The 46,465-nt window shown below is 33.7% G+C and carries 43 protein-coding genes and 1 tRNA gene; 15 read left to right on the top strand and 29 right to left on the bottom strand.

The window, feature by feature from the left end; all coding sequences use genetic code 11:
- Window positions 1-248: 248 nt before the first annotated feature.
- The gene (gene hflX / locus ACODSI_RS14300; protein WP_488917543.1) at window positions 249-1,475 is read left to right on the top strand and encodes a GTPase HflX; all 1,227 of its coding nucleotides are present in this window, start codon (window positions 249-251) and stop codon (window positions 1,473-1,475) included.
- Window positions 1,476-1,517: 42 nt separating this feature from the next.
- On the opposite strand, the gene ACODSI_RS14295 is transcribed toward hflX, so the two are convergent.
- The 7 genes from ACODSI_RS14295 to ACODSI_RS14265 form a co-directional block, all read right to left on the bottom strand.
- Window positions 1,518-2,402 carry a DUF3078 domain-containing protein gene (locus tag ACODSI_RS14295; RefSeq protein WP_488917542.1) on the bottom strand — a complete coding sequence of 295 codons (885 nt, stop codon included), beginning with the start codon at window positions 2,400-2,402 and terminating at the stop codon, window positions 1,518-1,520.
- Window positions 2,403-2,503: 101 nt separating this feature from the next.
- Entirely contained in the window at window positions 2,504-3,010 is a 507-nt protein-coding gene (locus ACODSI_RS14290; RefSeq protein ID WP_488917541.1) for a DUF2480 family protein, read from the bottom strand.
- A gap of 12 nt (window positions 3,011-3,022) precedes the next feature.
- The gene (locus tag ACODSI_RS14285; RefSeq protein WP_488917540.1) at window positions 3,023-3,403 is read right to left on the bottom strand and encodes a hypothetical protein; all 381 of its coding nucleotides are present in this window, start codon (window positions 3,401-3,403) and stop codon (window positions 3,023-3,025) included.
- A gap of 41 nt (window positions 3,404-3,444) precedes the next feature.
- Entirely contained in the window at window positions 3,445-3,768 is a 324-nt protein-coding gene (locus ACODSI_RS14280; RefSeq protein ID WP_488917539.1) for an SUF system Fe-S cluster assembly protein, read from the bottom strand.
- Window positions 3,769-3,773: 5 nt separating this feature from the next.
- Window positions 3,774-4,193: a SufE family protein gene (locus tag ACODSI_RS14275; RefSeq protein WP_488917538.1), complete on the bottom strand. Its 420-nt coding sequence runs from the start codon at window positions 4,191-4,193 to the stop codon at window positions 3,774-3,776.
- Between the two features lie 20 nt (window positions 4,194-4,213).
- Entirely contained in the window at window positions 4,214-4,648 is a 435-nt protein-coding gene (locus ACODSI_RS14270; RefSeq protein WP_488917537.1) for a hypothetical protein, read from the bottom strand.
- Between the two features lie 12 nt (window positions 4,649-4,660).
- Window positions 4,661-5,875 (bottom strand): aminotransferase class V-fold PLP-dependent enzyme, encoded by a 1,215-nt coding sequence (locus ACODSI_RS14265; protein WP_488917536.1) that lies wholly within the window; start codon window positions 5,873-5,875, stop codon window positions 4,661-4,663.
- Between the two features lie 192 nt (window positions 5,876-6,067).
- Here ACODSI_RS14265 and ACODSI_RS14260 point away from each other — a divergent pair, with 192 nt between their 5' ends.
- The gene (locus tag ACODSI_RS14260; protein ID WP_488917535.1) at window positions 6,068-7,420 is read left to right on the top strand and encodes a serine hydrolase; all 1,353 of its coding nucleotides are present in this window, start codon (window positions 6,068-6,070) and stop codon (window positions 7,418-7,420) included.
- A gap of 74 nt (window positions 7,421-7,494) precedes the next feature.
- On the opposite strand, the gene sufD is transcribed toward ACODSI_RS14260, so the two are convergent.
- Genes sufD through ACODSI_RS14235 form a run of 5 tightly spaced genes read right to left on the bottom strand, consistent with a single transcriptional unit; the run spans window position 7,495 to window position 11,750 of the window.
- The gene (gene sufD / locus ACODSI_RS14255; protein ID WP_488917534.1) at window positions 7,495-8,811 is read right to left on the bottom strand and encodes a Fe-S cluster assembly protein SufD; all 1,317 of its coding nucleotides are present in this window, start codon (window positions 8,809-8,811) and stop codon (window positions 7,495-7,497) included.
- A 1-nt stretch (window position 8,812) separates the two neighbouring features.
- Window positions 8,813-9,565 (bottom strand): Fe-S cluster assembly ATPase SufC, encoded by a 753-nt coding sequence (gene sufC, locus ACODSI_RS14250; protein WP_488917533.1) that lies wholly within the window; start codon window positions 9,563-9,565, stop codon window positions 8,813-8,815.
- A 46-nt stretch (window positions 9,566-9,611) separates the two neighbouring features.
- On the bottom strand, window positions 9,612-9,959 hold the full coding sequence (locus ACODSI_RS14245) for a four helix bundle protein (protein ID WP_488917532.1): 348 nt from the start codon (window positions 9,957-9,959) through the stop codon (window positions 9,612-9,614).
- A gap of 7 nt (window positions 9,960-9,966) precedes the next feature.
- A complete protein-coding gene (sufB, locus tag ACODSI_RS14240) occupies window positions 9,967-11,415 on the bottom strand; it encodes a Fe-S cluster assembly protein SufB (RefSeq protein WP_488917531.1) in 1,449 nt (482 codons plus the stop codon).
- Window positions 11,416-11,420: 5 nt separating this feature from the next.
- Window positions 11,421-11,750, bottom strand: coding sequence for a HesB/IscA family protein (locus ACODSI_RS14235; protein ID WP_488917530.1), 330 nt, complete (start codon window positions 11,748-11,750; stop codon window positions 11,421-11,423).
- Window positions 11,751-11,915: 165 nt separating this feature from the next.
- On the opposite strand from ACODSI_RS14235, the gene ACODSI_RS14230 reads away from it, so the two are divergent.
- The 7 genes from ACODSI_RS14230 (at window position 11,916) to ACODSI_RS14200 (ending at window position 19,831) form a co-directional block, all read left to right on the top strand.
- A complete protein-coding gene (locus ACODSI_RS14230) occupies window positions 11,916-12,776 on the top strand; it encodes an MBL fold metallo-hydrolase (RefSeq protein WP_488917529.1) in 861 nt (286 codons plus the stop codon).
- 70 nt (window positions 12,777-12,846) lie between these two features.
- On the top strand, window positions 12,847-14,454 hold the full coding sequence (locus tag ACODSI_RS14225; protein ID WP_488917528.1) for a S8 family peptidase: 1,608 nt from the start codon (window positions 12,847-12,849) through the stop codon (window positions 14,452-14,454).
- A 49-nt stretch (window positions 14,455-14,503) separates the two neighbouring features.
- Entirely contained in the window at window positions 14,504-16,387 is a 1,884-nt protein-coding gene (locus tag ACODSI_RS14220) for a M1 family metallopeptidase (RefSeq protein ID WP_488917527.1), read from the top strand.
- Between the two features lie 78 nt (window positions 16,388-16,465).
- A complete protein-coding gene (locus tag ACODSI_RS14215) occupies window positions 16,466-16,870 on the top strand; it encodes a hypothetical protein (RefSeq protein ID WP_488917526.1) in 405 nt (134 codons plus the stop codon).
- An 8-nt stretch (window positions 16,871-16,878) separates the two neighbouring features.
- On the top strand, window positions 16,879-17,274 hold the full coding sequence (rnpA, locus tag ACODSI_RS14210; protein ID WP_488917525.1) for a ribonuclease P protein component: 396 nt from the start codon (window positions 16,879-16,881) through the stop codon (window positions 17,272-17,274).
- Window positions 17,275-17,379: 105 nt separating this feature from the next.
- Window positions 17,380-19,014 (top strand): S41 family peptidase, encoded by a 1,635-nt coding sequence (locus tag ACODSI_RS14205; protein WP_488917524.1) that lies wholly within the window; start codon window positions 17,380-17,382, stop codon window positions 19,012-19,014.
- Window position 19,015: 1 nt separating this feature from the next.
- Complete coding sequence (locus ACODSI_RS14200; RefSeq protein ID WP_488917523.1) at window positions 19,016-19,831, top strand: OmpA family protein; 816 nt, start codon at window positions 19,016-19,018, stop codon at window positions 19,829-19,831.
- Here the strand turns inward: ACODSI_RS14200 and ACODSI_RS14195 are convergent, their stop codons facing one another.
- From ACODSI_RS14195 to ACODSI_RS14175, 5 genes are all read right to left on the bottom strand, one after another.
- Window positions 19,832-20,284: a GNAT family N-acetyltransferase gene (locus tag ACODSI_RS14195; protein ID WP_488917522.1), complete on the bottom strand. Its 453-nt coding sequence runs from the start codon at window positions 20,282-20,284 to the stop codon at window positions 19,832-19,834.
- Window position 20,285: 1 nt separating this feature from the next.
- Window positions 20,286-21,269, bottom strand: a complete 984-nt coding sequence (locus ACODSI_RS14190; protein ID WP_488917521.1) for a DUF4837 family protein — start codon at window positions 21,267-21,269, stop codon at window positions 20,286-20,288.
- Window positions 21,270-21,308: 39 nt separating this feature from the next.
- Window positions 21,309-23,621, bottom strand: coding sequence for a LysM peptidoglycan-binding domain-containing protein (locus ACODSI_RS14185; RefSeq protein ID WP_488917520.1), 2,313 nt, complete (start codon window positions 23,619-23,621; stop codon window positions 21,309-21,311).
- Between the two features lie 103 nt (window positions 23,622-23,724).
- Window positions 23,725-24,912 carry a phosphoglycerate kinase gene (locus tag ACODSI_RS14180; RefSeq protein ID WP_488917519.1) on the bottom strand — a complete coding sequence of 396 codons (1,188 nt, stop codon included), beginning with the start codon at window positions 24,910-24,912 and terminating at the stop codon, window positions 23,725-23,727.
- A 216-nt stretch (window positions 24,913-25,128) separates the two neighbouring features.
- Window positions 25,129-27,075 carry a hypothetical protein gene (locus tag ACODSI_RS14175; RefSeq protein WP_488917518.1) on the bottom strand — a complete coding sequence of 649 codons (1,947 nt, stop codon included), beginning with the start codon at window positions 27,073-27,075 and terminating at the stop codon, window positions 25,129-25,131.
- A gap of 230 nt (window positions 27,076-27,305) precedes the next feature.
- On the opposite strand from ACODSI_RS14175, the gene ACODSI_RS14170 reads away from it, so the two are divergent.
- Window positions 27,306-28,454, top strand: a complete 1,149-nt coding sequence (locus tag ACODSI_RS14170; RefSeq protein ID WP_488917517.1) for a DNA polymerase III subunit — start codon at window positions 27,306-27,308, stop codon at window positions 28,452-28,454.
- Window positions 28,455-28,534: 80 nt separating this feature from the next.
- Complete coding sequence (locus ACODSI_RS14165) at window positions 28,535-28,918, top strand: DoxX family protein (protein WP_488917516.1); 384 nt, start codon at window positions 28,535-28,537, stop codon at window positions 28,916-28,918.
- On the opposite strand, the gene ACODSI_RS14160 is transcribed toward ACODSI_RS14165, so the two are convergent.
- The 6 genes from ACODSI_RS14160 to ACODSI_RS14135 all read right to left on the bottom strand — a co-directional run bounded on the left by ACODSI_RS14160 (window position 28,919) and on the right by ACODSI_RS14135 (window position 38,747).
- Window positions 28,919-31,177 (bottom strand): helix-turn-helix domain-containing protein, encoded by a 2,259-nt coding sequence (locus tag ACODSI_RS14160; RefSeq protein ID WP_488917515.1) that lies wholly within the window; start codon window positions 31,175-31,177, stop codon window positions 28,919-28,921.
- Between the two features lie 103 nt (window positions 31,178-31,280).
- Entirely contained in the window at window positions 31,281-31,859 is a 579-nt protein-coding gene (locus ACODSI_RS14155) for an OmpH/Skp family outer membrane protein (RefSeq protein WP_488917514.1), read from the bottom strand.
- Window positions 31,860-32,093: 234 nt separating this feature from the next.
- A complete protein-coding gene (locus tag ACODSI_RS14150) occupies window positions 32,094-32,945 on the bottom strand; it encodes a class I SAM-dependent methyltransferase (protein WP_488917513.1) in 852 nt (283 codons plus the stop codon).
- A gap of 53 nt (window positions 32,946-32,998) precedes the next feature.
- Window positions 32,999-34,870 carry a tRNA uridine-5-carboxymethylaminomethyl(34) synthesis enzyme MnmG gene (gene mnmG, locus ACODSI_RS14145; RefSeq protein WP_488917512.1) on the bottom strand — a complete coding sequence of 624 codons (1,872 nt, stop codon included), beginning with the start codon at window positions 34,868-34,870 and terminating at the stop codon, window positions 32,999-33,001.
- Window positions 34,871-34,948: 78 nt separating this feature from the next.
- Window positions 34,949-35,368: an rRNA maturation RNase YbeY gene (gene ybeY / locus ACODSI_RS14140; RefSeq protein ID WP_488917511.1), complete on the bottom strand. Its 420-nt coding sequence runs from the start codon at window positions 35,366-35,368 to the stop codon at window positions 34,949-34,951.
- Complete coding sequence (locus ACODSI_RS14135; RefSeq protein WP_488917510.1) at window positions 35,361-38,747, bottom strand: hypothetical protein; 3,387 nt, start codon at window positions 38,745-38,747, stop codon at window positions 35,361-35,363. The genes ybeY and ACODSI_RS14135 overlap by 8 nt, the downstream gene beginning before the upstream one ends.
- Window positions 38,748-38,936: 189 nt before the next feature.
- Here ACODSI_RS14135 and gltX point away from each other — a divergent pair, with 189 nt between their 5' ends.
- Window positions 38,937-40,439: a glutamate--tRNA ligase gene (gltX, locus tag ACODSI_RS14130; RefSeq protein WP_488917509.1), complete on the top strand. Its 1,503-nt coding sequence runs from the start codon at window positions 38,937-38,939 to the stop codon at window positions 40,437-40,439.
- 42 nt (window positions 40,440-40,481) lie between these two features.
- On the opposite strand, the gene ACODSI_RS14125 is transcribed toward gltX, so the two are convergent.
- Together ACODSI_RS14125 and ACODSI_RS14120 are read right to left on the bottom strand one after the other, a co-directional pair.
- A complete protein-coding gene (locus ACODSI_RS14125) occupies window positions 40,482-41,072 on the bottom strand; it encodes a hypothetical protein (RefSeq protein WP_488917508.1) in 591 nt (196 codons plus the stop codon).
- Window positions 41,073-41,107: 35 nt separating this feature from the next.
- Window positions 41,108-41,755 (bottom strand): outer membrane beta-barrel protein, encoded by a 648-nt coding sequence (locus ACODSI_RS14120; RefSeq protein WP_488917507.1) that lies wholly within the window; start codon window positions 41,753-41,755, stop codon window positions 41,108-41,110.
- Between the two features lie 74 nt (window positions 41,756-41,829).
- On the opposite strand from ACODSI_RS14120, the gene ACODSI_RS14115 reads away from it, so the two are divergent.
- The gene (locus ACODSI_RS14115; RefSeq protein WP_488917506.1) at window positions 41,830-42,822 is read left to right on the top strand and encodes an SPFH domain-containing protein; all 993 of its coding nucleotides are present in this window, start codon (window positions 41,830-41,832) and stop codon (window positions 42,820-42,822) included.
- Window positions 42,823-42,850: 28 nt separating this feature from the next.
- Here ACODSI_RS14115 and ACODSI_RS14110 read toward each other — a convergent pair whose 3' ends face one another.
- The 4 genes from ACODSI_RS14110 to ACODSI_RS14095 all read right to left on the bottom strand — a co-directional run bounded on the left by ACODSI_RS14110 (window position 42,851) and on the right by ACODSI_RS14095 (window position 45,753).
- Window positions 42,851-43,105, bottom strand: a complete 255-nt coding sequence (locus ACODSI_RS14110) for a DUF6327 family protein (RefSeq protein WP_488917505.1) — start codon at window positions 43,103-43,105, stop codon at window positions 42,851-42,853.
- A 3-nt stretch (window positions 43,106-43,108) separates the two neighbouring features.
- Window positions 43,109-43,459, bottom strand: a complete 351-nt coding sequence (locus ACODSI_RS14105; RefSeq protein ID WP_488917504.1) for a competence protein — start codon at window positions 43,457-43,459, stop codon at window positions 43,109-43,111.
- Window positions 43,459-43,788 (bottom strand): YtxH domain-containing protein, encoded by a 330-nt coding sequence (locus tag ACODSI_RS14100; RefSeq protein WP_488917503.1) that lies wholly within the window; start codon window positions 43,786-43,788, stop codon window positions 43,459-43,461. The genes ACODSI_RS14105 and ACODSI_RS14100 overlap by 1 nt, the downstream gene beginning before the upstream one ends.
- 279 nt (window positions 43,789-44,067) lie before the next feature.
- Window positions 44,068-45,753, bottom strand: a complete 1,686-nt coding sequence (locus ACODSI_RS14095; protein ID WP_488917502.1) for a glutamine--tRNA ligase/YqeY domain fusion protein — start codon at window positions 45,751-45,753, stop codon at window positions 44,068-44,070.
- Window positions 45,754-45,878: 125 nt separating this feature from the next.
- Between ACODSI_RS14095 and folB the strand changes: the two genes are divergently transcribed.
- Both folB and ACODSI_RS14085 read left to right on the top strand, forming a co-directional pair.
- Complete coding sequence (folB, locus tag ACODSI_RS14090; protein WP_488917501.1) at window positions 45,879-46,238, top strand: dihydroneopterin aldolase; 360 nt, start codon at window positions 45,879-45,881, stop codon at window positions 46,236-46,238.
- 113 nt (window positions 46,239-46,351) lie between these two features.
- Window positions 46,352-46,422 (top strand) — tRNA-Cys (locus tag ACODSI_RS14085).
- The last annotated feature ends 43 nt before the right edge of the window (window positions 46,423-46,465 follow it).

The following is a 46,465-nucleotide window of genomic DNA, read 5'->3' as shown; positions in this document are numbered from 1 at the left end:
ACTGAGAAAAACCTGCTACCGAGAAAAGTAAAGCAATAATCAGTAAAGTAATTTTCTTCATTAACAAGAAGTTTTTAGTTAATTAATTTTTAGTTTTAGTTTTGTTTTAATCTCCAAATTTAACAAAATTTATAAATAAAGTCGTAAAATCAATTATTTTAACTAAAGAAATTTGTGCATATTAATTAAGCTTGCAGATAATCGATTATTTGTGCATTTTGTCTATTTTTGCAAAAGAAAAAAGAGTTATGTTAGAAAAAGAAAAAATAAATTTTGAAAAAACGGTCATTGTTGGAATAGTAACTCAGAATCAAAATGAAGAAAAACTGATTGAGTATCTTGATGAATTAGAGTTTTTGACTTTTACAGCTGGAGGAGAAGTAGTAAAGCGTTTTTGGCAAAAGATGGATAAACCCAATCCTAAGACCTTTTTAGGAACTGGGAAAATGGATGAAATAGCACTTTACATTAAAGAAAACGATATTTCTACCGTTATATTTGATGATGAATTATCGCCTTCACAGCAAAAAAATATTTCTAAAATATTAGATTGCAAAGTATTAGACAGAACCAATTTAATTCTTGATATTTTTGCTCAGAGAGCAGAAACTTCCTATGCTAGAACTCAAGTTGAATTGGCTCAATGTCAATATTTATTACCCAGACTTTCTGGAATGTGGACGCATCTTGAACGTCAAAAAGGAGGTATTGGTCTTCGTGGTCCTGGAGAAACCGAAATTGAGACCGACCGTCGTATCGTTCGTGATAGAATTGCTTTATTAAAAGAAAAAATCAAAACTATAGACAGACAAATGTCGGTTCAGCGTGGCAATCGTGGCGCAATGGTTCGAGTAGCTTTAGTTGGTTATACCAATGTGGGAAAATCTACCTTAATGAATGCTGTGGGCAAAAGCGATGTATTTGTAGAAAATAAATTGTTTGCTACTTTAGATACTACCGTTAGGAAAGTAGTGATAAAAAACATGCCTTTCTTGCTTTCCGATACCGTTGGATTTATTAGAAAATTGCCAACTCAATTGGTCGAATCTTTTAAAAGTACCTTGGATGAAGTTCGTGAAGCCGATTTGCTGCTTCATGTTGTAGACATTTCACATCCCGATTTTGAAGATCATATTGAATCGGTTAATCAAATTTTGATGGACATCAAAAGTAATGACAAACCAACTATTATGGTTTTTAATAAAATTGATGCCTATAAACATCTAACCATTGATGAAGATGACTTAATAACCGAAAAAACGTCTAAACATTACACACTAGAGGAGTGGATGCAAACTTGGATGAATAATGTAGGTGAAAAAAATGCACTGTTCATTTCTGCTACTGAAAAAGAAAATTTTGAGCAATTTAGAGAAGTGGTTTATGAAGCTGTACGAGCAATTCACATAACGCGCTTCCCATACAACAAATTCTTATACCCAGATTATAAAGATGCTATAGATAAAGAAGAATAAAAAAAGCCCTTAAATAAGGGCTTTTTTTATAATATGTGTTTTCTAAAAACCATAATTAACTCCTAAACCAATAACTTGTCGGGTTTGAAATCCAGAAAAAGCATTGTCGTCATAAATAGTCTGAAAAGCCAAATTGGTAGACAAATATTTATTCACTTTCATGGCAATATTCAAAGTATAATCAACATCAATGTTTTCTGGTTTTTCCGAATAATTAGAATACAAATTCAAAATATTTTCTACCGTAACATTTTCCATCAATTTGAATTTGTAATACCCATTAACGGCGGCACCAAATTCATAACGGCTAGATTCTCCTTGAAGCACACCAAATGATGGACCTAATTCTGTAAAATGTTTATGAACTACAATTAATTTAGAAGTGGCTGGAGCCAAGTTAATCTTTAAATTATCACTTTTTTTCCAAAGCATTCCGGGACCAAATTGAAGATAAGCAGGAGAAAAGAAATGTGAGGTTTTAACACCCGATTCAAATCCAGAATCAAATTGGGTTTTAAAATTTATAAACCCTGAATAAAACCACTCGCCACCAGCTTTTTTTCCTAACAAAGAGCTTATTTGAAAACGGTCATCCGATTTTTGCATTTCTTGGTACTTAATTTTGGTAAGTCCATAAGCTGCAATTAATTTATTATCCCAAGTCCAACTATCGCTTTTATAGTTAAGATCATAATTCAGCCCAATACTTCCCGAAACATTACTCTGACCACCAGCTAACCAATTGTTAAAAGAAGCTTGATTGGCTAAAAAAGTAAACATTCCTTTCTTTTCCCAACCATTAGGCTTTTCTTGTGATATTTTTGCAATTATTTCTTCCGTCTTTTTAAGAAATTCTTTTTCACTCGTTTGAGCAAAAAGACCATTATATATAAAAAGCAAACCTATAATCAGAACAACTTTCTTCATTCTTAGTAACGTTTTTAAAATTCGGTGCAAAAGTAAAAATAGTATCTACTTAGAACAACTCTTTATGAAAAAACTAACACTAAAAACTAAAAATTTATGAACTATTTCGATTTTTTAAACAATGGAACCGCCGAACAAGCTTCGCCATACATGACGCTTTTAGCAACCAACTGAAGTTGTTGAATTGCAAATACATAAGCACTTTCGGGTACGGGTTTTTTAGAACAGCCTTTTAAGATAATTGGTTTGTCTTGATAAATCGAATAATCAATTTTGGAAAGAATATCTTGATACAGTGAAGTTTCTAAATCGGATACCGTTCCTAAGACTACTTTTTGAGCAAAAGGCGCCACATAGGTAGTCACTAAAATACTTGCCCAAGCAGGGATTATGGCATCGGTCGCACAATGAATTGCTACAAAATGATCTTGATATTGCGACCAATCATGCGCTTTTAATGCTTCACGAAAATCTTTTTCTTTCAAAAGAAAACCCTCGTAAAGCCATTGCGAAATATCAATCTGTGTTCTAACTCCCTTTGGATAATAATCTTCCAAATCGAAAACTTCGAGCACCGAATTGGCTACTTTATTGATTATTTCTTCCATTTATTAAAATCTCTAATGATTTTTAATCTGAATACTAAAATAATGTGTCCAAGTTGAATCTTTCGAATCTTTCCCAGAAACAAAATATTTTAAGATCCCTCTTTCTTTATTCTGTTTTGGCACAAGTATATCGAGTTGAACCTCTTCTTTGCTATTTTCAATTTTTAAATTTGAAATGCCAGGGCCTGCAAAAGATAATTTTATTGGGTCTATATTTTCTAGTTTTATTATTAGCTTTGATTTTACATTCCATTTAATATAGGATTGTCCATTCTCTAATTTTATAATCATTTTTTGATTTCCTCGTTGGAAAATAAAATCATTTTTTTGAAATGTATTCCAACCCACAAATAAAAGAGATACTAAAATCACTAGACTAATATTCTTTTTCATTTTCATTTTCATTTTCATTTTCATTTATAATAAAAACCAACTTATAACATTCCCAACTCTAACTTAGCTTCTTCACTCATTAAATCTTTACTCCATGGCGGATCAAAAGTAATTTCTACTTCACACGATTTAACGGCGTCTATTTTCGTTATTTTTTCTTCTACTTCTCTTGGCAAAGTCTCGGCCACTGGACAATTTGGCGAGGTTAAAGTCATCAATACTTTTACTTCGTTATCCTCATTAATCATTACATCGTAAATGAGTCCTAATTCGTATATATCAACCGGAATTTCTGGGTCATAAATACCTTTTAAAACCTTTACTACGTTTTCTCCTAAATTGATTTCGTCTTTAAATTCTTCCATAATTTTTAATTCTTAGCATCAAATGCCAAAGCATACATTTTAATTTGTTTTATCATCGAAACCAAACCGTTAGCACGAGTTGGTGACAAATGTTCTTTCAATCCTATTTTATCAATAAATTCGGTATTAGCCTCCAAAATATCCGCTGCTTTCTGATTGGAAAAAGCTCTAATCAAAATGGCAATAATACCTTTAGTTAATATTGCATCACTATCAGCAGTAAACACAATTTTGTTATCATTTTCTTCTCCATGAACCCAAACTTTGGATTGACATCCTTTGATAATGTTGTCTTCTGTTTTGTATTGATCATCGATTAATGGCAATGATTTACCAAGTTCAATGATATACTCGTAACGTTCCATCCAATCATCAAACATCGAAAACTCATCAACAATTTCGTCTTGTATCTCTTGTATTGTCATTTTTGTTATACTGATTTAAGCTATTCTTTCTTTCCTAACGCTACTATTTTATGTACCAGTTTTTCAATTTCCACAGGTGGAAAACCGTGGTCAAAATCGAGTGTTTGGTATTCTTTTTCTTTGTACGTTACTTTCAAATTGGCTATAGCCGCACCATCATAAAACCGCTTTTGAGTTGGATCTTTATAAGTGGCCAAACTGTCTAAGGGTATAGTTTCAAAATCACTTACCAATTCCTTCCAATCAGCATCAGATATGGTACTAGCATCGCCTTTACTTTCATCTCCTCTCGTTGTATTAACAAACACTTCGTGATTTTGGATGGTGATTTTCTGATAAAATCCTCTCGTATTCGCAGTGTATACAATTTCGGCGTTGGCCAAATCATTTTTAGCTTCCTGAGAACATCCTTTTGCCATAAAAATGGTAATTAAAATTAAGGAAATAGCTTTCATAGTTTTATCGTTTTAAGACAACATTGTTTTGGCTTTTTTAATCGCTTCTACAAAGATATCAATTTCTTCTTTAGTGTTATAAAAAGCGAAACTGGCTCGAATTGTTCCTGGAATTTTATAAAAATCCATTATCGGTTGGGCACAATGGTGTCCAGTTCGTACTGCTATACCTAATTTATCGATAATCGTGCCAATATCATACGGGTGAATGCCTTCAATATTAAAAGAAATTACGGATGTTTTTTCTTTCGCAGTTCCGAAGATTTTTAACCCTTCTATCTCTAATAATTTAGCCGTTGCATAGTCCAACAATTCATGTTCATATGCGGCTATGTTTTCAAAACCTATTCCGTTTAGATAATCTATCGCAGTTCCTAACACGATTCCGGCTTCAATATTGGGTGTTCCGGCTTCAAATTTATGAGGTAAATCGGCATAGGTTGTTTTTTCAAACGAAACCGTAGCAATCATTTCGCCACCACCTTGATAAGGAGGCAATTTTCGCAACCAATCTTCTTTTCCATATAAAATTCCAACGCCTGTTGGTCCGCAAATTTTATGTCCAGAAAACACATAAAAATCGCAATCTAAAGCCTGAACATCGGGTTTTAAATGCGGCGTTGCTTGTGCGCCATCAATCAAAATCGCAGCACCCACTTGATGTGCTTTTTCAATCATATAGGCAATAGGATTAATCGTTCCTAATGCATTGGAAATGTGATTCACCGTAACAATTTTAGTTTTTTCAGAAAGTAATCGGTCAAAATCTGACATAATTAACTCACCGTTTTCATTCATCGGAATGACTTTCAAAGTCGCTCCAGTTCGTTCACACAACATCTGCCAAGGCACAATATTACTATGATGCTCTAAAGCCGAAACCAAAACCTCATCGCCAGCTTTTACAATCGATGCAAAACCATTGGCAACTGCATTAATAGCATGTGTCGTTCCGGATGTGAAAATCACTTCATGTGGAAATTTAGCATTGATATGATTTTGGATTTTTCCTCTTGAAACTTCATACGCATCTGTCGCTAATTGACTTAAGGTATGCAGGCCACGATGAATATTTGCGTTAATTTCTTCGTAATATTTAGTTATCGCATCTATCACTACTTTAGGTTTCTGCGAGGTGGCTCCGTTATCGAAATAAACCAACGGTTTTCCGTTTACTTTTTGGGAAAGTATAGGGAAATCAGCACGTATTTTTTGAATGTCTAACATTTGTTTATTTAGAATTTTTCTAAATACAAAAGTAATACAATTGAAATTGATTTTTACCAAACAGATGTTAATAAAATCAAAGTTTTATAGAACATTAATTTCACAAATTACTACAGATTAGATTTTAAATTTGTGCCAATCTGTGAAATCTGAGTTCATTATTTCCTAAATTGCATCAAAATCATACTTTAAATGAAAAAATTTCTGAAAATCTTCGCGCTGCTTCTTGTTGCTGCTTTAGTTTACCTACGAATTTCAATTTATCCGCAACTCGATTTAATTTCAGGTTTTTCGGCCAAAAGTGTGGCTTCAGGACATTTTTTAGATCATCGTTCCGTTCCAACCATTGAGCAAGGCGACAACGATATTGATAAAGTGAATTGGGCCACCAACACCATTGATGAGAATGGAAAATTTGCAGTTTCATCAGTTCACGGATTGAAAGAACGCAAAGCCATTTATCGTGAAGGTTTGGGTGCAACCTTGATTAATGATGATTTTGATGTTACCAAACCCTATGAAGTTCCGAAACGAACGAAACCTAATACTAATTTACCTTTTCCGTATGGAAATTTAGACCCAAAAGACACCCTTTTTTCTAACATTGATTATAAAAAATTAAATGCAATAGTAGCAAATGCTTTTGATAAAAAAGGAGAAAAAAGCAAACGAACTCGTGCCGTAATTGTTATTTACAAAGACAAAATTATTGCCGAAAAATATGATACGGGCTTTGATAAAAACTCCAGAATCTTGGGTTGGTCGATGACTAAAAGTCTGACTGGAACGTATTTTGGAATTCTGCAAAAACAAGTTAAAATCGACATCATGAAACCAGCACCTATTGCCGAATGGAAGAACGATGAGCGCAAAAACATTACCATCAACGATTTGCTTCATATGAATTCGGGCTTGGCTTGGGAAGAAGATTATTCTAAAATTTCAGACGTGACCCAAATGTTGTTCCAAGCGGAAGACATGAGTCAGTCTCAAGCCGAAAAACCTACTGCATTTAAACCCAACACACACTGGAATTATTCATCAGGAACTACCAATTTGCTGAGTGGCATTTTACGAAAACAATTCAAAACCCATCAAGAGTATTTGGATTTTTGGTACACCAATTTATTAGACAAAATAGGCATGAATTCGGCAATTGTAGAAACTGATATGGCTGGGAATTTTGTGGGTTCATCTTATGGCTGGGCCACCACTCGAGATTGGGCAAAATTTGGCTTATTGTACCTACACAAAGGCAATTGGAACGGCGAACAACTATTTGACGAAAGTTGGGCAAAATATGTGGCTACACCAACCAATACTTCTAACGGAAATTACGGTGCTCAATTTTGGTTGAACGCTGGTGGAAAATTCCCAGATGTGCCCAAAGACATGTATTATTGCAGCGGCTATCAAGGACAAATGGTAGCCATTTTTCCAAGCCAGGATTTAGTAATTGTGCGCATGGGATTAAGCGAAGAATTTGATTTTAATGGATTGTTGAGTGGGGTTGTTTATTCTATAACCGCAAAGAGCGCAAAGTAAAAAAACACAAAGAGCGCAAAGATTTTATACCTTGCGCTCTTTGCGTAAATCTTAGCGACCCTTGCGGTTAAAAATTACAAATCAAACCCCAAATTCACTCCTAATTTATTAGCAATAATCTTAGTAATGCGTTGTTTCAATTCCGGTATTTTAATGCTTTCAATCACTTCGTTAGAAAACGCATACATCAACAAAGCTTTAGCTTCTTTCTTTGGAATTCCGCGTTGTTGCATGTAAAACATGGCGCTTTCGTCCAATTGACCTATCGTGCAACCGTGTGAACATTTCACATCGTCAGCAAAAATTTCCAATTGTGGTTTGGCGTTGATGGTCGCTTTATCACCAATTAAAATATTATTATTTTGTTGAAAAGCATCCGTTTTTTGCGCTTCTTTTTCTACAAATATTTTTCCGTTGAAAACACCTGTTGAACTATCAGCCAAAATGGTTTTGTAGTTTTGATGGCTTTCGCAATTTGGCGTTGCGTGATTTACCAGTGTATAATGATCCACATGTTGCTTATCGCCAATAATCGTAATTCCTTTCAACGTCGAATCGATTCGTTCGCCAAAATGATAAAAATTCAAGTTGTTTCTAGTGATGTTTCCACCAAAAGAAAACGTATGAACCGAAACTCTACTTTCTTGTTTTTGAGATATATACGTGTTATCAATCAAGTTAGCCGATTGCAAATCGTTTTGAATTTTATAATAATCAACGATGGCGCGTTTTTGAGCGAAAATCTCCGTAACGGCATTGGTTAATACCGGATTTTCATTCAAACTTTGATGTCTTTCAATAATTTGAACGTGCGCATTTTCGCCTACGATTACCAAATTTCGTGGTTGCACCATCAAAGCATCTTCTTTTCCTGTAGAAAAATAAATGATTTCGATGGGTTTTTCAACCACTTTACTTTTCGGAATATTGATGTAGGCACCTTCATTGGCGAAAGCGGTATTCAATGTTGTTAAAGTTTCATCCTTGCTCGCAATTTTATTGAAATACTCGTCAATAACCATTTTGTATTTGGGTTTGGTCAATGCCGATGACATCAAGCAAACATCAACTCCGTCGTGCGTAGTTGCTGATAGAAATGAGGAGAATTTTCCATCTACAAAAATCACTTTGTAGGTGTCAATTTCGTGAAGAAAATACTTTTTTACTTCCGCAAATTCAATAGCATTCTCATGTTTTGGAAAAACGGTGAAGTCATTTTTTAAAATGGCATTCAGCGATGTATATTTCCATGCTTCCTCTTTTTTGGTTGGAAACCCTTTATTTTCAAAGTTTTTTATAGCCGAAGTACGTACATCATGCAACTCAGAAGTCACATCGATTTGCTCTTCGAACGCCATAAAAGACGAGATTAATTTTTCTTTCAGTTCCATATTAAACTTCTAATTCAGCTTTAATCCAGTCGTATCCTTTTTCTTCCAATTCGTAAGCCAATTCTTTTCCGCCCGATTTTACGATTTTTCCATCCATCAAAACGTGAACGAAATCCGGAATAATATAATCTAACAAACGTTGGTAGTGCGTAATTACTAACACTGCGTTGTTTTCGTTTTTCAATTTGTTTACACCATTGGCCACAATTCGAAGTGCGTCAATATCCAAACCTGAATCGGTTTCGTCTAGAATCGCGATTTTTGGCTCCAACATTGCCATTTGGAAAATTTCGTTACGTTTCTTTTCTCCACCCGAAAAACCTTCGTTTAACGAACGAGATAAGAACTTTCTGTCCATTTCTAATAATTCTGATTTCTCACGAATTAACTTCAACATTTCGTTGGCAGGCATTTCGTCTTGCCCGTTAGCTTTTCTCTTTTCGTTAATAGCTGTTTTGATAAAATTAGTAACAGAAACTCCTGGAATTTCAACTGGATATTGAAACGATAAGAAAACACCTTTATGTGCTCTTTCTTCTGGAGCTAATTCTGAAATATCTTCACCTTCTAAAAGAATTTCTCCTTCAGAAACTTCGTAATTTTCATTTCCTGCAATGATGGAAGAAAGTGTTGATTTTCCGGCACCATTTGGTCCCATAATCGCGTGAACTTCTCCAGCTTTTATCTCAAGATTAATTCCTTTTAATATTTCTTTGTCTTCAACTGAAGCGTGTAGATTTTTTATTGATAACATAATTAATTTGGAAATTTGATAATTTGGAAATTTGGAAATTCCAAGTTTATTTTTGTTTAGATGTTATTATTATTTTATTGACTATTCGTGATATATTATTTATTTGTTCAATTAATTCATCTGTGTTTGGGTAGTTTTCTGAATATTTACAGAGTTCTAACCAATATGTTGTTTCTTCTATTTCTTTTGCAGCAATTTTAAATTTATGGATGAAATCTGCTTTACTTTCTGAGTTTTGTGCTTCTCTTATATTTGCTCCAATTGATGTTCCAGATTTTAAAAGTTGATTTGCAATTACAAATTTTTTGGTCGACTGTAAATCTTCGCAATACTTAACAATTTCTAATGCAAATTGAAACGTTAATTTTATAATTACATTTTCCTTTGCTTCCATTTTCAAATTATCCTACGGAACCTTCTAACGAAATTTCCAATAATTTTTGAGCTTCAACCGCAAACTCCATCGGTAATTTATTCAAAACTTCTTTACTGAAACCATTTACGATTAACGCAATAGCTTTTTCCGTTGGAATTCCTCTTTGGTTGCAATAAAATACTTGGTCTTCTCCGATTTTGGATGTTGTTGCTTCGTGTTCGATTTTGGCACTTGAATTTTTACTTTCGATGTACGGAAACGTATGGGCGCCACAATTATTTCCCATTAAAAGAGAATCACATTGTGAGAAATTTCTAGCATTGTCTGCATTAGCACTAATTCGAACCAAACCACGGTAACTATTTTGTGATTTTCCTGCTGAAATTCCTTTAGAAATAATCGTCGATTTAGTGTTTTTTCCTAAATGCACCATCTTAGTTCCGGTATCCGCTTGTTGGAAATTATTAGTAACAGCAATCGAGTAAAATTCGCCTATTGAATTATCGCCTTTTAAAACTACTGAAGGATATTTCCAAGTTACGGCCGAACCTGTTTCTACTTGTGTCCATGAGATTTTGGCGTTTTTTTCACAAATTCCTCTTTTGGTTACGAAGTTAAACACACCACCTTTTCCTTCTTTATTTCCTGGATACCAGTTTTGAACGGTTGAATATTTAATTTCAGCATCGTCTAACGCAATTAACTCCACAACAGCCGCGTGCAATTGATTTTCGTCACGACTTGGTGCGGTACAACCTTCTAAATACGAAACATAACTGCCTTCATCAGCAATTAAAAGGGTACGTTCAAATTGACCTGTACCTGCCTGATTGATACGGAAATACGTTGATAATTCCATCGGACATTTTACACCTTTCGGAATGTAACAGAAACTTCCATCCGAAAAAACAGCCGAATTTAAAGCGGCATAAAAGTTGTCTCGTTGAGGCACAACCGTTCCTAAATATTTTTGAACCAAATCTGGATATTCGCGAACGGCTTCCGAAATACTCATGAAAATAATGCCTTTTTCTGCCAATGTTTTCTTGAAAGTAGTCGCTACCGAAACCGAATCGACTACAATATCCATAGCGACATTGTTCATCATTTTTTGTTCGTCGACAGAGATTCCCAGTTTTTTGTACATCGCCAAAAGTTCAGGATCAACATCGTCGAGTGTTTTGTTTGGATCTGCTTTTTTGGGTGCCGAATAATACGAAATAGCTTGAAAATCAGGTTTTTCATACTGCACATTTGCCCATTCTGGTTCGACCATTTCTTGCCAAGCACGAAATGCTTCAATACGCCAATCGGTCATCCATTGCGGTTCGTCTTTCTTTTTTGAAATCGCACGAACAATATCTTCATTTAACCCAATTGGAAACGTCTCCGAATCCAAATCGGTGTAAAATCCATATTCGTATTCTTTATTTTCTAATTCGACTTTTAAGTCGTCTTCTGTATATTTTGCCATATTTTTTATAACGAGAATGATTCTCCGCAACCACAAGTTCTGCTGGCATTCGGATTGTTAAAAACAAATCCTTTTCCGTTCAATCCGCCCGAAAACTCTAAAATTGTACCTGCTAAATACAAAAATGATTTTTTCTCCACGGCAATTTTTACATTATTATCTTCAAAAACCTTATCGTTTTCGCTCAACTCTTTATCGAACTTTAATTCATACGACAAACCTGAACAACCGCCACTTTTTACGCCCACACGAACGTAATCTCTGGCCGCATCAAAACCGTCTTCTTGCATCATTGCAACGATTTTTTTACTTGCATCATCTGAAACTTTGATCATAGCTTATTTTAATTTTGTCTAAATAACAGGCAAAGTTACTACAATTATCTATTTTTTCAACAAATACTAACATTTTTATAACGAATGACTGGATAGAAAAAATTGATTTTAACAGTTGCGAAACCAACCTATTTAGTAAATTGCAACGTTTTAAATTTAAAAATAATGAAGCTATATCCTATTGAAGCTGGAAATTTCAAATTAGACGGCGGTGCCATGTTTGGTGTGGTACCGAAAACCATTTGGAACAAAACCAATCCGGCCGATGAAAATAACCTCATTGATATTGCCGCAAGATGTCTTTTAATTGAGGATGGAAACCGGTTAATTTTGATTGATACGGGCATGGGGAATAAACAATCGGAGAAATTTTTCAGTTATTATTCGCTTTGGGGAACGCATTCGTTAGACAAATCGTTAGCGAAATATGGTTTTCACCGCGATGACGTGACCGATGTTTTTATGACTCATTTGCATTTTGATCATTGTGGTGGAAGCGTGAATTGGAACAAAGACAAAAGTGGCTACGAAGTGGCTTTTAAAAATGCAAAATATTGGACCAACGACAACCATTGGGAGTGGGCAACGAAACCAAATTCGAGAGAAAAAGCCTCTTTTTTACACGAAAATATTATTCCAATGCAAGAAAGTGGACAACTAAATTTTATTCAAAGGCCTGAAGGAGATTTCTTATCAACTTCCGAATTGGGCTTCGGAATTTTCTTTGCCGATGGCCATACCGAAAAGCAAATGATTCCACACATTCGATACCAAGATAAAACCATTGTTTTCTGTGGTGATTTACTAGCAACCGCTGGGCATATTCCGATTCCGTATGTGATGGGATATGATACAAGACCTTTGTTAACCTTAGATGAAAAAACCAAATTTATGAACGCAGCAGCAGATAATAATTATTATTTAATGCTCGAACATGACGCACATAACGAAATCATAACTGTCGAAAAAACTGAAAAAGGCGTTCGTTTAAAAGACGTTTTTCGCTGCGACGATATCTTAATCTAATGTTAATGATTTATAAGATTGTAACAAAACGCAATATTTTTATACCGATTACTAAAATAATTTATACAAAATGGAATTAATAAAACCTATTTATGTTTCTGCAATAGCGCTTTTAGCCTGTGCTTCATTGAATGCACAACAGAAATCAGACACCAAAACATTTACAACAAAAAAAGCGGCTTTGACCGAAGTGCAAAAAAAGCGCTGGAGTGATTTAGATTTAGCCAAAGATTCTATTCCTGGAATGAGCGTTGATAAAGCATATGCCGAATTGTTAAAAGGGAAAAAAGGAACAAAAATCATTGTTGGAGTAGTCGATTCTGGTTTGGATATTGACCACGAAGATTTGAAAGGAAAAATTTGGACCAACAAAAAAGAAATTCCCGGAAACAATATCGATGACGATAAAAACGGATTTGTAGATGATGTTCACGGTTGGAACTTTTTAGGAGAAGCCACAGATGAAAATCTAGAACTGACTCGCATCGTTAAAAAAGGCGACGATGGATCGGAAACCTACAAAAATGCAAAAGCTGAATTGGATAAAAAGTTGGGCGAATTAAACCAACAAAAGCCTCAAGTAGACATGATTTCGAAAGCCGATAAAGACATTCGTGACTATTTAAAAAAAGATAAATATACCCTTGCCGATTTGAAAGCTATTTCTACTACCGATGCTGGTTTAGGAAGAAGTAAAATGATCATGACCAGTATTGCAACGCAAGCTGGAGAAGGTTTTCAAGACGAAATTAAATCGTATGTTGATTATGTTTACGATCAATTAAACTACAACTTGAATGTTAATTTTAACGGTAGAAAAGTAGGTGACAATCCAGATACTATGGAAATGACGCATTACGGTAACGGAAATGTAAAAGGTCCAGATGTAGAAGATGCGCTTCACGGAACACACGTTGCTGGAATTATTGCTCAAATTAGAGGAAACGACAAAGGTGGTGATGGTGTAGTAGCGGATAATGTAGAAATTATGGCAGTTCGTGCCGTTCCAAATGGAGATGAGTATGACAAAGATATCGCATTAGCGATTCGTTATGCCGTTGACAATGGTGCTAAAGTCATCAATGGAAGTTTCGGAAAAGACTATTCTCCTCACAAAGAATGGGTTTGGGATGCTATCAAATATGCGGCTAGCAAAGACGTTTTAATTGTTCATGCTGCTGGTAATGATGCTAAAGATGTAGATACAGAGCCTAACTTTCCAACAGACGAAGCTAATGGAAAAGAAATTGCAGATAACCTAATCACAATTGGCGCTTTAAATAATGTTTATGGTGAAAAAATTGTTGCTGATTTCTCTAACTATGGTGCTAAAAACGTAGATGTTTTCTCGCCTGGAGTTGAAATTTATGCTACCGTTCCTAATAACCAATACAAATACGAACAAGGAACGTCAATGGCTTCACCAAATGCGGCTGGAGTTGCGGCTTTAATTCGTTCGTATTATCCAAGTTTAACGGCTTCTCAAGTGAAACATATTTTAATGGATTCTGGAACTGCAATTACTGAAAATGTAATTGTTGATGAAGAAAAGAAAAATGTTCCTTTTGCAACAACGTGTGTTTCGGGTAGAATTGTAAACGCCTACAACGCCTTGCAAATGGCAGAGAAAATGTCGAAAAAGACCGCTCCAAAAAAAGGAAAAAAGAGTAAAAAATAAGACACTGAAGGAAGGTTAATCGCCTTCCTTTTTTTTAGCATTTTAAATTATGAAAAAGATTTTCTTACTAGTTATTATTGGTTTCACAACATCCAAAACGACCGCACAAAGTAAAGGCTATTGGCAACAACATGTTGACTATAAAATGGAAGTGACCATGGATGTAAAAACCTATCAATACAAAGGAAAACAAGAATTAGTGTATACCAATAATTCCTCCGACACCTTGCGTCGTGTTTTTTATCATTTATACAACAATGCCTTTCAACCAGGAAGCGAAATGGACCTGCGTTTGCAAAATATTAAAGATCCAGATGGCAGAATGGTAAACAAAATTAAAGTAGGCGATAAAGACGTAAAAGAAAGCCGAATTTCAAAATTACAACCGGATGAAATTGGGTTTTTACATGTTTCTAATTTCAAACAAGATGGTGAAAATGCCATTGCTAAAGAGGTTGAAACTATTTTAGAAGTTACGCTTGCTAAACCACTTTTACCAGGAAAATCAACTACATTTACGTTAGATTTTGAAGGACAAGTTCCGGTTCAAATTCGCCGTTCGGGAAGAAATAACAAAGAAGGCGTCGAACTTTCTATGGCACAATGGTATCCTAAAATGGCCGAATTTGATTTTGAAGGTTGGCATGCCGATCCTTACATAGCTAGAGAATTTCATGGCGTTTGGGGAAATTTTGATGTGAAAATTACTATCGACAAAAACTATCTTTTGGGCGGAAGTGGCTATTTACAAAACGGCAATGAAATCGGATACAACTATCAAGATGCAGGAGTTGTAGTAACGATTCCTAAAAAACAAAAAACCTTAACTTGGCATTTTATCGCGCCAAATGTGCACGACTTTACTTGGGCTGCCGATAAAAATTACATTCACGATGTGGTTCCAACAACCTTTGGAACGACTTTGCATTTCATCTACAAAAATAATCCAGCAATTATCGAAAATTGGAAACAAGCCGAACCAAAAACGGTTCAGTTAATGGCCTATTATAACAAAATTGTTGGCAAATATCCCTATCAACAATATTCGGTGATTCAAGGTGGCGATGGCGGAATGGAATATGCTATGTGTACGTTAATTTTGGGTGAAGGAAAACTCGACGGACTAGTTGGCGTTATTGCACATGAAATGGGACATTCGTGGTTCCAACACATACTGGCGTCCAACGAAAGCAAGCACCCATGGATGGACGAAGGTTTTACGTCGTTTATTGAAGATTTAGGAATGAACGAAATTGCTGAGAAAAAAGTCGAAAATCCGTTTAATAGCGCTCTTAAAAGTTATGTTGCTTTGGCTAATTCTGGTAAAGAACAACCACTTTCTACCCACGGCGATCGATACGATGAAAACAGAAGTTACAGCATTGCGTCATACAGTAAAGGTGAAGTGTTTCTAGTGCAGTTGCAGTACCTCATCGGAAAAGAAAATTTGATGAAAACATTGCAAAAATACTATGCCGATTTTAAATTTAAACATCCTACGCCAAACGATATTAAACGAACTGCAGAACGCGTTTCGGGAGCCAACCTAGATTGGTTTTTAACCGATTGGACCGAAACTTTAAACACCATTGATTACGGAATTAAAACTGTTGACAGCGCAACCGATGGCGTTCAAAAAACCGGAATTTCATTAGAACGAATCGGTAGAACACCAATGCCAATTGATCTTTTAGTTGAATATGTAGATGGCACCAAAGAGAGTTTTTACATACCACTGCGAATGATGAGTTTTGTAAAAGAAAATCAAAACCCAGAAATCAAAAGAACCGTTTTAAAAGATTGGACTTGGGGAAATCCTAATTATTTTTTTGAACTTGATAAACCCAAAAACAGTATCAAAAAAATCACCATTGACCCTAATGGTTTATTGGCCGATGTTAAACCTGATAATAATGTTTATGAAATAAAATAAAGCAAAAAGCGTTCTCACAAAAGGACGCTTTTTTTTGAAATAGAATTTGTAGTTTTACTGCCGATTAAAAGTCATTTTATGAAACACTTCAAATTGATATTCCTTTTTACTTTGTTAAGTATTGGATGGCAAAGCCATGGTCAGACCCTTGCTTTTAAAACAAGTAGTGTGAGTTTTATTGAGAAAAATGCCAAAAACGAATGGGGACAATGGTCCGATTTTGTAAAGGCAGAATTGATCATAACCATTGATGCCAAAAAAGATCGAATTGTAGTAAATTCACCAGAAATTCAGGTGTTTACCATAAAAAACTACGGCGATAAAATTGAAACACCAACCAATGATATAGTCCCATTTGATTGTATTGATCAAAACGGATCAAAATGTAAAATCTTAGTCATTACACGAAAAGATGAAGGAAATAGAATGCAGTTTTACATCAATTACAACGAAGTGAAATTCGTTTATAACATCTATAATTAAATTCAATTATGGATTTTACGTATTCCAAAAAAGAAAAACTTAAAAGCAGAAAAACCATCGATTTACTTTTCTCAGAAGGGAAATCGGTTTCAAAATATCCATTGCGGTTGGTTTATGCTCCATTGATTGCTTCTGATGAAAAAATAAATTTTGGCGTTTCTGTTTCTAAAAAACATTTTAAAAATGCCGTTGATCGAAATTATTTTAAAAGGATATTGAGAGAATGCTACCGCTTAAACAAGCATTTGATTCATGATAATTTAGACAAACCTTATGCGATGATGTTTTTTTATCAAACCAAAGAGCGGTTGAATTATCAGGAAATTAATGAAAAAACGGTTTTGTTGTTCGAAAAATGGGTTGCTTTTAAAAACGAAGATTTGAATCCCATTCAAAAACACTAAATTCTTAACAAAGCCATAAAAAATTAGTTTTTTGACGTTTATGCAATATATTTGATTTTGTTTGTTAAATTCGTCTGTTAAAATTCAGAAAAAAGAAAAATAACTATGCTTCAATACTTTAAAAAAAGATATGTAATTCCGGTAGTAGCCTCTGGATTTTTGTTTTTTGCTGCCAGTTTCAAAGACGATTTTTTTGAAATTGCCAAGCAAATTGAAATTTTCACGACACTTTTTAAAACGATAAACCAAAATTACGTTGATGAGGTTAATCCGTCCGAATTGATGGACAAAGCCATTAAGAGCATGTTGGCCGATTTAGATCCGTATACCAATTACTTTAACGAACAAGATGTTGTAAAATTTAAAATCAACAACACTGGTGAATATACTGGAATTGGCGCCATGATAACTCGTAAAGAAGACAAACTGATCATCAAAGAACCTTACAAAGGATTTCCTGCTGACAAAGCCGGATTAAAAGCTGGTGATGCTATCATTCAAATTGGAGATGTGATGTTGTCTGATTTTAAAGACGATGCTTCGCAATTGCTAAAAGGTGCCAAAAACACCAAGGTTGATGTAAAATACATCCGTCAAGGAAAAACCTTAACAGCACAGATCGTTTTAGACGAAGTAGAAATCAAAGCCGTTCCTTATTTTGCCAAAATTGATGACAAAACGGGTTACATTGTGCTTTCGGCATTCAACAGAAAAACGACCCAAGAAACCAAAGAAGCTCTAGAAAAACTAAAAGCTGATGGCGCACAAAGAATCATCTTAGATTTACGAGGAAACCCAGGCGGATTGCTTAATGAGGCGGTTAATGTGTGCAATCTTTTTGTGCCCAAAGGCGAAACCATTGTAACTACAAAATCTAAAAACCCGAAATACAACACTACATACAAAACGACTAGAGAACCTATCGATTTAGACATTCCTTTAGCAATAATTGTAGATGGAAAAAGTGCTTCGGCATCTGAAATTGTTTCGGGTGCTCTGCAAGATTTAGACCGTGCTGTGATTGTAGGTTGTAGAAGTTTTGGAAAAGGATTGGTGCAACGCCCAATTGACATGACGTATGGAACTCAAGTTAAAGTTACCATTTCACGCTATTACACACCTTCTGGAAGATGCATCCAGGCGTTAGATTATTGGCATAAAGATAAAGACGGTAAAGCAGTTCGAACAGATGCTTCAAAATATAATGCTTTCAAAACCAAAAAAGGAAGAACCGTTTATGATGGCGGTGGTATTCAACCCGATGTTGAATTGGCTAATTCTAAACTGAGTACGATTGCAGAAGTATTGCAAAAAAACGATGGAATATTTAATTACGCTACCTATTACTACTACAAAAATCCGAATCTTGGCGATAAAATTCCAACCATTACAGAGGGCGATTATGCCGATTTTAAAGCGTTCTTAAAAAAGGAAAAAATAAGCTTTGATACCGAAACCGAATTGGCGTTGAAAAATACGATGGAAAAAGCCAAAAAAGAAAAAATTGACGAAACAATAACGGTTCAATACGACCAATTAATGGCTGCTTTACAAAAAAGCGAAGAAGCCCTTTTGGATAAAAATCAAAAAGAAATCAAAAAATTAATTTTGGACGAAATTATCAAACGTTACCAATACAAAGAAGGACTATATCAGTATTATACCAAAAACAATACTGAAATAGCTAAAGCAAGTGCCATTTTAGCAAACCCTGCTGAATACCATAAAATTTTAAATTAAAATGTTGCGATTTTTAAAATACTTACCGCTGTTGGTCTTCGGATTTATACATGCACAAGAAGAAGCCGTAAAATCTGTTTACTTCGAATTCGACAAATTTAACTTAGACGAAAAACAAGCTAAAGAAGTCATCGATTTTATAAAAAATACCGATTCTACTCGAATTGAATCCATTCAAATCTTTGGTTACACTGATGATATTGGGAAAGAAGCCTACAATTTTAAATTGTCTACCAATAGAGCCAATACTATTCAAAACAAGTTGACTCAAAGCGGCATTAAAAGCAAAATAATCGTTACAATTGAAGGAAAAGGGCGAATCTTGATTGACGATGATATTGTGGACAATCTTCCTGAAAAACGCTCTAAAAATCGTCGTGTGGATGTGGTGTTGAATTTGAAAGAACTTCCCAAATTAGTACTGCCAGGATTTTACAATATGATTCAAAAAAACCATGTGGTTGGCGATCATATTTATCTTGAAAACATTTTATTTGAAAAAGGAAGCAGTCATTTAACAACCAAAGCCAAAACAGAATTGGATAAAGTGGCACTTTTGTGTTTGAGATACAAAAATATTGAATTTGAAATTCAAGGACACGTTTGCTGCACACCACCGAACCAAAGAGAAGCAATTGATAAAGACACTAAAAAACGTCAACTATCTACAAATAGAGCACAATCGGTGTATAAATATTTGGTTTTCAGAAGAGTTCCTAAAAATAGAATGACCTTTAAAGGCTATGGAAATACCGTGCCACTAGGTAAAGAACCCGAATACGATAGACGTGTAGAGTTGGTGATTACAAAAATCTAGTTACCCTCTTTTCATTTCGATATGCGGAATATCGTCTTCTAAATACATCTCGCTCGTTTGCACAAAAGCGTGACTTTCGTAAAATTTCTGCAAATACAATTGTGCCGAAATAGTAATTTTATTAGTATCAAAATTACTTTCAATTCCAGCAATAGCGGCTTGCATCATGTGATGGCCCCATTTTTTATCCCGATAATCCGGATGAATAACCACGCGTCCTATGGAAGCATTGTCAAAATAATCGCCGGCTTTAAACAACCGTGCATACGCTACAATTTGTCCGTCAAATTCACCAAGTAAGTGCAATGCTTTTTCATCTTTACCGTCAATGTCTTGATAAACGCAATTTTGCTCCACTACAAAGACGTGTGAACGAAGTTTTAATAAAGTATATAGTTCTTGCAGCGAAAGTTCGTTAAAACGCTTTATTTTCCATTTTGGGACTAGGGTCATTTTATTTCTTTTTTAAAAATTGCACCGATTTAATAATGGCTTCCAATTCGAACATTAAATCTCTTTTCTGTTTGGATGGCGCGTAACAAAATCCTTCGATAACTAGAATTCGATTATTATTTGGATCTACAATCGCATAATTGATGAATGGGCCGTTCATAAAATCATTGAGCAATTCCCAATTGCCTTTAGTTTCAAAAGCTTTCCTATTGAAAATTTCGGTTTTAGAAAGATACGGAGAAAATGCTGGCTCGGTAATCATTCTGGTTCTTGGAACGGCACCATGAATGTAAATTCTACCTATAGAATCGCGAATGTGCTTGATTCGTTCTACGGCTTTAGCATTATCTTTAATACTCGTTATTGGAATTTGATAAAAAATCAAACTCAGGTTACCGCTGGTAATTTCTTTCTTAAACCAAAGGAATTTTTTTCCTTTAAGCACCATTTTATACTTTACAGGAATGTCTAATCGAATATTAAATTTTTCGGAAATTGCTTTAGTATCCAACAAAGAATCTTGCTTGATTCGCTTTTGCAAGACTTTAATTTCTGAGGCTTTAATGCGGTTGATAATGAGCGAATCGTTATTTTGAATGGTATCTAAAATCTCCTGAACGGTTTCGCCAGAAATATGTACTACGACTTGAGGATTCGCATATTCGTTATTTTCAATCCTAAACTGACTTTTAGCTTCCTTTTTAACCACAATGATGTTTCGGCTGTTGGACATAAATCCTTCCAACAATTTCACAGGATATTGATTTAGTGTAAAAACAGGCTCTTCTTGTGGCAAACCCAAAGCTGGTGAAGCAAATTTATTTCTCATGCTATCGCCTACTTCTCCGTTCCACAATTGGTCGTCAATAATAACGGCAACCTCATTGGTTTTTCCAGAAGTTTCGCTATTGGGTTTGGCTTCTTTAGAATTACAAGAAGTCACCAAAAAAGTAATGGGTATTAATAAAAAAAGGGCTTTATTCATGATGTGAAATAAAGCCCAAATTTATAGAAGATTTTTGTATTATCCGTTTATTTTTAATTTCATTCCCGGTTTAATACTTTCGCCTTTGATATTGTTCCATTTTTTGATGTCGGCAATAGTGACACCAGGGAATTTTTGGGAAATTTTTAAAAGGGTATCGCCTTTTCTTACTTGATAAAGACTCTCTTTGGCATTTTTGTCGTTAACAGCATACGCCTCTTTTTTAGCTTTTTTGTCTTTAATTGTGGTTGAAGCTATTTCTTCTTTACCAACAATTAACTTATCACCTAACTTAATGTTGCTATCAGAAAGTGAATTCCATTCTAAAATATCGTTTATAGAAACGTTATATTTTCTGGCAATGGTTCCTAAATATTCGCCTTTTGCAACAATATGTTCAATATTTTTAACCTCAGCTTTTGATCGATTTTCATCTTCTTTTGCTTCGGCTAAACTTTGATCAGAAATGATTAATTGCGTTCCAACTTTTACATTGTTGTCCGCTAAATTATTCCATTCTTTAATGTTTTCAATAGTGACGTTATTCTTTTTAGCAACCGTAAAAAGATTATCACCTTTGGCCACTGTATAATAGTTTTCCGACTTTAAACCTTTGTGATCATTAGACGCTAACGCTTCATTTTTGTCTGACAATGGTTGTTTAATTTCCTTTTTGACAGTAGTGATTACTTTTTCGTTTTTGATGATTTTTAAATTAACACCCAAACCAATATTATCACCTTTTAACTTATTCCATTTTTTAATTTCTGCTACAGAAACATCATATTTGGAAGCTATAGCACCTAAATTATCACCACTTTTTACTTTATGAACCTTGGTAACATCTTTGTAAGTAACGACTTTTTCAGTTTTGAAAACTTTCTCCGTTTTTGGTTCTTTACTCGCAACTGCTGTATTTTTTTCTTTAGAAGTAGCAGAAATTTGCTTAACAGATGCTGTGTCTTTTATAGATTCTTCCTTACCTTTATAAGCTATTCTTTCAGTAGAAACAATTTTCAAGCTTCTTCCTTTGGGTGCTTTATTGCTTCTCAAATGATTCCATGATTTTAAATCGGCTACAGAAACATCATACTTGCTAGCAATTTCGCTTAAATTTTCACCTCGTTTCACTTTGTGAAATTTGGTTCGAGTTGTAAATTCTTGATTCGCAATTCCAGTACTTGTTGTGTCTTTTTGACGAACGGTTGCGATTCTTTCGTAGGGACGTTCTCTTTTGCTTTCAATGTAATCTACATAAGCATATACTTTATCTTCGTTAGAAGTAAACACAGCAATTTTATCTTTTGGCAATCTTAAAAAAGTAGTTTGACCAGAAATATGCGGAATTTCATTTCGCTTATACGATGGATTAAAGAATTGAATTTCAGCCACAGGAACATCTAACAAATCAGATATTTGTTTAAAAGTCATGTGTTTTTTAATCATAACCGTATCGGTAGCAAATAGATTAGCAATGGCCTTATTAGGAACAATTCCGTGCTCTTTGTGATACTCAAAAATGTACATCGTTGCCAAGAATGCTGGTAAATAGCCTTGTGTTTCTTTGGGTAAATTTTTTCGGATGTTCCAATAATTTTGTTGTCCGCCCGAACGACGAATCGCTTTGGCAACATTTCCTGGCCCTGAATTGTAGGAAGCTAACACCAAATCCCAGTCGCCAAAAATTTTATACATATTGTTCATGTATTGTGAGGCGGCCTGACTTGCTTTTAACGGATCGTTTCTATCGTCAACATACGAATCAATTCCTAATCCGTATTGTTTTCCTGTTTGAAACATAAATTGCCATAATCCAGTTGCGCCAACTCGTGATACTGCTCTAGGATTTAAAGCGGATTCTACCACTGCTAAGTATTTAATCTCCAGTGGAATATTATTTTTTGCTAATTCTTCTTCAAAAAGCGGAAAATAATACTGTGAAATACCTAATAATCGTTCGAAAGATTTTCTTCTGTTTTTTAGAAATGATTTGATAACATTTTCTAAACCAACGTTATATTCGATATTGAATGGTGATTTTTCATCCAATTTCTTCAAACGTTCTTTTAATAGTTCTGTTGGTAATTCGAAGTCTACTTTTTGGTCAACGTCAACGTTTTTAATGTCAGAAGCCATTTCGTCATAGACGTCAAGCGAAGCTAATTCTTTCATCCAAAGGCTATCGATACAAGACGCCATTTCGTCGTTAACGAACGTTGCTTTTATCGAATCTAGGTAGGAGATTTTTACTTCTTTTTTTACAATCGAATCTTGATTAGAAGCCACTTCCTGCCCGTAAAACGTAGCAGAAGCAACTAAAAGAATCGAAGTTAGTTTATTTTTTATAGTCATATTATAATTTTGTCAATGGAATGTTAATCAGCATATTAAGCTTTTTGCAAACATACTACCTTATAACGTATAAAGTTGTTTATTTATTGTTAAAATCAACAAACTAGTCTAAAATTGCCTGAATTCCAGGTAAAATTCTACCTTCTAACATTTCCAACATAGCGCCACCACCAGTAGATACGTAGCTCATTTTATCTTCTAATCCGAATTGTTTTACAGCCGCTACTGAGTCGCCACCACCTACTAATGAGAAAGCCCCATTAGCAGTAGATTCAGCAATATATTCTCCTAAAGCTATTGTTCCGTGCGCAAATTTTTCCATTTCAAAAACACCCAATGGTCCGTTCCAAAGAATGGTCTTAGATTCCATTATAATTTTTCTGAAATTTTCTAATGATTTTGGTCCAGCGTCCAATCCTTGCCAGCCGTCTGGAATTTCGCGAACGTCAACAAATTGAGTTTCGGCATCGTTTGAAAAAGCATTAGCAGCAACCACGTCAACCGGAATGTGAATGTGTACATTTTTTAGTTTGGCTTGATGTAAAATTTCTAAGGCTAAATCCATTTTATCATCTTCACAGATCGAATCCCCAACTTTTCCGCCTAAGGCTTTAATGAATGTAAAAGTCATTCCGCCGCCAATAATCATGTGATCTACTTTATCCAGTATATTTTCGATAACTGTAATTTTAGAAGACACTTTAGAACCTCCTAAAACTGCCGTTACTGGTTTAACAGAGTTATTTAAAACACGGTTTAAACTTTCTATTTCTTTCGCTAAAAGCAATCCGAAACATTTATGATTTGGAAAAAATTGAGCAATTATGGTTGTAGAAGCATGGGCTCTATGCGCGGTTCCGAAGGCATCATTTACATACACATCTCCAAGAGAAGCTAATTCTTTCGCAAAAGCCACATCTCCGGCTTCTTCTTCTGAATAAAAACGTAAATTTTCTAACAATAAAACTTGGCCTGGTTGTAAGTTTGAAGCGGCTTGTTGCGCTACATCGCCACGACAATCGGAAGCAAAATGAACGGGAACCCCAAGAACTTCTGAAGTAGTTTTAACGATATGTTTTAACGAATATTTTTCTTCTTTTCCTTTAGGTCTTCCTAAGTGCGACATCAAAATCACACTTCCTCCATCGGCAAGAATTTTGTCTATTGTGGGCTTGGCGCCTTCAATTCTGTTGACATCAGTTACCTTAAAATTTTCATCCAATGGAACGTTGAAATCTACTCTAATTAAGGCTTTTTTATTGTTGAAATTGAAATCGTTTACGGTTTTCATCTGATTTACAGTATTAATTGATATTAATCTGCAAATATAAGTATTTTGTTTTTGAATAAAAATGAGTAATGTTAGTTATCATTTTCGTCATCATCAACACTCGTCACGATTGAATTGAACCGAAAAACATTAGACTTTTTTTCCATTTCTCTCCAAATATATGGAAACATATTTTTTCGTTTTTTTAGAGAGGTGTAGATACCGTAAACTATAATATTAATCGTCATTGGATGTGATGGTTCTGTTATTGTTATTAACGGATAATATCCATATTTTACCCAAATAGGTGTTGTTTAATTTAGAAAGGTATAAGCTTATAGCATTTTGTTCTATTAATTCTTTTTCTAGATAAACATAATTATAATTGTTTTGTGGATTGACTAAAAGATGTGGATTTAGTCCGCTAGCTTTTAACTGATTCATGAATTTCGTAGCATTTTCTTCATGTAAAAACACATTAGCTACAATGTAATAAGCGCTCGATTCATTGGGTATGATTGCCGATTGAATTTCGTATGGCTCTTTGGTTTTACCTGAATCTTTAGCTTCTGAAATTAATTCCATATCGCTTTTGTTCACCGCCAGTATTTGCATTCTTTCATTATAACTATCGTTCATATTTGAACTATATAAATCGATGGCTTCTTTTTGACTTTCTGTTTTTTTAAGATAAACATATTTGTAATTATTCAATGAATTGGTAAAAAATTCAGCATCAATATGTTTTAGTCCAAGATAAGTAACAAACTTTTTAGCATCGTCTTCGGTCTTGTAAATGTTTGCAATAATGTAATATCCAACGTCTAATTTAGAGGCACTCAAAATCTGAATTTCAATAATTCTTTTCTTTGCTTCAATGTTTTTATCTCTACTAATTCTATTAAATGATGATGTTGTTTTCGAACCATCATTCAACAAATCATTGTTAGCTGGTACAAATTTCACCATACCATTAAGGGTGGTAACCTTGAGAACATTATCATCGTTTGAAACTAAAATGTTTTCATCAACAATACCAGTAGTATCATTTGAACTGGCCATTGTTTCTACAGAAAAGGCATTAAAAAACATACCTACTTTATCTCCAGAAGTTTTTAGTCTTAAAATGGATTGGGTATTTCCGTTGGCAATTAGACTGTTGTTAGCATTTGGAATTGTAAATAAGGCTGTGTCATACCCTAAAGTGTTTTTGCTGTCTGGAAAACGATTTAAAAAATACTTATTTTCAATCGTAATACAACTGTTAAAAAAATTTGTGTCTTTTCGAAGTGTGTTGCTTAATGGTGAAAATGTTTTTCCGTTATTAGCACTAAACAATAATTGATCGCCGGCAACATTAGAATCACCATCAAGCGTTGCAAAAGCAATTTTAGCCGAAACATTTCCTGTCTTTAGTGTTTCATAACCATTAAACAAAATATCTACTGGTTTGTCTGTAGCTCCGGCAAATCCATCGTAACTGGTAATGTTTTTACCCGACATAGAATCGTCTTCATAAACCACAAATAAAGTCCAACCTGCAGCTACTCCACCACTTAATTTTCCTTGCGTTGCTCTAACATTAGCAACCGTATAAATTCCAGCTGGATTTGATAATTTTTTGACATAATTTGTAACATCTGCATAGACAACATAAGGCGCAGATTCTTTAAAGTCTTTACTGTCTTTTCCGTCAAAAACAATTTGGCCTGAAATATCAACGTACTTTTCTTGGTTTGGAAGTTTCAGTTTTACATTAGAGAATGAAGCTCTTGCTGGATTGTCTGCGACGAATTTATCTTCATTTTTTTGAAAACCAGATTCGTATTTATAAGTTGCCGACCAATATAAACCCGCATACACAATTCTTTTGCGGCTTGGTTGTTCCAAAAGTAATTCAGCACTACTGGATGAAAAAGTATCTTCGTCGTTGTCAATATCAATGTATTCCATATCAAACTCATCGTTCAATTTGGCCGAATTCGTATGATTGTAATAAGGTTGATTGGATCCATTATTATAATCCACTCTGTTCACAATATTATTTGCAATTACCGACATGTCTCCTTTTACAAAACCCTGATATCTCATTTTGAATGGAACCGAAAGTTGGGCAAATGAAGCCGAGGATAATGTGAAAAAAAGAATGGTATATAGTTTTCGTTTCATCATCTGTGTTTTCATATTAATTCGTTTTTAAGATTAAATATTTTAAAAACAATTCCTACTATTGATTTTCAATGATACAAAGCTATAAATAAAAATCGATAAAATGTATATTTTTATCGACGAAATGCATTTTTTTATTTTAAATATGGATTTTTTCTTATATTTGAGTGTAAATAAAATGCTTAAAAGGTCTGTAATAATAAATAGATTGGCTTCAAAACAACTTTTTTCTACTATATTTGCTTATGCAGTTTTCAGAAATTTTAGGTCACGAACACATTAAAAATCACTTGATTAAGAGCGCAAGTCAAGGCAGAATTCCCCATGCTCAACTTTTTATCGGTCCAGAAGGATCAGGGACGTTGGCTATGGCAATAGCTTACGCTCAGTATATTGTTTGCCAGAATAAAGGTACTGATAATTCTGGTACAAATGAATCTTGTAACTTGAAATTCAATCACTTATCACATCCTGATTTACATTTTGTATATCCAACTGTATCGACTGAAGATGTAAAATCGAAACCCAAAAGTTTGGATTTTATTCAGGAATGGCGTCAGTTTATTTCGGAAAATAGTTATGGAAGTTTGTTTGATTGGTACAAAATGTTAGGCGTTCAAAACAAACAAGGAGAAATTCGGGTTGACGATGCACAAGAAATTCTGAAAGCTTTAGCCTTAAAATCGTTGGAGGGAAGTTATAAAATAATGATCATTTGGATGGCCGATAAAATGAACATTGCAGCTTCCAACAAACTTTTGAAATTATTAGAAGAACCAACGGACAAAACAGTTTTTATTTTAATTTCTGAAAACGAAGAAGACATCATTCAAACCATTCGATCACGCTGTCAAGTATTGCATTTTAACGGTTTGCCCGAAAATATCATTACAGAAGCTTTAGTTTCACGTGAAAATATTGATGAAAAATTAGCCTTTAAAATTGCCCATCAAGCACAAGGAAATTACAGCAAAGCCTTGCATATTTTAAAAGAAGACAACGACGAATTGCCTTTTGAAAAATGGTTTGTGGATTGGGTTCGTGCTGCTTTTAGAGCGAAAGGAAATGCTGCAGCCATTCAGGATTTAATTACTTGGAGCGAACAAATTGCAAGTTTAGGTCGTGAAGCGCAAAAGAAATTTTTAAACTATTGCATCGACATGTTTCGACAAGCTTTATTGTTGAATTATCAAGCTGAAAAATTAGTTTATATGGAACCTTCTGTTGAAAATTTTAAGTTAGAAAAATTTGCTCCTTTTGTAACTGGAAATAACATTTCAGAAATTTTTAAAGAACTTTCTGATGCATCTTATCATATAGAACGCAATGGAAATGCTAAAATTATACTGACTGATTTGTCCATAAAATTAACTCGTTTAATTCATAAAAATTAAATTTATGACAATCTCAATAATAACTTAAATTATTTATTTTCAAAAAATTACACTAATTTTACTATTAAAATTTTAGTATCATGAATAATACTGCTTCGGTTTTGGTTTTAGTTTTTCTAGCTGTAACTTTTATAATGTCGGCCCATGACAAACTTTTTCATTGGAATGAAAATATGGCTTGGATGAAACCTCATTTTGAAAAAACTCTTTTGAAAAATTATGTGCCTTTAGCTACCGGAATATTAGTTTTTTTTGAAATTGTAACGAGCATCTCTTGCCTGGTTGGAATCGTTGAATTATACATCAATGGCGGAAGAATGTTTGGCTTTTATGGCGCGGTTTACTCCTGTGTGACATTGCTGTTGATGCTATTTGGCCAACGGTTGGCTAAAGATTTTGATGGTGCTCGAACTATTGCAATTTACTTTATAATTGCTGTAATGGGTGTTTTTTGGTTGAGCTAATTACAAACTCGCCTTATACAACTTCAATTCGTCCCAGGTAAAAGTGTCACCATATTTTTCTTTCAAACCGTTTAGCGTTTCTTCCTTATACCCTTTGAAAGCTTTTGCTAATTCTTGAATTTTATCTTCTGGTAACACATCTGATATTTTGATGGTTTCCGACTCGATTAATTTGGCTAAATGATTACTAATGGTTTGTGAAGTTAACTTTCTAATAGCGGCAATTTCTTTGATAGAATTTTGTTGCATCCACAATTCATACGTTTCTTGAACCGTAGATTTTTTGGGTTCTTTCGTTTTTTTCTTTTTCTCATATCGATTGATTTCGCCTTCATTTTCAATCAGTGTGATATTGGCATTTTTGAATTCCTTTTGAATAAATTCTAGCTTTTGAATTTTATACCATCGAATTTCTTCTGACGACAACTTTTCCTTAGAAATGGTTTCTCCGTGAGCTACCGTTTCTATCAACAATTTAGCTTTCATCAATTTCAAAACGGCTTTGATTTGAAGTTCTTCTAAAACCAATAATTCTTCATAATAGGCCTTTACCTTTTTGATCCGTTTTACTTCTTCTAATTTCCATAAAACTTCATATACCAAACGATCCATCGTGGGTAAAAAATAATTGATTGCGGCTTGAATGCGATCGTTTACAAAATGTAAATCCAACTTTTCGGAAAAAAGTTTATTCAATTGCGACATGAATTTTCTCGACGGATCAATTAATTTTTCCAAATCATCCACTTGTTTTTTAGCCCAAAAAGCATGTTTGGATTTTTCCGAAACTTCCGATTTATCGTTATAACTGTACTGATGATTGCGCCATTCTTGAACTAAATTAGACCAATCAAAACTGTTAATTAAATAATGGTGAAAAAAATCATGCGTTTCTTTTTGCAAAGCAACTTCTAGAATTTCCTCGGTGGCTTTATTTGTGGCATACTCCATCACCTCTTGGTCGTTGGAAATTCCGTTCATTTGAATTGGAGAAAGTAAAATAAGGCCGTTTAACGAACGTAAACGCGAAAGAGCTACATAGGCTTGGCCCGGAAGAAAAACTTGCGAAACATCAAGCGCAGCTTTGTCAAAAGTTAATCCTTGGCTTTTATGAACCGTAATTGCCCAAGCCAATTTGATAGGATAATGTACAAACGTACCCAAAACTTCTTCTTCAATTTCTTTGGTATTTTCGTTTACCAAATAACGAATGTTTTGCCATTCGTATTTTTCCACTTCAATTGTTTTATTCTCATCAGGAAAATGCACCAAAATTTCTCGTTCAGACAACGATTTTATAACCCCCATTTTTCCGTTAAAGAATTTTTTTTCTAAGGACGAATCATTTTTTATAAACATAATTTGCGTATCAATTTTCAATTCCAATCGTTCTTCTAACGGATAAATTTTATCCGGAAAATCGCCAGTAATTTCAGCTAAATAGGCATGTTGTATTCCAGGTAAATCTTGTAATGATTGTATGTTTAAAGCATCTGCTTTAGTATTATGAGTGGTTAAAGTGATGTAGCCTTTATTTTTTTTAAAATCAAAATTGGGTTGCACAAACTGGTTTAAAACCTGAATGTCACTAGATGAAATTCTATTGTTTCGAAGGTTGTTCAATACCGATATAAACTGATCATCCGTTTGACGAAAAATCTTAGATAATTCGATGTACAGTGGTGGATTTTGTTCAATTACATGAGCATGAAAAAAGAATTTTCCTTTGTAATAATTGCGTAAGGTGCGCCATTCGTCATCTCGAACTACTGGTGGAAGTTGCAATAAATCGCCTATAAACAAGACTTGTACACCTCCAAAAGCACGATTATTTTTACGAACCGATTGCATCATGAAATCCATAGCATCTAATAAATCGGAGCGCAACATACTTACTTCGTCAATGATAAGCAGTTCCATATTTCGGATGACTGATTTCTTTAAACTGCTCATTTTGAAATGTCTGCGTAAGGTTGCCCGACTTTCAAACTTAGAATTTTGAGTAAACTGTGGAGAAGAGTTGTCCGGAAGAAATCCACCAAATGGCAGTTGAAACATTGAATGAATAGTTACCCCACCTGCATTTAAGGCTGCTATTCCTGTTGGTGCTACAACTACACAATTTTTATGTGTAGTTTGAATAATTTCTTTAAGAAGTGTGGTTTTTCCTGTTCCTGCTTTTCCCGTAAGGAAAATGGAACGGTTGGTTTGGTTGATAAATTGCAATACATATTTTGCTTCGGCGGAGACAAATTCCATGGCTGATATTTTAGATAAACAAATATAAACGTTTGCTAATCAATATACAAACAAAAAACGCCTTCTAAAAGGAAGACGTTTTTGAAACTATATCAGATTCAATTTATTTTTTTGGTTCCACTTTTTTCTCAGAAGGTTTATCTTCTTTTTTATCTTCTGATTTGTATTTATCATTGACTAATTTAATGATATCTTTCGTTACATCATATTGGTCTTTAGCATACAAGACATTGGCTGCTTCACCAGTACCAAAGACATAATCGTAGCCTTTTTCTTTTCCATATTCTTTAAAAACCTTTTTATATTTGGTTATTATAGAATCCATTTCAACGCTATGTTGACTTTGAAGTTGCTGAATAACAGACTGTTGCGCATATTGAATTTGTTGTTCTCTTTGTTGTAACTCGCCATATTTTTGTTGAGCCCAAGCCTGACCATTTTTTTGAGCATTAGCTTCAAAAGCCTTTTTCTCAGCTTCTAATTTATCTACTTCAACTTTAATTCTACTGTCTTTCTCACTAGCAATATCTTCGTATTTCGCTTTTAAGTCTTTGGCTTCTGTAGATTCTTCTAATAATTTATTAGTATCAATATAAGCGGTTTTAAAATCTTTTGCGTCAGTCGTTTTGTTACAAGAAACCATTACAACTGCTAGAGCAACACATACTATAATTTTTTTCATTTCTAATTTGTTAATTTTTACTATTTGCCAAAAGTATAAAATTTTAAACTGAAAAGATAAAAAGTTATAAAATTGAGCGGTTTTTATTAATATAATAATTTGTTATTGTTTTTTAATTTGATATAGTCAGGTTCTATTAATATTGGCTTTAAATAAAGCGTTTTAAAATGTATTTTAGACCTAAAGCACCCTTAACATGGTTAAGTTGATTTTAATTCAAAAATCGCTTTTATTTTAGTTTTTGGTGTTCTTTAACACATAAATATGAGAAGAATATTCAGAATTTTGGTTTCCTTTCCAATTTGATTTCAATCCGATGAAAAAAGCTTTGATGAAATTCATTTTTCCGGTTTTATATTTTTCAGATAATAAACTCACATAAAAACTATCAAATTTCATTGGAAGTACTTTTACTAGTTCTAAATTTTCTTTAGCAAACAATTTTTGAATTGCTGTTTTAGAAAAATGCCACAAATGAATTGGAACATCATAGGCAGCCCAATACTTTCCATAATAAGCAGCATCAAACGATTTAAAATTAGGAACCGCAATAATTACAGTGCCATTTGGTTTAATTAATCGTTTTAATTCTTTAATTTGATTTTCTAAATCGGGTACATGTTCTAAAACATGCCACATGGTGATTACATCAAACGAGTTGCTTTCTAACTCTGAAAGATTTTCTACAAAAGAAACGCCTTTGTTTCTAGCAATTGTTTTGGCTTTATCGCTAGGTTCAATACCTATAGTTTCCCAACCATCATTTTTAGCAACCGATAAAAAATCACCAACTCCAGCTCCAATATCTAAAATTCTACCTTTAGACGATTGTGAATTGATGAGTCTTAATTTATTTTTTAATGCAATTCCTTTTACAAATTGGTACATTTTTTCAAATACCGATTTATTCCCATCGGTATGTGAAATATAATCTACACTTTCATAATAACTTGGAAGTTTTTCCAACGAAGGTTGCGGATGTGTCATCAACATATCCAAATCTTCACTGTAAAGCAATTCAAACGTTTCTTGTGATACAGAATAATCTTTTACGTTTAAATAATGTTTTGTGCTTTTAATATTCATTAAATTCTCTTTATTTATAGGCTTTGGCAACGTTAGTTTCACGTGGAACAAATTTATCGTCCCATGTAAATTAACAATACCGAAATATCACTTGGCGAAACACCACTAATTCTTGAGGCTTGTGAAATAGTTATAGGTCTAATTTTGCTCAGTTTTTGCTTCGCTTCAATTGACATTGATTTAATTTTATCATAATCAAAATCAATTGGAATTTTCATATCTTCTAATCGAGTTAATTTGTCGGCATTATTGCGTTCTTTTTCAATATACCCTGAGTACTTCACATTAATTTCTGCTTGTTCAATTATCTCTTTGTCTAGATCATTTTCTTCGATATATTTTTGAACTTTATCAAATTTTTTAAAATCGTCTAAGTCAATTTGTGGTCGAGAGAATACTTTAAACATCTTATCCGATTGTACCATTGGCGAACTACCTTTAGCTTCCAAAATCGGATTTGCTTCTTCCATGGTTACACTTGTCTCTTTAAAAAAGTTCACCATAGCATCACTTTTAGAAAACTTTTCTTCCATTCGTTGCATTCGTTTTTCTGAAGCCAAACCAATTTTATATGACATTGGTGTTAAACGCTGATCGGCGTTATCTTGTCGTAATAGCGTTCTATATTCAGCACGAGAAGTAAACATTCTATAGGGTTCTTCGGTGCCTTTTGTAATCAAATCATCAATTAAAACACCAATATAAGCTTCGTCACGTTTCAAAATCATTGGCTCTTGTTCTTTCACTTGTAATGCGGCATTAATACCCGCCATCATTCCTTGAGAAGCTGCTTCTTCGTATCCGGTAGTACCGTTTATTTGTCCAGCAAAATATAACCCTTGAACTAACTTAGTTTCTAATGTGTGTTTTAATTGTGTGGGTGGAAAATAATCGTATTCAATAGCATAGCCTGGACGGAAAAATTTTACTTTTTCAAATCCCGCTACAGAACGCAAGGCTTTAAATTGAACATCTTCGGGAAGTGAAGTTGAAAATCCATTTACGTATACTTCGACGGTATCCCATCCTTCTGGTTCAATAAACAATTGGTGACGTTCTTTATCCGCAAAACGATTAATTTTATCTTCAATAGAGGGACAATATCTCGGTCCTAATGATTTAATTCTACCATTGAACATTGGTGAACGATCAAATCCTTCACGCAAAATATCATGAACTTGTAGAGAAGTATAGGTCATATGACACAGCCTTTGGTGTGTTAAAGGTTTTGTAATATCTGAATAAGAAAACTTGTCAGGATTAACATCTCCGGGTTCTTCATTCATCTTAGAATAATCTAACGAACGACCATCAACTCGTGGCGGCGTTCCTGTTTTCATTCTACCCGATTCAAAACCTACTTTTACCAAATCTTCAGTGATTCCATAAGCGGCACTTTCTCCAGCCCTACCTCCACCAAACTGTTTGTCTCCAATATGAATTAATCCGTTGAGAAACGTACCGTTTGTAAGTACAACTGTTTTGGCTTTGATTTCAATGCCTAACGAAGTTTTAACCCCTTCTACTTTTCCGTTGTTGATAATCAGTCCTGAAACCATTTCTTGATAAAAGTCAAGATTAGGAGTTCGCTCTAACATCAAACGCCATTCTTCTGAAAAACGCATGCGGTCAGACTGCACTCTAGGCGACCACATTGCTGGTCCTTTAGACTTGTTTAACATCTTGAATTGTATCGCGGTTTTATCAGAGACAATTCCTGAATATCCACCTAGAGCATCAATTTCACGAACAATTTGCCCCTTAGCAATTCCGCCCATAGCAGGATTACAAGACATCTGTGCAATGTTTTGCAAACTCATTGTAACCAACAAGGTTGAACACCCTAAATTAGCGGCAGCGGCAGCAGCTTCACAACCAGCATGACCAGCACCTACCACAATAACATCGTATTTTTCTAAAAACATCTTATTTGAATACGAGAAACATCTCGATTTATAATTGTTCCACGTGGAACGTTATAAAAAATTATGAAACAAAACCATTTATTGTTTCACGTGGAACATTTTGATTTTTTCATCTTCTTTCAATCGCATTAAAAGTTCTTCATCATCAGATTTATCTTTAAAACCACAATAATGTAAGACGCCGTGAATAATAACTCTTTTGAGTTCTTCTTCAAAAGTAACATTAAAATCAGACGCATTTTCACGAACTCTATCCAAAGAAATGAAAATATCTCCATGTAATTCATTTCCTACAGAATAATCAAAGCTAATAATGTCTGTATAATAATCATGATCAAGATATTGTTTGTTGATTTCCAACAAATATTCATCATCACAAAAGATATAATTAATATCACCTTCTTTTTTATTTTCAGAAACAATAACATTGGAAATCCATGAAGCAAATTGCTCTTCATTCTCAAGTAGAAAATCTAATTCGTAATTAAAACTAATCATTTGTTTTGAAATATTCTTGAACTTTTTGGTTAAAATTAGAGCGCAAAGGTAACGTTTGTCTATTTAAAATTTCAACGCTATTCAAATAATCTTGCAAACGTGTAGGTAAAGCGTTAGAAGCATTAGTAAAATCTTTTTTATTCGTTTCAGACTGACGTTTCTTTTCCTCTCCTTGTTGCTGGACTGCTTTGTCTAATTTCAACAATTCATATTTAAGATTAAGCATCTTTTGTAAAACATCATTGTTAAAACCTTTATTTAAAAGTTGTTTTTCTATTTGCTTCATTTGGTCTAAAGCATTTTGACCTTGACCACCCAAACCCTGTTTGTTTAATTCATTTTGTAAGGCTTCTCTAAGTTGTTGTTGCTCTTTATAAATTTCCATAATGGCTTTCGCATCACCTTCACCATCTTGACCATTTTCTCCGTCTGAATTACCTTGTCCATTACCGCCACTGCCTTGACCATTCTTACCATCTTTACCTTTTCCATCCTTGCCCTCTTTACCTTTGCCTTCTTTACCACCTTCCCTTTCACCATTTTTTCCATCTTTTCCCTCTCCAGGTTTTTGACCAGGCTTTATTCCTTTTTTGGCTTTTTCACCCAAACTTTCTTGTTTTTTAATAATATCTGGCAATTGCATTCCATCTCCTTGACCTGGCTTTGGCTTTCCTTTGCCTGAACCCGACATCGACATTGACATTTGCATATTATTCAATGTTGCTGCTAACATATCAGCTAATTTATTTGCCGAACTTGTTGCAAATTGCTGATGTGAAACTCCTTTAGGAACATTGGCATCAGCTAAAGTCTCTATAGCTTTATCAATATTATATTGCACATTACCAACCTCTTTTGTAACTTCTTCTGCAATTTTTGGATTACGTAACGATAAGGCAAATAATGAATCATCAACGTGCTTGAATTGTTGTTTTAAATCTTGTTGGATTTTAAGGTTTTTATTAAACGAAGGCGAACCGCGTTTCAAACCTTTGAACTGCTTCATCACGTCCTCTTGAGAGAAAGAATACGCCAAAAGATTATCCAATACCTGACGTAACATTGCCACATCTTCTTCCATTTGGTCTTGATCACCTGCTTCCATACTGGCTTGCATATCCTGACTCATTTGCTTCATCTTTTTGGAAGCACTTTTTTGTTTAGGCTTGGCTCCAGCTTTAGAATCTTTCTTCAATTCATCCGATGCTTTCTTTAAATCTTCATCAATACTTTTCTCTTTTGGAGCAGTATCTGGAAGCTCGACAGGTGCTTTTAATTCTTTATTGTCTTTTTCTAACTCTTTTAATTCTTCTTGAATCTTATCAAACTCCTTATTGATTTCTTCTTGCTTTTCTGTAGAATTTTCTTTTTCATTTTCAGATAACTTATCTTGTTTTTCCGAAAGTTTATCTAATTTATCGGCAATTTGTTCAGCTTTCTTTTCGACATAATATTTCTTAGTAAGCTCTACTAATTGTTGCAAACTCTTGGTTTGGTTTTTACTTTGTTGTTTAAGTTTGTCCATTTTTTCGAACAACTCATCTTTCTCTAATTTTTCATTAAGTTTTTGGAGCTCGTCTAAAAGCTTTTTGTTCTTTTCTAAATCTTTATCGACTTTTTCCAATCTGTCTTTTAGAAGTTCTTTGACTTCATCTTTCTTTTCCGTTTTAACTTTATCCAAATTCTCTTTCATCTTCTCAGCAAAGTTCTTCATCATTTCATCCTGCTTCTTTTGCTTGTCAAGAAAATCATTAACTTTTTGTTGTTCTTTAAATTCAAGATTGTCTTTCTCTTTGCCCATTTTCTGCAACTTCTCCATTTCGTTCAATTGCTTGTCTTGCGTTTTTAAAGACTTCTCTAATGAATTAATATTATCATTTTGTTGTTGCAAAACTTGATCTTCTTTTTCAGTTTCTGTAGCAATTCTGTTAGAAAAAACGGAAGATTTTGTACTCTTGAAATTATGCAAAGCATCGTTATCAAAAATTTCGAAATAATATTCATAGGAAACACCTTCTTCAACAGGAAGATTACTTGGAAAAGCAAACACAAACTGATCATACACATCACGCTTCACAGCAATTGTTCCACGTTTGGCCAAATTAGGCTTGTCTTTAGGATAATAAACCACTTGCAATTTAGAAAGTCCATAATCGTCGGAAACTTGTCCTAAAACATAGTTTTTTTCAATTTTAAGGCTGTCTGGAGCGTTTCCTACAGAAATGGTCGGAAATTGATCTTTAACCACGGAAATCTGATAATTTAGCTTTTCGTAATTCTGAACTTTACTGTTAGAAGTAACTATTTGATAATCGGTATTTTGAACAATATTTTTAGACCATAAAAACTGATTGTCTTGTTTAGCAAATGAAAATTTTGAAGCAGCATCCAACCATTCAACTTTTTGAGTAGCCAACGTATTCATTCGCCAAGTAACACGAGTTCCTTCGGGAAGCACAGCATTTCCCGTACCTTTAATAACTTCAGATTTTTTATTCAAATATCCCGGAAAATTCAACACCATTTCGAAATTAGCAATCGATGGAACAGTAACCACATTCAACTCATATTCGTGTGAAGAAACATCGTTTGCTTCCATATGAAATTCTAAATTTTCTTTAGGTTTCGGAATCACAAACTGGAATTCGCCTGCTTTGTTGCTTTCCATGAAATAGCTTTCATTACCAATAAAAATCATAGCGTTTTCAGGCACCACTTTTCCAACTGTTTTGACTTTCAGAAGAAAATCTTGGTTTTGTTCGGTTTGTAAGTTTTTATTTAAAAGTTGAAATTCAAAGGGTGCTGGCGGCAAAAATTGTTCTTTGTAATGCACAACACGATTCAAACTTTGAGAAATAAAATTGCTGTTTCCGGTAATGTAGAAAAAAGCAAAGAACAAAATTGGGATAATAGCTAAAGGTAAATACTTTTTGTTTTTGCCAAAATTTATGGCGTTTCCAAAAGGAATCGGTTGTAACGTATTGGCTTTTTGATCAATAGAAGCTAAAAGTAATTCTGATTTATTAGTGTCTTGCGATAATTGTAAAAAATTGGTCAACTTATCGCCTACTTCAGTAAAGTGATTTCCGATGATTTTGGAAGCATCATCATAATTAATTCCTTTTTGAAGTTTGAATAATTTAAAAATTGGAAATAAAATAAAGCGCAACAACAAGAAAAGTTCCACGACAATAAACGTCCAGAACAATACGGTTCTAGCCGCTGGTTTTAACCAAAGAAAATATTCCACAAAAAGTGTAAAAAGAAAATAAATCAAACCAATTCCGACGAAGAAAATGGTTCCACGTAGCAATTCGTTGGTGTAAAACTTCTTAATAAACTGTTCGAGTTTATTATAAATTAGGTGCTGATTTTCCAAAATTGTTAATCATTTATTTATAACCGATAAAAGTACAAATTTATACGTAGCATCAAAGTTAAATCTTCACTAAACACCGATTTCACAAATTTCCACTGATTAAAAAACTTTCTTCTTCCAACTTCTGATTATCTTTGCACCACCCGAGGCCGTTTTCGGCCGAACGGAACAACGTTAAATTTTACTAAAATGTCGAAACAAGTTCGTGTGCGTTTTGCACCTAGTCCAACTGGACCTTTGCACATTGGTGGTGTTCGTACTGCCCTATTCAATTACTTATTTGCTAAAAAAAATAATGGCGTTTTCTATTTACGAATTGAAGATACCGACCAAAATCGCTTTGTTCCTGGTGCAGAAGAATATATTTTAGAAGCTTTAGATTGGTTAGGAATTGCACCTAGTGAAACGGTTGGAAAGAATGAAAAATTCGGGCCGTATCGTCAATCAGAAAGAAAAGAATTATACAAAGAATATGCTGATCAATTGATCAATTCGGGTTGGGCCTATTATGCCTTTGATACCGCAGAAGCCTTGGATGCGCACAGAAAACAGCACGAAGCTGATGGAAAAACCTTCATTTACAACTGGCACAATCGTGAAAAATTAGATACTTCTTTGGTGATTTCAAAAGAAGAAACCGATAAACGAATTGCGGCTGGTGAAGACTATGTCATCCGATTTAAAACACCTGTGAATGAAACCTTGCATTTGCATGATATCATTAGAGGCGACATCAAATTTGAAACGAATTTATTAGACGATAAAGTGTTGTTCAAATCGGACGGAATGCCAACGTATCATTTAGCGAATATAGTGGATGATCATTTAATGGAAACTTCGCATGTGATTCGTGGTGAAGAATGGTTACCCTCAATGCCATTACATCGTTTATTGTACAAAGCATTTGGTTGGGAAGCTCCAGAATTTGCTCATTTGCCATTGATTTTAAAACCCATTGGTAACGGAAAATTATCGAAACGTGATGGTGATAAAATGGGATTTCCTGTGTTTCCTTTAGAATGGAAAACCGAAGAAGGAGTTTCATCTGGGTATAGAGAAAAAGGATTTTTTCCAGAAGCTGTGGTTAACTTTTTAGCCTTATTGGGTTGGAATGACGGCACTGATCAAGAGTTATTTTCGTTAGAAGAATTGGCCGAAAAATTTGATTTAAATAGAGTTCACAAAGCTGGAGCAAAATTTGATCCTGAGAAAAATAAATGGTTCAATCATCAGTATTTGCAAAAACAAAGTGATGAAAGTTTGGCGAAAGCCTTCGCTACCACTTTAACTGAAAAAGGGGTTTCAACATCTATTGATTTAACAAAAGTGGTTTCTTCAATAAAAGAACGCGCTAACTTTGTTTCCGATTTTTGGGAATTAGCCGATTATTTCTTTGTGGCTCCAACCTCTTACGATGAAAAAGCAGCAAAAAATTGGAAAGAGGAAACACCTAATTTAATGCAACAATTGATTTCAGTACTAGAAAATATTGGAGATTTCACTTCTGTAAACATTGAAACTATTGTAAAAGATTGGATGACGAAAAACGAAATTGGAATGGGAAAAGTAATGCAACCGTTTCGTCTGAGTTTAGTGGGTGCTTTAAAAGGACCCCATCTTTTTGATATTGTCGAATTGATTGGAAAAGACGAAACCATCAAGCGATTGGAAAAAGCAATTGCTAGTTTATAGAAAAACAAAAGCCCTGAAGTTCAGGGCTTTTTTAATAAGATTCTAGATGTATTTTCTATACTGAACTGATTTGAAATACTCACTAACTTCTTTTTCATTGACTGTTAGCGCATCCATTTCAGGTTTTAAATCACCAAAGTATTTACGCACTAAAGCAATAGCATTCTTTTGATCTTGATAGATCTTTTGATTGAATTCAGAACTAATAAATGACAAATCAGCTACAATGTTATTGTCATTATCTATGATTAATGAATAAATAACTTCATTAGTACTTTGTGCTAAATCGTAATATATTGCTAAACTGATCAGTTTGTATTGAGCGGTTTCAATCAATACAAAATAAGTGAATTTTAAATCGGCTTTCGTTTTAACTTTATAAGGATTATTTAATTTGAAAGATTTTAACAGCTTTCCGTCAGAACTCACATAATCTAAGTCACTAAACTTAACAGATTTAAATCCTTTTTCTTCAGGTAATTGATATTTTACCTTTTTGCCAGAAACAGAAATATTTAATGTCTCTTTATTAGGAATAATAGTCGAACCATCTTTTAAAACTATTTTATCCTGAGCAAAAGCAACACCTGAAATAAGAACAATAATTAAGTAACAAAAATAAGTTAATTTCATAGCAACAAAATTGTCGTTGTAAAAGAATAATATCGTTACAAATTAAAAATAATCTGACCACTAATAGTTCCAAGGTTTCCTTTAAAACTTTTATTTCCGTTTAATAGCGTTAGCCCATCTTGACTGTTTAATTTGTTGAAAATATTGGTAAATCCATATTCATAAAAAATAACGGCTCTAACCACTTTCCCACCGCCAGATATTCCAATGTAAGCATTCCCATTTACTTTAGAAACGTCAACAATATCATTGGCTTTAAGTAAAGTTCCATTTAAGGTTTTAGTTTCATCGGTAGATTTTAGAGTCATTTTACCATTAACCTGAAGTACAGGTCCAAAATCTAATGACAAGTGGTCTTGAATAATATTATAACTCATCAACAATCTAACTTGAACCCCAGATAAACTGTAATCAATATCTTGTTTTAAAGTTGATTCTAACGAAAATTTGTTTACAAAAAACTGCATTCCATAAATCATACTCCAGTTGTTATAGTAGTTTCCTCTAACCGAAAGTCCACCAGCAAAACCATTGCCTGGTTTGGTAGTGAAATTAGAACCAAATAAAGTAGTTTGGTTTATACCACCCGAAATTCCAATTCGATTTCCATCACGATTTTGATATTGTGCAAAAGCAAAAGAAGTAAAAACTAGCAATGCAATCGTTAAAAAAGTATTCTTCATTTTAAAAAAATTAATTTGTAACAAACATACAGTATTCTCGTATAATAACCATATTAACAAATAAAATATTATATATGTATCCTATTACCATTGTTATTTTAGTTCTTGCATTGTTTGTCTTCTTGTCATCTTTTTTTACGGTAAAGCAACAAACAGCAGTAGTTATTGAGCGTTTTGGAAAGTTTGAAAGCATCCGAAATTCAGGTTTACAATTAAAATTACCTGTAATTGACCGTGTTGCCGGAAGAGTGAATTTGAGAATTCAACAATTGGATGTGATTATTGAAACACAAACCAAAGACAATGTGTTCATTAAAATGAAAGTTTCGGTACAATTTAAAGTAATACAGGAACACGTTTATGAAGCATTTTACAAATTAGAATACCCGCACGATCAAATTACAGCTTATGTATTTGATGTGGTTCGTGCTGAAGTACCGAAGTTAATCTTAGATGATGTATTTGTGAGAAAAGATGATATTGCTATTGCTGTAAAACGCGAATTGAACGAAGCGATGATGGCTTATGGATATGATATTATCAATACTTTAGTAACCGATATTGATCCCGATATTCAGGTAAAAAATGCCATGAACAGAATCAATGCAGCTGAAAGAGAAAAAACAGCTGCAATGTTTGAATCGGACGCACAACGAATCAGAATAGTTGCCAAAGCCAAAGCGGAAGCTGAAAGTAAAAAACTTCAAGGACAAGGTATTGCCGATCAACGTAGAGAAATTGCAAAAGGTTTGGTAGAAAGTGTGGCTGTTTTAAACGAAGTTGGAATTAATTCGCAAGAAGCATCAGCGTTAATTGTAATTACACAACATTATGACACGCTTCAAGCGATTGGTGCTGATACTAATTCAAACTTAATTTTGTTACCCAATTCACCACAAGCTGCAAGTGATATGTTGAATAGCATGGTTACTAGTTTTACGGCTTCAAACATTATTGGTGAACAAATGAAAGCACAACCTAAACGAGTTAAGAAAACTGGAAATCATTCGTCTTTAGATTACAATCCATCAGATACGTCTAATAATGGCGATGAAACTCAAAAATAATTTTTAATTTTAGATAAAAAAAAGAGGCTTAATCGCCTCTTTTTCTATTTATAAACCAATTGATTACATAGGGAATAGCAATCTTCAAAATCGTACCAAAACTACCTGAAAACACCTTTTCATATATAGTTCCAACTAGAGAAACTGTTTTAGATGGAAGAATACTTTCTTTAGTTTTTTCAATACTTAAAAGCATTTTTTGATAGTGAATTTCTTTTTCAACTTTGAGAATTTCCAAATCGTGTTCTATTTGAGCGTAAGAGGAATATTTTTTCTTTTCCATAATTTAGTCGTTAAAAAATATTTCAGAGAATTTTTCTAGAATTGGCCCTTCCACTATTTTATCTTTTACTAAAAATAAGAGTAATGCTAACACTAAATAAATTCCTGCTACAGCCAAAAATCCTAACGGATAACTACCCAATAATTGTCCCAAAGCCATGGCTCCTGCTATCGAAATAAATAGCAAAACAATCATCAAACACATCGCTATTAAAAAGAATTTTAACATCAATGTAGTTGACTTCATAGCCACCTTAAAACCCCAAAGTTTATAGTAAGAAATATTAGCTTCTATAAAAGCTTTAGCATTTTCTTGAATGGCTTCGGTATTTTCTTTTAGTTCTTCAAATGCCATTATTTCTGTAATTTGGCGTTTTGTTTTTTTAACTCCGCTAATTTTTCTTCTAAAAAAGTAATGGCTTCTTCGGCTTTATAACTCGAATTTGAAAGTAAGTCTTCTACCGTTTCAATCAAATCATCTTTTGTTTTAGAAAATTTCTCTTTGGTATCTTCTTCCAAATCGTCCCATTTGTTTTTAGCTTGACTTTTTAAATCGTCAAAACCTTCTTTCATTTTTTCTCTTGTTTTGGAACCTTTATCAGGTGCAAACAAAATTCCCAATCCTACTCCTATAGCGGCACCTGCTAAAAGTGCAATTATGCTATTACTCGTTTTATTTGACATGATTATAAATTTAATTATTCTAAAATTACGAAATCTTTTCTAGAATTGATGTTAAATCGTAGTTAAACATCTAAAACTTATTTTAAAGCAAAATCTTAAACGATTACAGATGGGTTGGTAAAATCTATTGAATCAAACTAAAAAATCGATTAAAATTGAATTATGAGAGCTAATTTTAATAGTGATATCAAATGTTTTTTTAATATGTAATAAGATTTATCAATAATAGAAAAAGCCGACATTTCTATCGGCTTTTTATTAGTAAAATCTATTTTAAAATTATTCTTTATGTTCCACTTTTGCCCAAGTATCTTTTAGGCCAACTGTTTTGTTAAAAACTAATTTTTCTGAAGTCGAATCTTTATCGACACAATAATAACCTAAACGTTGAAATTGAAATCTATCACCATCTTTGGCAGTTGCCAAACTTGGTTCTAAATATCCGGTAATTATTTCTAAAGAATTCGGGTTGATGTATTCTTTAAAATCAACTTCTTTATCGCCATCAGGATTTTCATGTGTAAAAAGTCGGTCGTACAAACGAACTTCAGCTTCAATGGCGTGGTTTATTGAAACCCAATGAATCGTTCCTTTTACTTTTCTTTGGCTGGCTTCTGTACCGCTTCCACTTCTTGAATCTTCGTCATATGTACAATGAATTTCAGTAATATTTCCTTCAGCATCTTTTACAACACTTTCACCTTTAATGATGTAAGCATTTTTTAGACGAACTTCTGTTCCTAAAGTCAAACGGAAAAATTTCTTATTGGCTTCTTCTTGAAAATCTTCTCTTTCGATGTATAATTCTTTAGAAAAAGGTACTTTTCTAAATCCTAAACTAGCATCTTCCTGACTGTTTTCAGCATCTAAAATTTCTTCTTTTCCTTCAGGATAATTTGTAATTACCAATTTCACAGGATTCAAAACCGCCATAACTCTTGGTGCTGTTTTATTCAAATCTTCGCGAACACAGAATTCTAAAAGTGAAACATCAATTAAATTGGTACGTTTAGCAATTCCAATAGTATTGGCAAAATTTCGTATTGATGCTGGTGTGTAACCACGTCTTCTCATTCCCGAAATGGTACTCATTCTTGGATCATCCCATGAAGTAACATGTCCTTCTTGAACCAATTGCAGTAATTTTCTTTTAGAAACGACAGTATGTGAAAGATTTCTTCGAGCAAATTCTCGTTGCTTTGGACGTACTTTATTTGAATCGTAAATTTGATTTAAGAACCAATCGTATAATTCTCTATGAGGCAAAAATTCAAGTGTACAAAACGAATGTGAAATTTGTTCTAAATAATCACTTTCGCCGTGAGCCCAGTCATACATTGGATAAATACACCAATTATTTCCTGTTCTGTGGTGGTGTTTGTGTAAAATACGATACATAATTGGATCACGCATCAACATATTATTGGCACCCATACTTATTTTAGCACGAAGGATATGTGTTCCATCTGGAAATTCACCGTTTTTCATTCGTTCGAACAAATCTAAATTCTCTTCAACCGAACGATTTCTGTATGGAGAATCTGTTCCTGGAGTTGTTGGTGTTCCTTTTTGAATGGCCATTTCTTCCGAAGTTTGGCTATCCACATAAGCTTTTCCATCTTTTATAAACTGAATTGCCCAATCGTATAAATCTTGAAAATAATCAGATGCATAACATTCGTTAGCCCATTTATAACCCAACCATTCTACATCTTTTTTAATAGCATCAACAAATTCCTGTTCTTCTTTAGCTGGATTGGTATCATCAAAACGTAAATTTACTGGTGCTTGATAATCAATTCCTAATCCAAAATTCAAACAAATAGCACTCGCATGACCTACGTGTAAATATCCGTTAGGTTCAGGCGGAAAACGAAAACGAAGCTTATCTTTTGATAATCCGTTTTTTAAATCTTCTTCTATGATTTGTTCAATAAAGTTTAAAGACTTTTCTTCTGTTGACATAATTATTTTGTAATTTTAGCAAAGATAAATAAATGTTTGTGATTTGGTTAATCGTTGATTTGGTTATTTGACAATTAATGATAAAAACGAATAAACAAATTTTCAAATAAACGAATAAACAAATTATGGGAACTATTAAATTACAAAATATAAGAACTTTTTCGTTTCACGGATGTTTGGAAGAAGAAGGAAAAATTGGATCAGATTACCGTGTTGATTTAGAAATTAAAACCGATTTGCGTAAATCGGCGCTTTCAGATGACTTAAAAGACACAGTAGATTACGTACTTTTAAACAAAATTGTGGAAGAAGAAATGGCGATTCGTTCTAAATTACTAGAGCATGTTGCTAATAGAATCATCATGAGAATCTTTAAAGAAATTCCGTCTGTTTCCCGAATTTTACTTGCTGTTTCTAAACTAAATCCGCCCATTGGTGGTGATGTAGAAGCAGTTACCATTGAAATGGAAGAATATCGTAATTAAGTACGATATACAAAGTTGGAAGTACGAATTTAAAAAAATAAAGTTTTTTCAAACTTTTAAACTTTAAACTTTTAAACTTTAAACTTTTTGTTATATTTGCTGTCCAGAAAAATGGCGTCGTGGCCGAGCGGCTAGGCACCGGTCTGCAAAACCGTCTACTCCGGTTCGAATCCGGACGATGCCTCTGAAACCTTCAAGGAAACTTGGAGGTTTTTTTATTGTGAATT

It is taken from the genome of Flavobacterium sp. FG139 (assembly GCF_057809695.1).
The sequence above is the reverse complement of the archived record's forward strand: the minus strand, read 5'-3'. Positions and strand labels throughout refer to the sequence as shown.

Excerpts from the sequence above, each read along its gene's own strand:
- ACODSI_RS14280 (WP_488917539.1), bottom strand. The coding sequence starts at position 3,768 with ATGGAAGAATTTAAAGACGAAATCAATTTAGGAGAAAACGTAGTAAAG.
- ACODSI_RS14115 (WP_488917506.1), top strand. The coding sequence starts at position 41,830 with ATGTATCCTATTACCATTGTTATTTTAGTTCTTGCATTGTTTGTCTTC.
- ACODSI_RS14295 (WP_488917542.1), bottom strand. The coding sequence starts at position 2,402 with ATGAAGAAAGTTGTTCTGATTATAGGTTTGCTTTTTATATATAATGGT.
- ACODSI_RS14235 (WP_488917530.1), bottom strand. The coding sequence starts at position 11,750 with ATGATCAAAGTTTCAGATGATGCAAGTAAAAAAATCGTTGCAATGATG.
- ACODSI_RS14270 (WP_488917537.1), bottom strand. The coding sequence starts at position 4,648 with ATGAAAGCTATTTCCTTAATTTTAATTACCATTTTTATGGCAAAAGGA.
- sufD (WP_488917534.1), bottom strand. The coding sequence starts at position 8,811 with ATGGAACTGAAAGAAAAATTAATCTCGTCTTTTATGGCGTTCGAAGAG.
- ACODSI_RS14275 (WP_488917538.1), bottom strand. The coding sequence starts at position 4,193 with ATGACAATACAAGAGATACAAGACGAAATTGTTGATGAGTTTTCGATG.
- ACODSI_RS14205 (WP_488917524.1), top strand. The coding sequence starts at position 17,380 with ATGCTTCAATACTTTAAAAAAAGATATGTAATTCCGGTAGTAGCCTCT.
- ACODSI_RS14105 (WP_488917504.1), bottom strand. The coding sequence starts at position 43,459 with ATGGCATTTGAAGAACTAAAAGAAAATACCGAAGCCATTCAAGAAAAT.
- ACODSI_RS14110 (WP_488917505.1), bottom strand. The coding sequence starts at position 43,105 with ATGGAAAAGAAAAAATATTCCTCTTACGCTCAAATAGAACACGATTTG.
- ybeY (WP_488917511.1), bottom strand. The coding sequence starts at position 35,368 with ATGATTAGTTTTAATTACGAATTAGATTTTCTACTTGAGAATGAAGAG.
- ACODSI_RS14285 (WP_488917540.1), bottom strand. The coding sequence starts at position 3,403 with ATGAAAAAGAATATTAGTCTAGTGATTTTAGTATCTCTTTTATTTGTG.
- gltX (WP_488917509.1), top strand. The coding sequence starts at position 38,937 with ATGTCGAAACAAGTTCGTGTGCGTTTTGCACCTAGTCCAACTGGACCT.
- ACODSI_RS14175 (WP_488917518.1), bottom strand. The coding sequence starts at position 27,075 with ATGAAAACACAGATGATGAAACGAAAACTATATACCATTCTTTTTTTC.
- ACODSI_RS14150 (WP_488917513.1), bottom strand. The coding sequence starts at position 32,945 with ATGAATATTAAAAGCACAAAACATTATTTAAACGTAAAAGATTATTCT.
- sufB (WP_488917531.1), bottom strand. The coding sequence starts at position 11,415 with ATGGCAAAATATACAGAAGACGACTTAAAAGTCGAATTAGAAAATAAA.
- ACODSI_RS14225 (WP_488917528.1), top strand. The coding sequence starts at position 12,847 with ATGGAATTAATAAAACCTATTTATGTTTCTGCAATAGCGCTTTTAGCC.
- ACODSI_RS14180 (WP_488917519.1), bottom strand. The coding sequence starts at position 24,912 with ATGAAAACCGTAAACGATTTCAATTTCAACAATAAAAAAGCCTTAATT.
- ACODSI_RS14155 (WP_488917514.1), bottom strand. The coding sequence starts at position 31,859 with ATGAAAAAAATTATAGTATGTGTTGCTCTAGCAGTTGTAATGGTTTCT.
- ACODSI_RS14245 (WP_488917532.1), bottom strand. The coding sequence starts at position 9,959 with ATGGAAGCAAAGGAAAATGTAATTATAAAATTAACGTTTCAATTTGCA.
- ACODSI_RS14215 (WP_488917526.1), top strand. The coding sequence starts at position 16,466 with ATGAAACACTTCAAATTGATATTCCTTTTTACTTTGTTAAGTATTGGA.
- ACODSI_RS14185 (WP_488917520.1), bottom strand. The coding sequence starts at position 23,621 with ATGACTATAAAAAATAAACTAACTTCGATTCTTTTAGTTGCTTCTGCT.
- mnmG (WP_488917512.1), bottom strand. The coding sequence starts at position 34,870 with ATGTTTTTAGAAAAATACGATGTTATTGTGGTAGGTGCTGGTCATGCT.
- ACODSI_RS14200 (WP_488917523.1), top strand. The coding sequence starts at position 19,016 with ATGTTGCGATTTTTAAAATACTTACCGCTGTTGGTCTTCGGATTTATA.
- ACODSI_RS14220 (WP_488917527.1), top strand. The coding sequence starts at position 14,504 with ATGAAAAAGATTTTCTTACTAGTTATTATTGGTTTCACAACATCCAAA.
- sufC (WP_488917533.1), bottom strand. The coding sequence starts at position 9,565 with ATGTTATCAATAAAAAATCTACACGCTTCAGTTGAAGACAAAGAAATA.
- ACODSI_RS14125 (WP_488917508.1), bottom strand. The coding sequence starts at position 41,072 with ATGAAATTAACTTATTTTTGTTACTTAATTATTGTTCTTATTTCAGGT.
- ACODSI_RS14100 (WP_488917503.1), bottom strand. The coding sequence starts at position 43,788 with ATGTCAAATAAAACGAGTAATAGCATAATTGCACTTTTAGCAGGTGCC.
- ACODSI_RS14190 (WP_488917521.1), bottom strand. The coding sequence starts at position 21,269 with ATGAATAAAGCCCTTTTTTTATTAATACCCATTACTTTTTTGGTGACT.
- ACODSI_RS14260 (WP_488917535.1), top strand. The coding sequence starts at position 6,068 with ATGAAAAAATTTCTGAAAATCTTCGCGCTGCTTCTTGTTGCTGCTTTA.
- ACODSI_RS14290 (WP_488917541.1), bottom strand. The coding sequence starts at position 3,010 with ATGGAAGAAATAATCAATAAAGTAGCCAATTCGGTGCTCGAAGTTTTC.
- ACODSI_RS14120 (WP_488917507.1), bottom strand. The coding sequence starts at position 41,755 with ATGAAGAATACTTTTTTAACGATTGCATTGCTAGTTTTTACTTCTTTT.
- ACODSI_RS14230 (WP_488917529.1), top strand. The coding sequence starts at position 11,916 with ATGAAGCTATATCCTATTGAAGCTGGAAATTTCAAATTAGACGGCGGT.
- hflX (WP_488917543.1), top strand. The coding sequence starts at position 249 with ATGTTAGAAAAAGAAAAAATAAATTTTGAAAAAACGGTCATTGTTGGA.
- ACODSI_RS14165 (WP_488917516.1), top strand. The coding sequence starts at position 28,535 with ATGAATAATACTGCTTCGGTTTTGGTTTTAGTTTTTCTAGCTGTAACT.
- ACODSI_RS14160 (WP_488917515.1), bottom strand. The coding sequence starts at position 31,177 with ATGGAATTTGTCTCCGCCGAAGCAAAATATGTATTGCAATTTATCAAC.
- ACODSI_RS14265 (WP_488917536.1), bottom strand. The coding sequence starts at position 5,875 with ATGTTAGACATTCAAAAAATACGTGCTGATTTCCCTATACTTTCCCAA.
- folB (WP_488917501.1), top strand. The coding sequence starts at position 45,879 with ATGGGAACTATTAAATTACAAAATATAAGAACTTTTTCGTTTCACGGA.
- ACODSI_RS14195 (WP_488917522.1), bottom strand. The coding sequence starts at position 20,284 with ATGACCCTAGTCCCAAAATGGAAAATAAAGCGTTTTAACGAACTTTCG.
- ACODSI_RS14170 (WP_488917517.1), top strand. The coding sequence starts at position 27,306 with ATGCAGTTTTCAGAAATTTTAGGTCACGAACACATTAAAAATCACTTG.
- ACODSI_RS14095 (WP_488917502.1), bottom strand. The coding sequence starts at position 45,753 with ATGTCAACAGAAGAAAAGTCTTTAAACTTTATTGAACAAATCATAGAA.
- rnpA (WP_488917525.1), top strand. The coding sequence starts at position 16,879 with ATGGATTTTACGTATTCCAAAAAAGAAAAACTTAAAAGCAGAAAAACC.